At 64.5% G+C, this 57098-nt stretch carries 49 protein-coding genes, 1 tRNA gene and 1 pseudogene; 33 read left to right on the top strand and 18 right to left on the bottom strand.

Translation table 11 applies throughout. The annotated features are described in order from the left end of the window. Positions 1–57: 57 nt before the first annotated feature. The gene (locus ACNKW1_RS14845) at positions 58–765 is read right to left on the bottom strand and encodes a fumarylacetoacetate hydrolase family protein (RefSeq protein ID WP_418365376.1); all 708 of its coding nucleotides are present in this window, start codon (positions 763–765) and stop codon (positions 58–60) included. Positions 766–895: 130 nt separating this feature from the next. On the opposite strand from ACNKW1_RS14845, the gene purL reads away from it, so the two are divergent. The 7 genes from purL to ACNKW1_RS14880 all read left to right on the top strand — a co-directional run bounded on the left by purL (position 896) and on the right by ACNKW1_RS14880 (position 11932). After that, entirely contained in the window at positions 896–4831 is a 3936-nt protein-coding gene (gene purL, locus ACNKW1_RS14850) for a phosphoribosylformylglycinamidine synthase (RefSeq protein WP_418365377.1), read from the top strand. A gap of 118 nt (positions 4832–4949) precedes the next feature. Next, a complete protein-coding gene (locus ACNKW1_RS14855) occupies positions 4950–6272 on the top strand; it encodes an HD-GYP domain-containing protein (RefSeq protein ID WP_418365378.1) in 1323 nt (440 codons plus the stop codon). Between the two features lie 2 nt (positions 6273–6274). Beyond that, a complete protein-coding gene (locus tag ACNKW1_RS14860; protein ID WP_418365379.1) occupies positions 6275–7588 on the top strand; it encodes an EAL domain-containing protein in 1314 nt (437 codons plus the stop codon). 76 nt (positions 7589–7664) lie between these two features. Then, the gene (locus ACNKW1_RS14865; RefSeq protein WP_418365380.1) at positions 7665–8081 is read left to right on the top strand and encodes a DUF2946 domain-containing protein; all 417 of its coding nucleotides are present in this window, start codon (positions 7665–7667) and stop codon (positions 8079–8081) included. 198 nt (positions 8082–8279) lie between these two features. After that, on the top strand, positions 8280–8732 hold the full coding sequence (locus ACNKW1_RS14870) for a copper chaperone PCu(A)C (protein ID WP_418365381.1): 453 nt from the start codon (positions 8280–8282) through the stop codon (positions 8730–8732). Positions 8733–8870: 138 nt separating this feature from the next. Then, positions 8871–10952 (top strand): TonB-dependent copper receptor, encoded by a 2082-nt coding sequence (locus tag ACNKW1_RS14875; RefSeq protein WP_418365382.1) that lies wholly within the window; start codon positions 8871–8873, stop codon positions 10950–10952. 218 nt (positions 10953–11170) lie between these two features. Beyond that, a complete protein-coding gene (locus ACNKW1_RS14880; protein ID WP_418365383.1) occupies positions 11171–11932 on the top strand; it encodes a Crp/Fnr family transcriptional regulator in 762 nt (253 codons plus the stop codon). A 184-nt stretch (positions 11933–12116) separates the two neighbouring features. On the opposite strand, the gene lpdA is transcribed toward ACNKW1_RS14880, so the two are convergent. From lpdA to ACNKW1_RS14900, 4 genes are all read right to left on the bottom strand, one after another. Continuing rightward, positions 12117–13892 (bottom strand): dihydrolipoyl dehydrogenase, encoded by a 1776-nt coding sequence (gene lpdA / locus ACNKW1_RS14885; protein ID WP_418365384.1) that lies wholly within the window; start codon positions 13890–13892, stop codon positions 12117–12119. Between the two features lie 10 nt (positions 13893–13902). Further along, complete coding sequence (aceF, locus tag ACNKW1_RS14890) at positions 13903–15570, bottom strand: dihydrolipoyllysine-residue acetyltransferase (protein WP_418365385.1); 1668 nt, start codon at positions 15568–15570, stop codon at positions 13903–13905. Between the two features lie 16 nt (positions 15571–15586). Then, positions 15587–18268: a pyruvate dehydrogenase (acetyl-transferring), homodimeric type gene (gene aceE / locus ACNKW1_RS14895; RefSeq protein WP_418365386.1), complete on the bottom strand. Its 2682-nt coding sequence runs from the start codon at positions 18266–18268 to the stop codon at positions 15587–15589. A gap of 181 nt (positions 18269–18449) precedes the next feature. Next, positions 18450–19610 (bottom strand): ABC transporter substrate-binding protein, encoded by a 1161-nt coding sequence (locus ACNKW1_RS14900; RefSeq protein WP_418365387.1) that lies wholly within the window; start codon positions 19608–19610, stop codon positions 18450–18452. Between the two features lie 286 nt (positions 19611–19896). Here ACNKW1_RS14900 and ACNKW1_RS14905 point away from each other — a divergent pair, with 286 nt between their 5' ends. The 12 genes from ACNKW1_RS14905 to ACNKW1_RS14960 all read left to right on the top strand — a co-directional run bounded on the left by ACNKW1_RS14905 (position 19897) and on the right by ACNKW1_RS14960 (position 33062). Then, entirely contained in the window at positions 19897–22605 is a 2709-nt protein-coding gene (locus tag ACNKW1_RS14905; protein WP_418365388.1) for a PAS domain S-box protein, read from the top strand. Then, a complete protein-coding gene (locus ACNKW1_RS14910) occupies positions 22580–23218 on the top strand; it encodes a response regulator transcription factor (RefSeq protein WP_418365389.1) in 639 nt (212 codons plus the stop codon). The genes ACNKW1_RS14905 and ACNKW1_RS14910 overlap by 26 nt, the downstream gene beginning before the upstream one ends. Positions 23219–23350: 132 nt before the next feature. Continuing rightward, entirely contained in the window at positions 23351–25093 is a 1743-nt protein-coding gene (locus ACNKW1_RS14915) for a potassium/proton antiporter (RefSeq protein ID WP_418365390.1), read from the top strand. A 71-nt stretch (positions 25094–25164) separates the two neighbouring features. Continuing rightward, complete coding sequence (gene folD / locus ACNKW1_RS14920) at positions 25165–26040, top strand: bifunctional methylenetetrahydrofolate dehydrogenase/methenyltetrahydrofolate cyclohydrolase FolD (protein WP_418365391.1); 876 nt, start codon at positions 25165–25167, stop codon at positions 26038–26040. Between the two features lie 10 nt (positions 26041–26050). Further along, on the top strand, positions 26051–26542 hold the full coding sequence (purE, locus tag ACNKW1_RS14925; protein ID WP_418365392.1) for a 5-(carboxyamino)imidazole ribonucleotide mutase: 492 nt from the start codon (positions 26051–26053) through the stop codon (positions 26540–26542). Between the two features lie 10 nt (positions 26543–26552). Next, positions 26553–27722 carry a 5-(carboxyamino)imidazole ribonucleotide synthase gene (locus ACNKW1_RS14930; RefSeq protein ID WP_418365393.1) on the top strand — a complete coding sequence of 390 codons (1170 nt, stop codon included), beginning with the start codon at positions 26553–26555 and terminating at the stop codon, positions 27720–27722. Positions 27723–27732: 10 nt separating this feature from the next. Further along, entirely contained in the window at positions 27733–28845 is a 1113-nt protein-coding gene (locus ACNKW1_RS14935; RefSeq protein WP_418365394.1) for an L-threonylcarbamoyladenylate synthase, read from the top strand. Between the two features lie 109 nt (positions 28846–28954). Continuing rightward, a tRNA-Ala gene (locus tag ACNKW1_RS14940) sits at positions 28955–29030 on the top strand. A 548-nt stretch (positions 29031–29578) separates the two neighbouring features. Continuing rightward, positions 29579–29908 (top strand): DNA-binding protein, encoded by a 330-nt coding sequence (locus tag ACNKW1_RS14945; protein ID WP_277080000.1) that lies wholly within the window; start codon positions 29579–29581, stop codon positions 29906–29908. A 96-nt stretch (positions 29909–30004) separates the two neighbouring features. Continuing rightward, a complete protein-coding gene (trfA, locus tag ACNKW1_RS14950) occupies positions 30005–30868 on the top strand; it encodes a plasmid replication initiator TrfA (protein WP_418365395.1) in 864 nt (287 codons plus the stop codon). A 391-nt stretch (positions 30869–31259) separates the two neighbouring features. Next, entirely contained in the window at positions 31260–31958 is a 699-nt protein-coding gene (locus ACNKW1_RS14955; protein ID WP_418365396.1) for an aspartate/glutamate racemase family protein, read from the top strand. A 390-nt stretch (positions 31959–32348) separates the two neighbouring features. Continuing rightward, positions 32349–33062, top strand: a complete 714-nt coding sequence (locus tag ACNKW1_RS14960) for a PEP-CTERM sorting domain-containing protein (protein ID WP_418365397.1) — start codon at positions 32349–32351, stop codon at positions 33060–33062. 445 nt (positions 33063–33507) lie between these two features. On the opposite strand, the gene ACNKW1_RS14965 is transcribed toward ACNKW1_RS14960, so the two are convergent. Further along, positions 33508–34143 carry a cation transporter gene (locus ACNKW1_RS14965; RefSeq protein WP_002930995.1) on the bottom strand — a complete coding sequence of 212 codons (636 nt, stop codon included), beginning with the start codon at positions 34141–34143 and terminating at the stop codon, positions 33508–33510. Between the two features lie 103 nt (positions 34144–34246). On the opposite strand from ACNKW1_RS14965, the gene cadR reads away from it, so the two are divergent. Then, on the top strand, positions 34247–34681 hold the full coding sequence (gene cadR, locus ACNKW1_RS14970; protein WP_002930997.1) for a Cd(II)/Pb(II)-responsive transcriptional regulator: 435 nt from the start codon (positions 34247–34249) through the stop codon (positions 34679–34681). Between the two features lie 94 nt (positions 34682–34775). Here cadR and ACNKW1_RS14975 read toward each other — a convergent pair whose 3' ends face one another. Continuing rightward, positions 34776–35198 (bottom strand): hypothetical protein, encoded by a 423-nt coding sequence (locus ACNKW1_RS14975; protein WP_021249911.1) that lies wholly within the window; start codon positions 35196–35198, stop codon positions 34776–34778. Positions 35199–35220: 22 nt separating this feature from the next. Between ACNKW1_RS14975 and ACNKW1_RS14980 the strand changes: the two genes are divergently transcribed. Next, a complete protein-coding gene (locus ACNKW1_RS14980; protein WP_002930998.1) occupies positions 35221–35697 on the top strand; it encodes a disulfide bond formation protein B in 477 nt (158 codons plus the stop codon). After that, positions 35694–36350: a DsbA family protein gene (locus tag ACNKW1_RS14985; RefSeq protein ID WP_418365398.1), complete on the top strand. Its 657-nt coding sequence runs from the start codon at positions 35694–35696 to the stop codon at positions 36348–36350. The genes ACNKW1_RS14980 and ACNKW1_RS14985 overlap by 4 nt, the downstream gene beginning before the upstream one ends. 129 nt (positions 36351–36479) lie before the next feature. On the opposite strand, the gene ACNKW1_RS14990 is transcribed toward ACNKW1_RS14985, so the two are convergent. From ACNKW1_RS14990 to ACNKW1_RS15020, 7 genes are all read right to left on the bottom strand, one after another. Further along, positions 36480–36833, bottom strand: coding sequence for a hypothetical protein (locus ACNKW1_RS14990; RefSeq protein ID WP_002931000.1), 354 nt, complete (start codon positions 36831–36833; stop codon positions 36480–36482). A gap of 64 nt (positions 36834–36897) precedes the next feature. Continuing rightward, the gene (locus ACNKW1_RS14995; protein WP_002931002.1) at positions 36898–37284 is read right to left on the bottom strand and encodes a hypothetical protein; all 387 of its coding nucleotides are present in this window, start codon (positions 37282–37284) and stop codon (positions 36898–36900) included. 41 nt (positions 37285–37325) lie between these two features. Continuing rightward, positions 37326–40445 carry an efflux RND transporter permease subunit gene (locus ACNKW1_RS15000; RefSeq protein WP_418365399.1) on the bottom strand — a complete coding sequence of 1040 codons (3120 nt, stop codon included), beginning with the start codon at positions 40443–40445 and terminating at the stop codon, positions 37326–37328. Between the two features lie 15 nt (positions 40446–40460). Further along, positions 40461–41573, bottom strand: coding sequence for an efflux RND transporter periplasmic adaptor subunit (locus ACNKW1_RS15005; RefSeq protein WP_002924861.1), 1113 nt, complete (start codon positions 41571–41573; stop codon positions 40461–40463). After that, the gene (locus tag ACNKW1_RS15010; protein ID WP_004299261.1) at positions 41570–42133 is read right to left on the bottom strand and encodes a hypothetical protein; all 564 of its coding nucleotides are present in this window, start codon (positions 42131–42133) and stop codon (positions 41570–41572) included. The genes ACNKW1_RS15005 and ACNKW1_RS15010 overlap by 4 nt, the downstream gene beginning before the upstream one ends. A gap of 17 nt (positions 42134–42150) precedes the next feature. Continuing rightward, the gene (locus ACNKW1_RS15015) at positions 42151–43419 is read right to left on the bottom strand and encodes a TolC family protein (RefSeq protein WP_039921668.1); all 1269 of its coding nucleotides are present in this window, start codon (positions 43417–43419) and stop codon (positions 42151–42153) included. A 614-nt stretch (positions 43420–44033) separates the two neighbouring features. Then, positions 44034–44372, bottom strand: a complete 339-nt coding sequence (locus ACNKW1_RS15020) for a DUF4148 domain-containing protein (RefSeq protein ID WP_004248732.1) — start codon at positions 44370–44372, stop codon at positions 44034–44036. A gap of 169 nt (positions 44373–44541) precedes the next feature. Between ACNKW1_RS15020 and ACNKW1_RS15025 the strand changes: the two genes are divergently transcribed. The 4 genes and pseudogenes from ACNKW1_RS15025 (at position 44542) to ACNKW1_RS15040 (ending at position 47863) form a co-directional block, all read left to right on the top strand. Next, positions 44542–45228: a heavy metal response regulator transcription factor gene (locus ACNKW1_RS15025; protein ID WP_002924878.1), complete on the top strand. Its 687-nt coding sequence runs from the start codon at positions 44542–44544 to the stop codon at positions 45226–45228. A gap of 2 nt (positions 45229–45230) precedes the next feature. Continuing rightward, positions 45231–46586 (top strand): heavy metal sensor histidine kinase, encoded by a 1356-nt coding sequence (locus ACNKW1_RS15030; RefSeq protein WP_002924879.1) that lies wholly within the window; start codon positions 45231–45233, stop codon positions 46584–46586. A gap of 376 nt (positions 46587–46962) precedes the next feature. Beyond that, positions 46963–47549, top strand: a pseudogene (locus ACNKW1_RS15035) (cation diffusion facilitator family transporter). A gap of 29 nt (positions 47550–47578) precedes the next feature. After that, positions 47579–47863 carry a YnfA family protein gene (locus tag ACNKW1_RS15040; protein ID WP_222948386.1) on the top strand — a complete coding sequence of 95 codons (285 nt, stop codon included), beginning with the start codon at positions 47579–47581 and terminating at the stop codon, positions 47861–47863. Positions 47864–48407: 544 nt separating this feature from the next. Here the strand turns inward: ACNKW1_RS15040 and ACNKW1_RS15045 are convergent. Beyond that, positions 48408–49292: a pirin family protein gene (locus ACNKW1_RS15045; RefSeq protein ID WP_068809718.1), complete on the bottom strand. Its 885-nt coding sequence runs from the start codon at positions 49290–49292 to the stop codon at positions 48408–48410. Positions 49293–49413: 121 nt separating this feature from the next. Beyond that, positions 49414–50040 carry a hypothetical protein gene (locus ACNKW1_RS15050; RefSeq protein ID WP_418365400.1) on the bottom strand — a complete coding sequence of 209 codons (627 nt, stop codon included), beginning with the start codon at positions 50038–50040 and terminating at the stop codon, positions 49414–49416. Between the two features lie 219 nt (positions 50041–50259). Between ACNKW1_RS15050 and ACNKW1_RS15055 the strand changes: the two genes are divergently transcribed. From ACNKW1_RS15055 to trbL, 6 genes are all read left to right on the top strand, one after another. Continuing rightward, the gene (locus ACNKW1_RS15055) at positions 50260–50457 is read left to right on the top strand and encodes a hypothetical protein (RefSeq protein ID WP_418365401.1); all 198 of its coding nucleotides are present in this window, start codon (positions 50260–50262) and stop codon (positions 50455–50457) included. Beyond that, positions 50454–50795, top strand: coding sequence for a TraK family protein (locus ACNKW1_RS15060; protein WP_068809721.1), 342 nt, complete (start codon positions 50454–50456; stop codon positions 50793–50795). The genes ACNKW1_RS15055 and ACNKW1_RS15060 overlap by 4 nt, the downstream gene beginning before the upstream one ends. A gap of 318 nt (positions 50796–51113) precedes the next feature. Continuing rightward, positions 51114–51476 (top strand): conjugal transfer transcriptional regulator TraJ, encoded by a 363-nt coding sequence (gene traJ, locus ACNKW1_RS15065; RefSeq protein WP_068809722.1) that lies wholly within the window; start codon positions 51114–51116, stop codon positions 51474–51476. A 32-nt stretch (positions 51477–51508) separates the two neighbouring features. After that, positions 51509–52279, top strand: coding sequence for a P-type conjugative transfer protein TrbJ (gene trbJ, locus ACNKW1_RS15070; protein WP_277079988.1), 771 nt, complete (start codon positions 51509–51511; stop codon positions 52277–52279). Between the two features lie 10 nt (positions 52280–52289). Beyond that, positions 52290–52502, top strand: coding sequence for an entry exclusion lipoprotein TrbK (trbK, locus tag ACNKW1_RS15075; protein ID WP_277079987.1), 213 nt, complete (start codon positions 52290–52292; stop codon positions 52500–52502). 5 nt (positions 52503–52507) lie between these two features. Next, positions 52508–53953, top strand: coding sequence for a P-type conjugative transfer protein TrbL (gene trbL, locus ACNKW1_RS15080; RefSeq protein ID WP_418365402.1), 1446 nt, complete (start codon positions 52508–52510; stop codon positions 53951–53953). 305 nt (positions 53954–54258) lie between these two features. Here trbL and ACNKW1_RS15085 read toward each other — a convergent pair whose 3' ends face one another. Together ACNKW1_RS15085 and ACNKW1_RS15090 are read right to left on the bottom strand one after the other, a co-directional pair. Next, positions 54259–54828 (bottom strand): hypothetical protein, encoded by a 570-nt coding sequence (locus ACNKW1_RS15085; protein ID WP_418365403.1) that lies wholly within the window; start codon positions 54826–54828, stop codon positions 54259–54261. Between the two features lie 109 nt (positions 54829–54937). Beyond that, the gene (locus ACNKW1_RS15090; protein WP_288092184.1) at positions 54938–55879 is read right to left on the bottom strand and encodes a competence protein CoiA family protein; all 942 of its coding nucleotides are present in this window, start codon (positions 55877–55879) and stop codon (positions 54938–54940) included. Between ACNKW1_RS15090 and ACNKW1_RS15095 the strand changes: the two genes are divergently transcribed. Beyond that, complete coding sequence (locus ACNKW1_RS15095; RefSeq protein ID WP_068809727.1) at positions 55878–56999, top strand: hypothetical protein; 1122 nt, start codon at positions 55878–55880, stop codon at positions 56997–56999. The genes ACNKW1_RS15090 and ACNKW1_RS15095 overlap by 2 nt on opposite strands. The last annotated feature ends 99 nt before the right edge of the window (positions 57000–57098 follow it).

The following is a 57098-nucleotide window of genomic DNA, read 5'->3' on the forward strand; positions in this document are numbered from 1 at the left end:
CGCAATGCCCGCAGCAACATAAAGGCGGATATTGCCGTGACCTGCTCGGCGAGAGAGTCAGTCCGGGGGGGCGATTTTGAAGCTGAGGGTTCCTACCCTTTCGATGCGCCCTTCCAACTGGTCGCCCGGTTGGACGGGGCCAACGCCTTCAGGGGTACCGGTGAAGATCAGGTCACCGGGTTCAAGGTGGTAGTAGCTTGAGAGGTCGGAGATGATCTCGGGGACGCTCCAGATCATGTCGGAGAGGTTGCCGTGCTGGCGGACTTCCCCGTTGACGTAGAGCGAGATCTCGCCCTCGGACGGGATACGTCCCTCAGCGGGAGTGATTTCGCCGACGACCGCGCCGTTTTCCACGTTTTTTGCCACGTCCCAGGGATTGCCCTTGGCCTTTGCGGTGGCCTGCAGGTCGCGCCGGGTCATGTCCAGACCGCAGGCGTAGCCGTAGACCATTCCGATCGCGGCGTCGGGGGTGACTCGGAAGCCGCCAGTGCCGAGGGCCACCACCAACTCGACCTCATGATGATAGTCCTGCGTTTCAGGGGGGTAGGGCGCTGATCCGCCCGCAGCCACGACCATTTGGGCGAACTTGGTGAAGTAGACGGGGCGCATGGTCGCCTTGTCGACGGTGGTGCCCATTTCCTTCGCGTGTGCCTGGTAGTTCCTCCCGACGAAAAAAACGCGGTTTACCGGGAGGCGTGCGCTCGTGCCGCGCACTGGTAGCGTCACGGGCGCTGGAGGCGCCCAAAGGTAATTGATGTCCGCCACGTCCAACTTCCGCAAATAAGAGATCTGCAGTCTACAACGCCCGAGCGCAACGGGGGGCTCGGTTATAATCCAGGGTCCTGCCGGATGCCATCCCGCGACGGCCAGTCTTCAGACCTTGCTTCCGAGAATCATGACCTCGATCCTCAAACTGCGTGGCGCTGCGGCGCTTTCACCTTCCCGTCTGGAACGTCTTAGCCGTGCAGTGGAGGGCGTGGTTCCAAAGCTCGCCGGCCTGGCGGCGGAGTTCCGGTATTTCATCGAGTTGGAGGCTCCGTTGGCCGATGAGGAGCACACCCGCCTGGTCAGTCTGCTCGATGCGCATCCCCAGAGCGAGACGCTTCCCGGCGGTGTGATGGTACTCGTCGTGCCGCGTCTCGGCACCATCTCGCCCTGGTCATCGAAGGCGACGGATATCGCGCACCAATGCGGTTTTGACAAGATCGTACGCATCGAGCGCGGCATTGCGTATTCGATCGATGCACGCGGGGTTCAAGGGAACGCCGCGCTGCTCGCCCTGCTGCATGACCGCATGACCGAGTCCGTGCTCGGTGGCGAGGACGAGGCCGACGCCTTGTTTCACCACTATGCGCCGCAGCCGCTCACCACGGTCGATATCCTCGCTGGCGGGCGCGCCGCGCTTGAGAGCGCGAATAGCGATCTTGGTCTGGCGCTTTCCGACGATGAGATCGACTACCTTGTCGAAAATTTCAGCCGCTCCGGGCGCAATCCGACCGACGTCGAGCTGATGATGTTCGCCCAGGCCAATTCCGAGCACTGCCGTCACAAGATCTTCAACGCCGACTGGGTGATCGACGCGCGGCCGATGGAGAAGTCCCTGTTCGGCATGATCAAGGATACGCACAAGGCCCACCCTGACGGCACGGTGGTCGCGTATTCGGATAACGCCTCGATCATCGAAGGCGCGCGCATTGCCCGCCTGTATCCCGATGCCGACGGCGCTTTCCGCTATCATGACGAGGAGACTCATATCCTCGCCAAAGTCGAGACGCACAACCACCCGACCGCGATCTCGCCCTTCCCGGGCGCGGCCACCGGCGCCGGCGGCGAAATCCGTGACGAGGGCGCGACTGGCCGCGGCTCGCGTCCCAAGGCCGGCCTGGCCGGCTTCACGGTCTCCAACCTCAATATTCCGGATTTCGGCCAGCCCTGGGAGAAACCCTACGGCAAGCCAGAGCGCATCGCCTCCGCGCTCGACATCATGATCGAGGGGCCGATCGGTGCCGCTGCATTCAACAATGAATTCGGCCGCCCCAATCTCGCCGGCTATTTCCGAACTTTCGAGCAGGCGGTGCAGGGTGAGGTGCGGGGTTATCACAAGCCGATCATGATCGCCGGCGGCCTGGGTAGCATCCAGGCGCAGCAGTCGGAAAAGCCCACCTTCCCGCCGGGTACGCTGCTGATCCAGCTTGGCGGCCCGGGCATGCTGATCGGTCTCGGGGGCGGTGCGGCTTCTTCGATGGCGACCGGCACCAACACCGCCGATCTTGACTTCGCCTCGGTGCAGCGCGGCAACCCGGAGATCCAGCGCCGCTGCCAAGAGGTCATCGACGCCTGCTGGCAGCAGGGCGACAAGAACCCGATCATCGCCATCCATGACGTCGGCGCGGGCGGCCTGTCGAACGCGATGCCCGAACTCGCCGACCACGCCGGCCTGGGTGCGCACTTCGAACTGCGCGAGGTGCACATCGAGGAGCCGGGCATGAGCCCGCGCGAGATCTGGTCGAATGAATCGCAGGAGCGCTACGTGCTCGCGATCGCGCCCGAGAGCCTGCCGATGTTCCAGGCCTTCTGCGAGCGCGAGCGCTGCCCGTTCGCGGTGCTCGGTACCGCTACCGCGGACGGCCGTCTGACGGTGTCCGACCGCCACTTCGGCAACAAGCCGGTGGACATGGACATGAAGGTGCTGCTCGGCAAGCCGCCGAAGATGACGCGCAACGTGTCGCGCCGCGCGGTGCACCTGCCGCCCTTCGATACGACCGATTTCGACCTGCAGGAAGCCGGTATGCGCGTGCTGCGCATGCCGGCGGTGGCGAGCAAGAGCTTCCTGATCACCATCGGCGACCGCTCGGTCGGCGGCCTGACCGCGCGCGACCAGTTCGTCGGCCCCTGGCAGGTGCCGGTGGCCGACGTCGCGGTCACCGCGATGAGCTTCCAGGGCTACCGCGGCGAAGCCTTCGCCATGGGAGAGCGTACGCCGCTGGCCTGCGTGGACGCGCCAGCTTCGGGCCGTATGGCGATTGGTGAGGCGATCACCAACATCGCCGCGGCCGATATCGAGAAGCTGGGGGACGTGAAGTTGTCCGCCAACTGGATGGCGGCCGCTGGGCACCGTGGCGAGGACGCGAAGCTCTTCGACACCGTGCAGGCAGTGTCCGAATTCTGCATCAGCGCCGGGGTTTCCATCCCGGTGGGCAAGGACTCGCTGTCGATGCGCACAGCCTGGCGTGACGGTGAGGAGGACAAGCAGGTCGTCTCCCCGCTGTCACTGATCGCGACCGCCTTCGCTCCGGTGCAGGACATCCGCAACACGCTCACCCCGCAGCTGTATCTGCCTGAAGGTGTGGAAACCGAGCTGCTGCTGATCGACCTTGGTAACGGCAGGAACCGCCTCGGCGGCTCGGTGCTGGCCCAGGCGTATGACGCGGTCGGTGAACATGCCCCCGACGTCGATCCGCACCAGCTCAAGGCGTTCTTCGATGCGGTCCAGCAGCTGCGTCGTGATGGCCTGCTGCTCGCCTATCATGACCGTTCCGACGGTGGTCTCTTCGCCACCGTGTGCGAGATGGCCTTCGCCGCGAAATGCGGCCTGTCGCTGATCCTCGATACCGTCTGCTACGACCCCTACATGATGGACGTGGACGGCCTGGAGAAGAAACCGGACTCCCTCAAGGGCCGCTTCGATGATCGCCTGTTCGCTGGCCTCTTTGCCGAGGAGCTCGGCGCGGTCATACAGATCCGCCGCGATGACCGTTCCCGCATCACCGAGGTCTTGCGCGCCGCGAAGCTTGCCTACCACTTCATTGGTGAGCCGAACGACAAGGACGAGATCCGCTTCCGCCGCAACGCAAAGCTGGTGTTCGCCGCCAGCCGGGTGGAACTGCTGCAGGCCTGGTCCGAAACGAGCCATCGCATCGCGAAGCTGCGCGACGATCCCGAATCCGCACAGCAGGAATTCGAGGCGCTCGCCGATGCCAGCGATCCCGGCCTGTCGGTCGCGCTGACCTTCGACGTCCGCGAGGATGTAGCGGCGCCTTTCGTCGCACGTGGCGCGCGGCCCAAGGTCGTCGTGCTGCGCGAGCAGGGTGTGAACTCCCAGTTCGAAATGGCGGCCGCCTTCGAGCGCGCCGGTTTCACGCCGGTCGATGTGCACATGTCCGACCTGCAGGCGGGTCGCATCGATCTCGCCGACTTCCATGGGCTGGCGGCTTGCGGTGGCTTCTCCTACGGCGATGTGCTCGGTGCGGGCCAGGGGTGGGCCAAGTCCATCCTGTTCAACCAACGTCTGCGCGATGCGCTCGAAGTCTTCTTCTGTCGCAGCGACACTTTCGCGCTCGGCGTCTGCAACGGTTGTCAGATGATGGCCCACCTTGCGCCCATCATTCCAGGCGCCGAGGCTTGGCCGACCTTCCATCGCAACCGCAGCGAGCAGTTCGAGGCGCGCTTCGTGATGGTTGAGGTGCCAGAGAGTCCGTCCATCCTGCTGCAGGGCATGGCAGGCAGCAGAATGCCGATCGTGGTCAGCCACGGCGAGGGCAGGGCGGTGTTCCGCAACGAGGGCGACCGGGCGCGCGCGCTTGTAGCGTTGCGCTATGTCGACAACCATGGAAATCCCGCACAAGCTTATCCGGCGAACCCCAATGGGTCGCCCGAAGGTGTCACTGGCTTCACCACCGCGGACGGTCGATTCACGATCATGATGCCGCACCCGGAGCGCACGGCTCGTACGCTGCAGATGTCGTGGGCGCCGCCGTGGCTGGTGACCGAAAGCCCGGACGCCTCGCCCTGGCTGCGCATGTTCCGCAATGCGCGGCGGTGGCTGGGGTGATGCAGCTGTGATGCCCGCTTTGGGGAGCGTCGCTGCCGGGCGGCGCTCAAGTGCGGGCTTCGGATGCCGTTATACATGGACACGGGGTAGTGTATCTGGTCATCAACCGGAGTGATCATTGCGGCAGACGATAGCAACGCGCGACCTCAGGATCGGAATGTTCATCGCGGACATCGACCGACCGTGGGAGGAGACGCCTTTTCTGATGCAGGGCTTTCTGCTCAGGAATACGGACCAGCTCAGGGCGCTGCAGAACTACTGCCGCACGGTGGTGATCGACCGCCTGCGCTCGACGGGAGACCAGTTCAGCGACAAGGCGATCGGCGAAGGAGATGACCTGCTGCTCGGGCGCGAGGGTGGCATCCCGGAGGATCTTCTGGCTTCGCGCCAGGAGGCGAGCCGTTTTCTGTGCCTGTTGCGCGACTTCAAGGGCAAGATCCACACCCAGCGGCTCCCCGAACTGCCACCGATCGATAGCGGAACCAGACGTAGCGAACTCGAGGCAGAATTGCGCTACATGGCGCCGATTGTGGATGACGTGTTCCGCGTGCTGCGCGAAGTCAGACTGGCCATCGACGGCGGCGGGCGATTCGATGCCGAAGTCGTCCAGAGCCTCGTCAACGAGATGGCGGGGGGGCTGGAGCGCAATCCGGATGCGCTGCTCTGGCTGACGCGGCTGAAGCGCACCGATCAGTACAGCTACGATCACGCGGTCAATGTCTCGGTGCATCTGATGATTTTTGGCCGCTTCGTCGGGTTCGACAGCAAGGAGGTTCGCCGTCTCGGATTTGCGGGGTTGCTGCAGGATCTGGGCAAAATCCAGATCGACTACGCATTGCTGCGCAAGGCCGGACCGCTCACGACCAAGGAGTTCGAGCACGTCAAGGCGCATGTCACCAACACGCTGAAGATCCTGCGTGAAAGTGCCGAGGTTGACCGTGAGGTGCTGGCCATCGTGGGCGTCCACCATGAGCGCTATGACGGCTCAGGTTACCCGCGCGGCCTTTGGGGCATGAACATCCCGCTTCCCGGAGAAATGTCCGGAATCGTCGATACCTATTGCGCCATGACGCAGCAACGGGTGTATTCCGATGCGGTGTCCAGCCAGCATGCCATGGAGACGCTCAACCGCCTGCGCGGCAAGCAGTTTCGCGATGTGCTCGTGGACCAGTTCATCCAGTGCATCGGGCTGTACCCTATCGGCACGCTCGTCGAGCTCAACACCGGGGAGGTCGCCGTCGTCATCCAGCAGAACCAGGTACGCCGCCTCAGGCCGACGGTGCTGGTGCTGCTCGGGCCCGACAAGACGGTCGAGCGCTTCCCGCGCACGCTCAACCTGCTCATGCAGCCCGCCACGCCAGAAGGGCTGCCGTATCGCATCACCCAGGCGCTGCCGCCCGATTCGTACGGCATCGACCCTGCAGATTTCTACCTGGCCTGACCATGGACACCCTTACTCCGACCGGTTTTCTTGCCGCGCTGTCCGAGGTTTCGGCCCGAATCACCGAGCGCGACGAAGAGCGTGCCAGTGTGGGGGTGGTCGCGCTCTATGCCCAGCCCGACACCACCTTCTACCGCCTGCCGCTCGAACATCTGCGCGATCTGGGGCGCGAGATCGGCGGCCGGATCAGCGCCTGCCTGCGTCCGCGCGACACGGTGTTCCAGGTGGATGGCAAGGAGTGGCTCATCTCTCTGCCCGGCGTGGCGAGCGCTGGGGTGTTGACGCTCGCCATGCTCAAGCTCGAGCGCGCCTTCTCCGAGCACCCGGTGCGGCTCGATGGCGTGGCCTTGCCCCTGCGCGTGGTGTGCGGGGCTGCACTCTCCCCCGACCATGGGCGCGACGCTTTCCATCTCGTTCAGTCCGCCCGGATAGCGGGGCTCGTCGCCGGTCGATCGGATCGGACGAATCTGGTCTACGAGGCCTCGATGGAGCGCAGTGCGCCCACCTGCGCGACACTCGAGCGCGAGCTGCGTGAAGCCTTCGCCGGCGGACATGAACCTGAGCTGCACCTTCAGCCCAAGCTCCATGTCGCGAGCGGTCAGTGCCGTGGAGCGGAGGGCCTGCTGCGCTGGAAGGGCAGCGATGGCGTGTGGGTACCGCCGCCGGTGGTCATCGGTCTGATCGACCGTTTCGGCATGCGTCATCGCTTCAATCGCTGGCTGTTTCACCGCGCGGCCCAGATCATGAGCGAGTTGCGTGCGGAAGGGTTTGCGCTGGACCTGTCGATCAACCTCTCGGCGACGGATCTTTACGATGCCGAAGTTCCCGACCTCATCCGGCAGGCACTGGAAACCTGGCGGGTTCCCGCCGAGGGGCTGGTTCTGGAGATTACCGAGACGAGCATGGTCGACGAGAGCGCCGGGGCCAACGTGACCCGCGTGTTCCAACGCCTGCGCGAACTGGGGGTGAATTTTTCCATCGACGACTTCGGTACCGGTTTCTCCGGCATGAGCCGCCTCAGGTACTTCGCGGTGCAGGAGGTGAAGATCGACCGCAGCTTCGTCACCGATCTCGCGACCTCGCCGCGCGATCGCGAGATTGCCTCCTCCATCGTCGATCTTTCGCATCGCCTGGGAATCGTCGTCACTGCCGAAGGTGTCGAGAATGCGCAGACGGCAGCCCTGCTGGCGGAACTCGGCTGCGACCATCTTCAGGGTTTCCACTTCTCGCGCGCGATCCCCCTGCCCGAGTTCGTGCGCTGGCTGCAGGATCGTGTCGGCGCCGCGCCGATGATCGCGAAATTGCCGAATGACTGATCGAGATCAAGTCCGAAGGGGTGTCGTGCATTAGAATACCGCCACATATCCGCCACATATCCGCACGACAGCCCTCATGCAACGCTCCCGCCAACGCCTCTTCGCCTGGGTCGCGATCTTCGCGATGATGCTCAGCGCGCTGGCGCCGGCGATCAGTCGTGCCATGGGGCCGGACGAGAATGGCCGGTATTTCGTCCAGGTCTGCTCGGCGGCGGGTATCGAGTGGGTCGCCGTGAGTGCGGCAGAGGCCGAGTTCTACGCCGACGTGGAAACGCGCGACGATGGAACGTCCGGAAAAGGCGGCGGCCTGTCGCTCGATCAATGTCCCTACTGCTCCGCCGCCTACACCACGACGCTGCTGCCGACCCCGGCTTCTCCCGAGGTCTTCTCCGTTCGCGGCGGTGAAGTTCTTCCCACGCTTTTCCTCGTCTCTCCGCGCCCCCTCTTCGTGTGGGCGTCTTCTCATCCGCGCGCGCCGCCTGCGCATGCGTGATCGAGCGGCTGCCTGAGCGCATCGCGCCCGGGCAGCCCCCACGTCTTACCCCTGGAAGCACCACCCCTTCGACGTCAGGCACGGCACGTCGCCCGTTTTGGGCGCACTTTGGTCCGAGCTCAGTCGCGCCACGTCCGCAGTTGCGGACGGTACGCCGTGACGCGTCCTGCCTGACGAGTTTTTTGCGCCCGGAGAGCAATGATGAGAAAGCCCCTGACGGCTGCGCTGCTGCTGGCGGCCAGCCTTTCGGTCAGCGCGCAGCAACTGACCGTGACCGAACCCTGGGTCCGTGCCACGGTGCCCCAGCAGAAGGCCACCGGCGCCTTCATGCACCTCAGATCCGATGCCGATGTCCGCCTTGTGGCCGCGGAATCGCCCGTTGCGGGCGTGGTCGAGATCCACGAGATGTCCATGCAGAACGATGTCATGAAGATGAGCCCCATCTCCGGCCTCGATCTGCCCGCCGGACAGGACGTCGAACTCAAGCCCGGGGGCTACCACGTCATGCTGATGGACCTCCGGCAGCAGGTGAAGGTGGGCGATGAGGTACCGCTACGCCTGGTCATCGAACGCCGCGACGGCAGCCGCGAATCCGTGGACGTCGTGGCCCCGGCCCGCCCGCTCAATGCCCGCATGCAGATGAAGCACTGATGCTTCGCCCAGCGCGTCGCCCGCTTGGCGAGTCGACGTCGGTGCATCGCGTGCATCGACCTTTTTCCGCTGTGTGCCGATGGCACGCCGCACCACCTGGCATTTTCACGCAGTTTTAGTCATCACTAGGAAAACGACATGAAGAAGACCTTCAAACGCCTGCCGCTCGCAATTGCCGTGTCGATGGCGATTCCGGCGCTCGCGCTTGCCCAGGAAGCGCGCCTGGATAGCGTGGTCGTCACGGCGCCGACCATGGACATGCCGCTGACCGTCACCACCGACCCCAAGGCGCCTCGCCAGCCGCTACCGGCGCACGACGGGGCAGATCTGCTCAAGAGCGTTCCGGGCTTTTCGGTGATTCGCAAGGGGGGCGCGGATGGTGATCCTGTGTTCCGGGGCATGTCGGGCTCGCGCCTGAGCATCCTGCAGGACGGCCAGGAGGTTCATGGCGGCTGTGGCGGACGCATGGACCCGCCCACCGCCTATGTCTACCCCGAGTCCTATGATCGCGTAACGGTGCTCAAGGGGCCGCAGACGGTGCTCTATAGCGCCGGCAGCTCGGCCGCGGTCGTGCTCTTCGAGCGCGACATCGAGCGCATGATGCAGCCCGGCTGGAGCATGAACGGCAGCCTCACCTTCGGCAGCTGGGGCCGCAACGACCAGGTCTTCGATGCGAAGGCGGGCAACCCCGACTTCTACGCGCGCATAGGCGCCACCCGTTCCGACAGCGACAACTACGAGGACGGTGACGGCAAGAAGGTGCATTCCTTCTACACCCGCTGGAGCACGACCGGCGCAATCGGCTGGACCCCGGACGACAACACCCAGCTCGAGCTCAACTTCGGGCGCAGCGATGGCGAAGCCGCGTACGCCGACCGCGGCATGGACGGCACCAAGTTCGAGCGCGAGCATGTCGGTGTGAAGTTCGACAAGCGCAACCTCTCGCCGCTGGTACAGCGCATCGAGGCCAATGTCTATTACAGCTACATTGACCATGTGATGGACAACTTCAGCCTGCGACGGAAGCCGCCGGCGGCGCCGTTCTCGGTCAACAATCCTGACCGCGAAACGAAGGGCGCCCGCTTCGTCGCAACGCTCACCCCGGCCGATCAGTGGATGTTGAAGCTCGGGGCGGACTACAAGGACGACATGCATACGCTGCGTGCGATGCAGGGCGCCACGCCGCCCGCATACGCCAGTGCCGCCCGCAACAAGGATCTCGGTTTCGAGCGCTATGGATTGTTCGGTGAGGGAACGTATTCCCTCGATGACATGCGCCGTGTCGTCGCAGGCCTCCGGTTCGACCAGCATGAGGGTACGGACTATCGGCGCGCGATCAAGGACGTGGCCGCTGGAAACATGCTCAACACCTCGCCAAACGCCTTTGCCAATCAGAGCCGTGAAGAGAATCTGACGAGCGGCTTCCTGCGCTATGAAAATGATTACGCGGGCGGAGCGGGGACGTGGTATGCCGGACTGGGCTATGTCGAGCGCTTCCCCGACTTCTGGGAGATGATGCGCGCTACGCCGATCTCGGGCACCTCGAACAGCGTGGCCGATGCTCGCGACTTCGGCAATCTCGACTACGAGAAGACGACGCAGCTGGACATCGGCGCGAACTGGGCCGTCGGGGCGGTGAGTGCTTCCGTTGCCGGCTTCTACAGCAAGGTCGATGACTACATGCTGCTGCGCTGGTGGCAGGTGGGCTCGACCGCGGTCGCCGACGTGCGCAATGTCGATGCGACGCTCTACGGCGCAGAAGCGGATGTCACGTGGCGTTTTGCGACGAATTGGAGTGCGACCGGCACCTTGGCATGGGTGCACGGCAAGAACGACACGGATGGCAAAGCGCTCGCCCAACAGCCGCCGCTCGAAGGTCGCCTGGCAGTCGAATACAACGATGGCAGCTTCTCGTACGGTGGTCTGCTTCGTCTGGTTGCCAAGCAGGATCGTGTCGATGTCGGCTCGGGTAGCATCGTTGCAGGAGGTAAGGACCTCGGTCCGACTTCTGGCTTTGCCACCTTGGCGCTGAATGCCGGATGGCGGCCGAACAAGGCGACCTTGCTCACCGTGGGGGTGGATAACGTCTTCGATCGCACCTATAGCGAGCACTTGTCGCAGGGCAGTGCCGCGATTTCGGGATACGAAGTCGCGGTTAACGAGATCATCAACGAGCCTGGCCGGACGTTCTGGCTGAAGGCTCAGATTGCACTTGACTGACGTGCGTCGCGGCTGAGGCCGCAGGGCGGGCGTGTGCGGGGGGACGGCTCTGCCGTGACGCACATGCTCGCCTGACAAGGCGCATCGTCCCGGAGGGGAACGGGATGAATACTGGATTGAAACGCTCTTACGAGCTGGGCCAGTTCGACTGCGGGTCGTGCACGGCCAGCGGGACATCATCGTGCGGCGCGCTCGCCGCACTGATTTCGGCAGCCGGAATGCTGTCATTCAAATCATATGTCTTCGAGCCAGGGGCTGCGCTGATGCAGCGCGGAGCGCCTGCGCTCGGCGTTCACTTCGTGGTTTCGGGTGCAGTGAAGCTTGTGTGCGAGGACTTTGTTGGCAAGGAGCGCATCGTGCGCATTGTCCAGGACGGCGGAATCATCGGCCTGGAGGCCCTCACGGAGAGCAGGACGCGGCACGTTGCGCTTGCGCTGGACGAGGTCCGCACCTGCTGGATCGACGCGGTCAGGCTCCGGGATAGCCTGCAGCGCGTGCCGGAACTCCAACTGACGCTGCTACGCCAGATGCAGGCGGCCCTGCACGAGGCGGAGTCCTGGATCTCGGATCTGGCCAGTGGCACGGTGCCTGCGCGCGTGCGTCTGGCGCGGCTGCTGTTGCGCCTGCGTCTAGGCGGTGAGAATCGGGTGCGGCGGCTGAACCTGAGCGATGTGGGGGCCATTCTGGGGCAGACGCCCGAAACCGTATGCAGGGCGCTGAAGACCTTCACCCGCGACAAGGTGCTGGTGCCGCAAGGGGGGGGTATCGGTCAGCGCTTCTATCTGGCCGACATCGAGGCACTTCATTTGATCGCGCGAGATGGCGCGCCTGAGGTGGCGCGGGTCGAACCGGTCAAGCCGCCCTGTGCCGAGGGTGGCAAGCGCTGTCCGAAGTGCGCTACATGCGACCGCCAACCGACAGCGAACTGCATGGCGCAGGCGGCGGCCGCAAGCGATGTGCCGGCAGAGGCATGGAGTTGATCGCGGGCGGAAGTGCGACGCGGTCATTGCAGGGCAACCCGCGAACCGGGTTGCCCTGCGGTGGAGGCTTGCGGTGGTGCGTTGGGCGTGCGGGCCTCGTGTCCGCAAGCGCCTGAAAGCACGAGGGCGCCCGGGCCGTGTGGCGGGGCGCCCCTGCTTTTGCAGCGTGGCCTGTCGCGCGAGATTACTTCTTGCGCATCGGCGGCAGGTCGGTGCAACTGCCGTGCGCCACTTCGGCTGCCATGCCCACCGTCTCGCCCAGGGTCGGGTGAGGGTGGATGGTCTTGCCGATGTCGACCGCGTCGGCGCCCATCTCGATCGCCAGGCAGACCTCGCCGATCATGTCGCCAGCCGACGGGCCGACGATGGTGCCGCCGATGACGCGGTGGGTCTCGGCATCGAAGATCAGCTTGGTGAAGCCGTAGTCGGCACCGTTGGCGATGGCGCGGCCGGATGCCGCCCACGGGAACTTGGCGGTCTCGACCTTCTTGCCTTCTGCCTTGGCCTGCGCCTCGGTGTAGCCGACCCAGGCCACTTCCGGATGGGTGTAGGCCACGCCCGGAATCACCGTGGCGTCGAAGGCCGCCTTGTGGCCAGCGGCGACCTCCGCCGCGACGTGCGCCTCATGGACCGCCTTGTGGGCGAGCATGGGCTGGCCGACGATGTCGCCGATGGCGAAGATGTGCGGCACGTTGGTGCGCATCTGCGCATCCACCGGGATGAAGCCGCGCTCGCCGACGATGACGCCCGCCTTGTCGGCGCCGATCTTCTTGCCGTTGGGCGCGCGACCGGCCGACTGCAGGATCATGTCGTACTTGACCGGCTCGGTCGGTGCGCCTTCGCCTTCGAACTTGACCCACAGACCGTCGTCCTTCGCCTCGACGGCGACGGTCTTGGTCTTCAACATGACCTTGTCGAAGCGGTGGGCGTTCTGCTTCTCCCACACCTTCACCGCGTCGCGGTCCGGCCCCTGCATCAGGCCGTCCATCATCTCGACCACGTCGATGCGCGCGCCCAGCGTGGAATACACCGTGGCCATTTCCAGGCCGATGATGCCGCCGCCGATGACCAGCATCTTGCCCGGCACCTGCCGCAGTTCCAGCGCGCCGGTGGAGTCGACGATGCGCGGGTCCTTCGGGATGAAGGGCAGATGCACGGCGGCCGAGCCCGCGGCGATGATGCACTGCTTGAACTTCACCACCTTCTTGGCGCCGGTCTTGTCCTGGCTGGTGCCGGTGGTTTCCTCGACCTCGAGGTGATGCGGGTCGAGGAAGTGGCCGTAACCGCGGATGACGTCGACCTTGCGTGCCTTGGCCATGCCGGAGAGGCCGCCGGTAAGCTTGCCGATGACGCCGTCCTTGTGCTTCCTGAGCGCGTCGACGTCCACCGTGGGCTTGGCGAACTTGATGCCGGCGGTGTCGACGTGCTCGGCTTCCTCGATGACCGCGGCGACGTGCAGCAGCGCCTTGGACGGGATGCAGCCGACGTTCAGGCACACGCCACCCAGCGTTGCGTATCGCTCGATGATTGCGGTCTTGAGGCCGAGGTCGGCGGCGCGGAAGGCCGCCGAGTAACCGCCGGGGCCGGCGCCGAGCACGACCATGTCGTACTCGATATCGGCGCTGCCGCTGTGCGCGGCGGCGGCAGGCGCAGCGACCGGAGCCGCGGCGGGTGCAGTCGTGGGCGCGGCTGCGGCGGCGGCCGGGGCCGCTGCTGCAGCACCTGCAGCCTCAAGCTTCAGCAGCACCGTGCCCTCGGCGACTTTGTCGCCGACCGCGACCAGCACTTCCCTGACCACGCCGGCGGCCGAGGATGGCACGTCCATCGTTGCCTTGTCGGATTCGAGCGTGCAGATCGCGTCGTCGACCTTGATGCTGTCGCCGACCTTCACGAACAGCTCGATAACCGGCACCGAATCGAAATCGCCGATGTCCGGAACCTTCACTTCAACTGGGCTCATGGCGATCTCCTTACAGCATCACGCGGCGGAAATCCGCCAGCAGTTGCGCGAGGTACACGTTGAAGCGGGTGGCCAGCGCACCGTCGATGACGCGGTGGTCCGCAGTCAGCGACATCGGCAGCGTCAGGCGCGGCACGAACTGCTTGCCGTCCCACACCGGCTTCATCACCGACTTGTTGACGCCGAGGATGGCGACTTCCGGCGCATTGACGATGGGGGCGAAGTAGGTGCCACCAATGCCGCCCAGCGAGCTGATCGTGAAGCAGGCGCCGGACATGTCGGCCGGGCCGAGCTTGCCGTCGCGCGCCTTCTTGGCCAGCGCGCCGGTCTCAGAAGCAATCTCGAACACGCTCTTCTTGTCGGCGTCCTTCACCACCGGCACGACCAGGCCGTTGGGGGTGTCGGCCGCGAAGGCGATGTTGAAGTACTTCTTGTAGACCAGATTGTCGCCGTCGAGCGAGGTGTTGAACTCGGGGAATTCCTGCAGCGCGCGTACCGAGGCCTTGATGATGAAGGCGAGCATGGTGAGCTTCTTGCCCGACTTCTCGTACTCCTTGTTCATCTGCACCCGGAAGGCTTCCAGGTCGGTGATGTCGGCATCCTCGTGGTAGGTCACCGCCGGGATCATCACCCAGTTGCGGGCGAGGTTCTGGCCGGAGATCTTCTTGATGCGCGACAGCGGCTTGACCTCGACCTCGCCGAACTTGGCGAAGTCGACCTTCGGCCACGGCAGCAGGTCCAGACCGCCGCCCAAGGAAGCACCCGCGGCAGCCGCCGGGGTCTTGCCCGGGACCACGCCAGTTGTCATCGCGCCCTTGATGAAGGCAGCGACGTCTTCCTTGAGGATGCGGCCCTTCGGACCGGTGGCCTTGACCTGACCCAGATCGACGCCCAGTTCGCGGGCAAACGCGCGCACCGAGGGGCTGGCGTGCACCTTGCCGCCTACCTTGACGGCGGACGGCGCGGCAGCCGGCATCGCCGCCGGGGCGCTGGCGGCGGGACCACCGTCGGCCAGCGGGGCGGGCGAGGGTGCGGCGGCCGGGGCTGCTGCGGCAGCGGCAGGGGCGACCGGAACGGCGGCCACGGCAGCGCCTGCGGCCTCGACCTTCAACAGCACGCTGCCTTCGCCGACCTTGTCGCCGACCTTGACCAGCACTTCCTTGACGACCCCCGCCGCGGACGAGGGTACGTCCATCGTCGCCTTGTCGGACTCCAGGGTGGCGATGGCGTCATCGACCTTGATGGTGTCGCCGACCTTCACGAACAGTTCGATGACGGGTACGGCGTCGAAGTCGCCGATGTCCGGCACCTTCACGTCGACCACGCCACCGGCGGCGACAGCGGGGGCAGCCGCCGGGACAGGTGCGGCGGCAACCGCAGGCGCCGCGGCCGGCGCAGGTGCAGCGGCAGCCGGTGCCGGGGCTGCAGCGGCAGCGCCCGACGCCTCGACCTTGATCAGCACCGTGCCTTCGGCCACCTTGTCGCCGATGCCGACCAGGATCTCCTTGACCACGCCGGCGGCCGAGGAGGGCACGTCCATCGTGGCCTTGTCCGATTCCAGCGTCGCAATCGCGTCATCGACGGCGATGGTGTCGCCGACCTTCACGAACAGCTCGATCACCGGCACGGCGTCGAAGTCGCCGATGTCCGGAACCTTCACTTCAATGAGTTGGCTCATGTTCTTGACTCCTTGCTCAGACCGACAGCGGGTTCGGCTTGGACGGGTCGAGCTTGTACTTGACCATCGCTGCGGCCACCTTGTCGCGGGCGATCGCGCCCTCGTCGGCCAGTGCCTTGAGCGCAGCCAGTGTGACCCAGTGGCGATCCACCTCGAAGAAGTGGCGCAGTTGCTCGCGGGTGTCGGAGCGGCCGAAACCGTCGGTGCCCAGCGTTACGTAGTTGCGGTCGAGCTGCGAGCGGATCTGCTCGGGGAACATGCGGATGTAGTCGGTGGCGGCGACGATCGGGCCCTCGAAGCCGGCGAGCTTCTGCTGAACGTGGCTCTTGCGGGGCTCTTCCATCGGGTGCAGCAGGTTCCAGCGCTCGATCTCGTGGCCGTCGCGAGCCAGTTCGTTGAAGCTGGGTGCCCCCCAGATGTCGGACTCCACGCCCCAGTCCGTCTTGAGCAATTCGGCAGCAGCGATCACCTCGCGGAAGATCGTGCCCGAACCCATCAGCTGCACGCGCGGGGCCTTGGCCTCGGCACCCTTGCGGAACAGGTACAGGCCCTTGAGGATGTCGCTCTCGGCGCCGGCCGGCATCTCGGGATGTTCGTAGTTCTCGTTCATCACCGTGATGTAGTAGTACACGTCCTCCTGTTCGGCGAACATGCGGCGCAGGCCGTCCTGCACGATCACCGCGACTTCGTACTGGAAGGCGGGGTCGTAGCTGATGCAGTTGGGGATCATGTTGGCCATGATCAGGCTGTGGCCGTCCTCGTGCTGCAGGCCTTCGCCATTCAGCGTGGTGCGCCCGGCGGTGCCGCCGATCATGAAGCCGCGGGTACGCTGGTCGGCCGCCGCCCAGCACAGGTCCATCGTGCGCTGCAGGCCGAACATCGAATAGAAGATGTAGAAGGGGATCATCTGCACGTTGTGCACGCTGTAGGCCGTGCCCGCAGCGATCCAGTCGGCCATCGCGCCGGCTTCGTTGATGCCTTCCTGCAGGACCTGGCCGGTCTTGCTCTCCTTGTAGAACATGAGCTGGTCATGGTCTTCGGGCACGTAGTTCTGGCCTTCCTGGTTCCAGATGCCGTACTGGCGGAACATGCCCTCCATGCCGAAGGTGCGGCTCTCGTCGGGCACGATCGGCACGACGTGCTTGCCGATCTGCTTGTCCTTGAGCAGCGTATTCATGATGCGCACCACTGCCATCGTGGTGGAGAGTTCGCGGCCTTCGCCCGAGGCCTTGAGCAGTGCGGCGAAGGCGTCCAGCCCCGGCACGGCCAGCGGCGCAGCCTTGGTGCGGCGCTGCGGCAGGAAGCCGCCGAGATCCATGCGGTGCTTGAGCAGATACTTGTATTCGGCCGAGTCCTCGGCGAACTTCAGGTAGGGCAGCTCCTCGAGCTGGTCGTCGGGCACCGGCAAGCCAAAGCGATCGCGGAAGCGGCGGATCGCGTCGATGTCCATCTTCTTCTGCTGGTGCGAGATGTTCATCGCCTCGCCCGCCTGGCCCATGCCGAAGCCCTTGATGGTCTTGGCGAGGATCAGCGTGGGCTGGCCCCTGTGCTCGCTTGCGGCCTTGTAGGCGGCGAAGATCTTGAACAGGTCGTGGCCGCCGCGGTTGAGCTGCCACACCTGGTCGTCGGTCCAGTCGGCCACCAGCGCCTTCAGCTCCGGCGTGTTGAAGAAGTGCTCGCGTACGTAGGCGCCGTCCTTGGCCTTGAAGGTCTGATACTCGCCGTCGCAGGCGTTCATCATGCGCTGCTTGAGGATGCCCTTCTTGTCGCGGGCGAACAGCGCATCCCAGGCCGTGCCCCAGATGACCTTGATGACGTTCCAGCCCGCGCCACGGAACTCGGATTCGAGTTCCTGGATGATCTTGCCGTTGCCGCGCACCGGACCGTCCAGGCGCTGCAGGTTGCAGTTGATGACGAACACCAGGTTGTCCAGCTTCTCGCGCGCGGCCATGCCGATGGCGCCGAGCGACTCGACCTCGTCGGTCTCGCCGTCACCGAGGAAGGCCCACACCTTGCGTTGCTCGGCGCGGGCGGCGTCGATCATGCCGCGGCTGGCCATGTACTTCATGAAGCGCGCCTGGTAGATCGCGCACAGCGGGCCGAGACCCATCGACACGGTCGGGAACTGCCAGAAGTCTGGCATCAGCCAGGGGTGCGGGTAGGACGAGATGCCCTTGCCGCCCACTTCCTGGCGGAAATTGTCCATCTGCTCCTCGGAAAGGCGGCCGAGCATGTAGGCGCGCGCATAGACGCCGGGGACCGAGTGGCCCTGGAAGAAGATCATGTCGCCGTCGTGCTGCTCGGAGGGTGCATGCCAGAAGTGCGAGAAACCCACGTCGTAGAGCGCAGCTGCCGAAGCGAAGGAGGCGATATGACCGCCGACGTTGGTGTTCTTGTTCGCCCGCACCACCATCGCCATTGCGTTCCAGCGGATGTAGGAGTGGATCTTGATCTCCATGTCCGGGTCGCCCGGGTAGGGCGGCTGCTGCTCGGCGGGAATGGTGTTGATGTATTCGGTGTTGGCCGAGTAGGGGATGTTCACGCCTTCCTGGCGTGCGGTGGCGATCAGGTTCTCGATCAGATAGTGAGCACGCTCGGGGCCTTCGTGTTCGACGACGGCGGCGAGGGCTTCCAGCCACTCCTGCGTTTCCTGCGCATCCGTGTCGGCTTGCGGGAGAACGTTGCTGATTCCGGTCATGGTTTGTCTCCTCATGACGTTCAGTGAAGGATGCCTGCCCGGTAGGGCGGACGTTTTCTTGCTTGCAGGCGCGACCATGCCGACGGCTGCACGGCCAACTTTTCGAAATATAAAACGTGTTTTCGCATTGTGCAATCACTTTTCGTGGAGCGCAAAATGCACGTGTCTGCCGCGCATGCGCTCAAGGGGGCGGGTTGTCCTCCACGATGGCCTCGCGTGCAAAAACGACCTGCCCGTTGCGGATCTCGCCAAGGTGGATCTGGCGCGGGGCGTTCAGGGTTTCGTGGTTGTCCGGCGAGTAGGGGCGGCGGTAGGTCATGATTACGCCCTCCACCGCGGCCTCGAGGCTCTCCAGTGCCTCACGGATGCGCGGGCCCTCGGTGCTGTCGGCCTGGCGGATGGCAGCGGCGAGCAGGAGCATGGAGTCGTAACCCTGCGCTGCCGCCGGGGGTACTGGGATGCGCGAGGTGCCTGTGAGCCCTTTCCAAGCGTCGAGGAAGGCGGCTTGACGCGGGTTGCGCGCGACCTGGATGAAGGTCTGCGGCATGCGTGCGCCCTCGGCATTGGGGCCGGCGCTTTCGATGAAGTTGGACATCGCAAGCGTCCAGCTGCCGATGATCGGCACCGCCCAGCCCATGCGCGCACGCTCATTGGCGATGTGCGCCAGCTCTGGGCCGATGCCGTAGGTGAGCAAGGCCTGTGCGCCGGCGGTGCGGGCGCGCTCGAGCAGTGGCCGCATGTCGGTCTGGCGTAGCTGGAAGCGCTCGACCGAGACCGGTGCGATCCCGCGACGCCCGATCGCCTGCTCGAGGTCGTCCTTGCCCAGCACGCCATAGTTGGTGGCGTCGTGCAGGATGGCCAGACGAGTGAGCCCGCGTCGGTCCATGGCCTCCTCCACGACCACCTCGGCCTGCAGGGTGTCATTGGCCGAGACACGGAAGACATAGTTCTCCGGAAACGCCGGTGGCTGGAATTGGCGAGTGATCAGCGAGCCGGTGGCGACCGAGGTGATCACGGGAATGCGTGCGGTCTGATAGTGACGCTGACTGGCAAGCGCGACCCCGGTGTTGACGATGCCGAGGCCCGCCACCACGCGCTCGCGATTGACGAAGTCGCGCACGATGAGGGCCCCGAGCTCGTTGCTGGCTTCGTCGTCACGCTCGACGAGTTCCACGTAGCGACCGAGCACGCCGCCGTTCGCATTGATCTCCGCCGCCGCAATGCGTATGCCGTTGCGCATCGACAGGCCCATGGGTGAGGAAGGTCCCGAAAACGGACCGGATACCCCGATGCGCAGCCTCGCGCGCTGGGTGGTGCTCGCCGGGCGTTGCCAGCCGCTCATGTCGGGCGCCTGTGCCGATGCTGCCTGGACCGCCGCGCAGGGCGCGAGAAGCAGCATGCGGAGGAGGGCGCGCCGACGCGGCGCAAAGTGCGCGTTCATGGCCTCACTGTAGGCAGGGGCGCGGGCATCGACAACTTGGCGAAAACCCCGACGGTCGAACCGGGAGGCCTCTCCCGGGCATGACGAAAGGATGGCGCGTTAGGGTTACACCGGATGACGGCAGGCACGCCGGATCGACCAGAATCCGGCACCCGACCTTCGGTGGCCCCGTCGCTGCAATCCGCCCATGCAATCGCCAGCATCCTCCCCGGCCGCGCCGCCACGCTGGTACTGGGCCGTTCCCCATATTGCCCTCGCCCTGTTCGCGGTTTCCATGCTTGCGCTGGTCGCGCTGCTGCAATCGCGCGAAACCGGCATCGAACGCGAGGCCCTCGCGCGCGACCTGCAATGGACCGAGCAGTCCGTGCGCCGGACCATGCTCGGCACCGAGGAGTTCCTCGTCCAGCTCGCGCGTGACCTGTCGGCCGGTACGCTCGATCACGATGCCTTCCAGTTGCGCGCCAACGAGCACCTCGCGCTGAATCCGGCACTCACGAACATCGTCTGGGTGGGGCGCGATCAGATCGTCCGCTGGTCGGCACCCTTCGATACCCAGGACTGGCTGGCCGGTGAGCGTCTCGGTGACGCCCATGTACAGGGCTTCCAGCAGAGCGCGCTGTCCTTTCGGTTAGCGTACGGGCGCCCGCATGTGCGCGAAGGGCTGGGCGCGGAGCTCGAGGCGTTCGCACCCGTCCAGCGCCAGGGCGAGTTGCTGGGTGTGATCCTCGCGGTCTACTCGGTCGAGCGCATGGTCACTCGGCTGGTGCCCGACTGGTTCGCGGAGAAATACCGCCTTGCGGTCGTCGATGCGGAGGGGGAGGTGCTGGCTCTGAGTTCGGCGCTTCCGGCGCAAGACCGCCACATCGCACTGGAACTTCCGCTTGCGCCGCCGGGCAACGGCATGGCGCTCCAGGCAATGGCCTTTCCCGCCGGCGGTACGGCTGCGCGGGTGCTGCCGCCGGTCCTCATCGTCGGCTTGTCGATGCTGGTGCTGTGGAGTCTGTGGATGCTGCGCAGACATGTCCTGCGCCGCGTGCAGGTGGAGAAGGAGCGCGACCGCCTGTTCAATCTTTCGCTCGACATGCTATGCGTGGTCGATCTGGAAGGTCGTTTCCGGCGCTGCAACCCCGCCTTCGAGCGGGTGCTCGGCCACGACCCGCAGACGCTGCCCGGGCGCGCCTTGATCGATCACGTTCACCCGGAAGACGTGGCGCAGACACTCGGCATGTTGCGGCGACTGATGGATGGTGAGCCGGTCAACTTCGAGAACCGCTGCCGCTGTGCGGACGGCAGCTACAAGTGGCTGGTGTGGAGCATCAACCCGGTGCGTGATGAGGGGCTGGTGTATGCCGTCGCGCACGACATCACCGGACGCAAGGCGACCGAAGACGCGCTGCGCGCGGAGTCGGCCTTTCGTAAGGCGATGGAGGACTCGGTCATCACTGGCCTGCGTGCCATCGACCTGAGTGGGCGCATCATCTATGCCAACACGGCCTTCTGCCGCATGCTCGGCTTCGAGGAGTCGGAGCTGATCGGGGCCGAGCCCCCGTTTCCGTACTGGCCGGAGGAGCAGCGCGAGGTCTGCGAGCGCAACCTGGCGCTGACGCTGTCGGGCCAGGCGCCGCGCAGCGGCTTCGAGATGCGCATCCGGCGCAAGAACGGGGAGCGCTTCGATGCCCGCTTCTATCTTTCGCCCCTGATCGACCTGACCGGGCGCCAGACCGGCTGGATGGCTTCGATCACCGACATTACCGAACCCAAGCGCGTGCGCGCAGCCCTCGAAGCCGCGCACGAGCGCTTCGAGGCGGTGCTGGACGGACTCGATGCAGCCGTGTTCGTGGCCGATGCGCGCACGGACGAGATCCTCTTCGCCAACCTCGCCTTCAAGCGCATCCACGGCTTTGATGCCGTGGGGCGCACCGTTCCCGGTGTGGGCGTGCCCCAGCCCGAGCGGGGCGACTATCGCGCTGACCCGCGCGCACTGGCGCAGGCCGATGTGCCGCGCGAGCTTTTCGATGGCGAGCTGCAGCATCCGCTTTCGGGGCGCTGGTACCACGTGCGCGAGCGCGCGACACGCTGGGTGGACGGTCGTGTGGTGCGCATGGGCATCGCCACCGACATCACCGACCGCAAGCAGACCGCAGAGCTGGCGCGCCAGCAGCAGGAGCGGCTGCAGCGCACCGCCCGACTGATCACCATGGGCGAGATGGCGTCCACGCTGGCGCACGAGCTCAATCAGCCGCTGTCCGCGATCGCAAACTACTGCTCCGGCTCGGTAACGCGCCTGCAGTCGGGCAAGGCCCGGCCGGAAGACGTACTGGCGGCCATGCAGAAGGCCGCAGCCCAGGCCGAGCGCGCGGGCAGGATCATCCGCAGCGTGCGCGAGTTCGTGAAGAAGAGCGAGCCGCGGCGTGCACCGCTGGACATGGGTGAGGTGCTCGAGGATGCGCTGGGCTTTGCCGACATCGACGCCCGACGCACCGGTACGCGCATCCAGACCGAGATCGAACCCGGCCTTCCGCCCGCCTTCGCTGATCGCGTCATGATCGAGCAGGTGCTGCTCAACCTGATCCGCAACGGGATCGATGCGATGCTCGATACCCCCAGGGCGCAGCGGGTGCTCGTCATCCGCGTGCGTGAGTTCGGACCCGCGGCGCTGGAGGTGGCCGTTGTAGATCGCGGGCACGGTATCGGGGAGGAGGGGCGGCGGCAGCTATTCACCCCCTTCTACACCACCAAGGTCGATGGCATGGGCATGGGGCTGAACATCTGCCGCTCGATCGTGGAGTTCCACAATGGGCGACTGATTGTCGACGCGAACCCCGAAGGCGGTACCATATTCGCGTTTACCCTGCCGACGGAGGCTTCCAGTGAGCGGATTGCCCGCAGCGCCTGATCAGATCGTTCATGTCGTCGATGACGACGAAGCCCTTCGCGACTCTCTCGTCTGGATGCTGGAGGCAAACGGCTACACGGTTGCGGCGCATGCGTCGGCCGATTCCTTCCTCGTCGGGCTGACGGACGGCATGACCGGTTGCGTGCTGCTCGACGTGCGGATGCCGGGCATGAGTGGGCTCGAACTGTTCGAGGAGCTGCAGCGACGACGCTGCGGGCTGCCGGTGGTCTTCATCACCGGCCACGGCGATGTGCCGATGGCCGTTTCGGCGCTCAAGCAGGGTGCGGTCGACTTCATCGAGAAACCCTTCGGCGAACAGGACATGCTGCGCCTGGTCGAACAGTGCCTGAAGCTCGAAAGCGAAACGCGCGGGAAGCGGCAGCAGGAGGCGGAAACCGCGCGCCGGCTCGCGCAGCTCACGCAGCGCGAGCGCGAGGTGCTAGACCTGATCATCGTCGGCAAGCTCAACAAGCAGATCGCCGATGTTCTGGGCATCAGCATCAAGACGGTCGAGGTACATCGCGCGCGCGTCATGGAGAAGATGGGCGCGCACTCGCTGGCCGAACTGGTGCAGAACATCGTTTCACTCGAACCGGGCGCCGTGGTGCGCTGACCTGCCGCAGAGGGCGCCTGGGTACTGCGCTGACGGGCGTGCCCGCCAGCGTGCGCGCACGCTGTCACGGGCGCGTTTCCGGCCCTGTCCGTGCGGTGCCCTGTGCACCGCCCCAACAACACAAGATTCAGAATGACCGGAATCAACGCTCTCTTCCTCCTCACCGGCCTGCTGCTGTTCATCAGCGTGCTGGCCAGCACGATCTCGGCGCGGCTCGGCTTGCCGCTGCTGCTGCTGTTCCTCGGCGTCGGCATGCTGGCCGGCAGCGACGGGCCGGGCGGCATCGTATTCGAGGACTTCTTCTTCGCCTCCATGATCGGCCAGGCAGCGCTGTCGGTGATCCTTCTCGATGGCGGCCTGCGCACGCGGGTGAGCAGCTTCCGGGTCGGCCTCAAGCCTGCAGCAGTACTGGCCACCTGGGGCGTGGTGGGCACGGCCGGGCTGCTGGGCATCTTCGCCACCTGGCTGCTCGACGTCGACTGGCGGCTCGGTTTGCTGCTGGCGGCCATCGTGGGGTCGACCGACGCGGCGGCGGTGTTCGCCCTGTTGCGCAACAGCGGCGTGCGCCTGAACCAGCGCGTGCAGGCCACGCTCGAGATCGAGTCCGGCGCGAACGACCCGATGGCCATCCTGCTCGTCACGGCGCTCGTCGGTGCGCTGCTGCAGCCAGAGACGGCGAGCGTGAAGGACTTCGTATGGATGCTGGTCAGCCAGCTTGGCCTCGGCGCACTGCTCGGGCTTGCGGGGGGCTGGGTGCTGTCGCGACTGATGGCGCGGCTGAAGCTGCCCGAAGGCCTGTATGCGCTGCTGATCCTTTCCGGTGGAACGCTGGTCTTTGCTGCCACCAATCTGCTCAACGGCAGCGGCTTTCTGGCGGTGTATCTGGCCGGGGTGGTGGTCGGCAACCGGCGCTCGCATGCGACGGAGCACGTGCTGCGCGTCATGGACGGCCTGGCCTGGCTGGCGCAGGCGGGCATGTTCGTGGTGCTGGGCCTGCTGGTGACGCCGTCCCAGCTGTTTGACCATGCGGCGGAGGCCGTCGCGATGGCGGTGTTCCTGATGCTGGTCGCGCGCCCGCTGGCGGTCGTGATCGGTCTGGCGCCTTTCCGATACAAGCGCAACGAGCTTGCCTACGTGAGCTGGGTGGGGCTGCGTGGGGCGGTGCCGGTCGTGCTCGCCATCGTGCCGGTGGTCATGGGGGTGCCGGAGTCCCGCCTGCTCTTCGACGTCGCCTTCGCGGTGGTGCTGCTGTCCCTGCTGGTGCAGGGCGCAACGGTGCCGATGGCGGCGCGCTGGCTCAAGGTGGAGGTGCCGCCGCGTGATGAGCCGCGCGACAAGCGCGAGGTGTGGGTGGGTGACGAAGCTGCGGTGGATCTGCTCGAGTACGGCGTGGTTGCGGGCTCGCGTGCCGAAGGGCAGCATCCGGACGACATCAGCGCCGAGTTTGAGGGGATCGACGTGCGCTGCGTCGCGCTCGTGCGCGGCGGGGCATTGCAGCGACTCACCGTGGAGACGCGGCTGATCCCCGGGGATTCGGTGTGGTTCATCGCACCGGATGAGGTGGCGGACCGGATCGCGCGTATGTTCGGCGGCATGGGGGGCAACCTCGGCGCGAATGCGAGCTTCTTCGGCGAATTCGTCGTCGATCCCGAGTGCCTTGCCGGCGATCTGGCCGACGCCTACGGGCTCGGCATCGACGCGCGCGAGCGCACGCTCACGGTGGGGCAGATGCTGCTTCAGCGGCTCGGCCGCGCAGTGGTCGTCGGCGACCGTGTGCAGATCGGTGCCTTCACCCTCACTGTGCGCGAGATGAGCGAGGCCGGCGCCCTGACCTCGGTTGGCCTCAAGTGCCCCGCGCCCGTCAGCCTGCGCTGAAGCGGTTGGTCGGGGCGCGTCCGGGGGGCTCCAATGCTGTAAAATCCTGCTCTTTTTCAGGGGCTCTACCGATGACCGCTCGCATCATCGACGGCAACGCGCTTTCCGTGCAGGTCCGTGGCGAAATCGCTGAGCGTGCCGCAGCATTGACGGCGCGTGGTGTGCAACCTTGCCTGGCGGTCATCCTGGTCGGAGGAGATCCGGCGTCGGCGGTCTACGTGCGCAACAAGGTCGCCGGTTGCGAGAAGGCCGGCATCCGCTCGCTGCGCTTCGACTACCCCGAGAACGCCACTCAGGACGAGGTGATGGCGAAGCTCGCCGAGCTCAACGCCGACCCGTCGGTGCATGGCATCCTGGTACAGCTGCCCTTGCCGAAGCATCTGGACGAAACCGCAGTGCTCGAAGCCATCGACATCAAGAAGGACGTTGACGGCTTTCACGCCGAGAACGTCGGCCGCCTGTCGCAGAACCGCGAGGCCTTCATCCCCTGCACGCCGCACGGCGTCATGAAGATGCTCGAGAGCACCGGCACGCAGGTGCAGGGCGCCGAGGCCGTCGTGATCGGGCGCTCGAACATCGTTGGCAAGCCGATGGCCATGCTGCTGACCAACGCCGGCGCCACCGTCACCGTCTGCCATTCCAAGACCAAGGATCTGGCTTTCCACACCCGTCGCGCCGACATCCTAGTGGCGGCGATCGGCAAGCCGCGTTTCGTCACCGGCGACATGATCAAGCCGGGCGCCACCGTCATCGACGTCGGCATCAACCGCCTGCAGGACGGACCCGACGCCGGCAAGCTGTGCGGCGACGTGGATTTCGAGTCGGCCAAGACCGTGGCCGGCGCCATCACCCCGGTGCCAGGCGGCGTGGGGCCGATGACGATCACCATGCTGCTCGAGAACACCGTGATTTCCGCCGAGCGCACCGCGCGTGCCTGTGGCAAGTAAGGACAGCGAGATGAGCGAAGCCAAACCCGTCGTCGGCATCATCATGGGCTCCAACTCCGACTGGCCCACGATGAAGGCGGCCGCGAAGATGCTGGAAGACTTCGGCGTGGCCTTCGAGGCCAAGGTCGTCTCCGCCCACCGCACGCCCGACCTGATGTTCGAGTATGCCGAGGCCGCGCGCGGTCGCGGGCTCAAGGCGATCATCGCCGGCGCGGGCGGCGCGGCCCACCTGCCGGGCATGGTCGCAGCAAAGACCACGCTGCCGGTGCTGGGCGTTCCGGTGCAGTCGAAGGCGCTGTCGGGGCAGGATTCGCTGCTGTCCATCGTGCAGATGCCCAAGGGCATCCCGGTCGCGACCTTCGCCATCGGCGAGGCGGGGGCGGCCAACGCGGGCTTGTTCGCGGTGGCGCTGCTCGCGGTCGAGGATGCCGCGCTGGCGCAGAAACTCGCCGACTTCCGTGCCCGCCAGACCCAGGCGGTGCTCGACATGACCCTGGATTGAGAGCCGCATCATGATCCTCCCGCCTGCCACCCTTGGCATGCTCGGCGGCGGCCAGCTCGGCCGCTTTTTCGTTTCGGCCGCGCACGAGATGGGCTACAAGGTCTGGGTGCTCGACCCCGACCCGCACAGCCCCGCCGGTCTCATCGCCGACCGCCACCTGGTCGCCGCCTACGACGACTACGTCGCGCTCGACACGCTGGGTAGCGAATGCGCCGCGGTGACGACCGAGTTCGAGAACGTCCCCGCCGACACGCTGGACTACCTGACCAAGTTCATCCCGGTACACCCGGCGGCGAGCGCGGTCGCGGTGTGCCAGAACCGCATCGCCGAGAAGACCTTCCTGGCCGACAACGATTTGCCGCACGGCCCCTTCGCGGTCATTCGCAGCGAGGACGACGTACGCAACGCCAACGCCGGCCTGTTCCCCGCCATCCTCAAGGTCGCCCGCTTCGGCTACGACGGCAAGGGCCAAGCCCGCGTCGCCGACCGTGACGAGGCGGTGGCCGCGTTCCAGCACTTCAAGGGCGAGCCCTGCGTGCTGGAGAAGATGCTGACGCTCGACTACGAAGTGTCGGTGGTGCTGGCGCGCGACGAGGCGGGCAACGTGCGCAGTTTCCCGACGGGCGAGAACCGTCACCGCAACGGCATCCTCGACGTGACCATCGCGCCGGCGCGTGCCTCCGCCTGCCTTCGCGACAATGCGCAGGAGATCGCCGAGCGCATCGCCGAGCGGCTCGGCTACGTCGGCACCCTGGGCGTGGAGTTCTTCGTCTGCCGCGGCGAGCTGTTCGTGAATGAAATGGCGCCGCGCCCGCACAACAGCGGCCACCACACCATCGACGCCTGCGACGTCAGCCAGTACGAGCAGCAGGTGAGGGCGCTGTGCGGCCTGCCACTGGCAATGCCGCGCCAGCACTCGGCGGCGGTCATGGTCAATCTGCTCGGCGAGCTGTGGTACGAGGACGGCGAGGGCGAGGCTGGAAAGAACCATGGCGCCTACCGCGAGCCGGACTGGTCGGTGCTGCACGCCGTGCCCGGCCTGCGTCTGCACCTGTACGGTAAGCATCACGCCCGCCCGGGGCGCAAGATGGGCCACTTCGTGGTGACCGGCGATGATGCCGTCGCGGTGCTCGAGCGAGCGCTGGCTGCGCGTGCCGCGATCGGCATCCGCGACGAGTGAGCACACGGCGATGAGCAATACCGGGGCCAAGCCGCGCGGCCGCATCGAATCCGCCACGCCGGGCGCGATCGCCGAGGCGGCCGCCCTGCTGCGCGCGGGCGAGCTCGTCGGCATGCCCACCGAGACGGTGTATGGGCTGGCCGCCGACGCGCTCGACCCAGCGGCGGTGAAGAAGATTTTCGTCGCCAAGGGCCGCCCCGCCGACCACCCACTGATCGTGCATCTGCCCTCGGCCGAACACCTGCCGCAGTGGGCCGCTGCCATCCCCAAGGATGTGCTCGCGCTCGCGCGCGCCTTCTGGCCCGGCCCGCTGACGCTGATCCTCAAGCGCACGCCCGAGGTGCCCGACGAGGTGACCGGTGGCCAGGACACGGTCGGCGTGCGCGTGCCCTCGCATCCGGTCGCGCTTGCCCTGCTGCGCGCCTTTGACGGCGGCCTGGCCGCGCCCAGCGCCAACCGCTTCGGCCGCATCAGCCCGACTACTGCCGCGCATGTTCATGAAGAGCTGGGCGAACGGGTGGCCATGATCCTCGACGGCGGCGCCTGTGAGGTCGGCATCGAATCCACCATCCTGGATTTTTCGCGGGACGTGCCGGAGATCCTGCGCCCGGGCGCGATCGGCCCGGAGGACATCGCCCGCGTCATCGGCCGTTGGCCGCGCGTGCGGGGGGAGGCGCAGCCGGAGATCGATGCGACAGCGGCGGAGCAGGGGCGTGCAGAGCTTGCCGGCGGCGGGGCCACGGGCGCGGTCGCGTCTGCCACAGCCGATTCCGCCCCGCGCGTCTCCGGCGCGCTGGCCGCCCACTACGCCCCGCGCACGCCGCTGTGCCTAGTCGAGCCCGCGCTGCTCGTCGATGAGGCCGTCGCGCTCGCGGGCGAGGGCAGTCGCGTCACCGTCCTCGCCCATTCGACCGCCGATCCGCACGACGCCCGCCTGACCTGGCGCACCCTGTCGGCCGATCCCGCCGCCTATGCGCAGGGCCTGTACGCCAGCCTGCGCGCCCTCGACGCCCTTGGCGCCGACTTCATCCTGATCGAAGCGCTCCCCGGCGGCCCCGGCTGGCGCGCGGTTGCCGATCGCCTGGGCCGCGCGGCGGTCGGCTCGGGCGCCGCTGAGACTTAGGCACGAGCCCCCTCAGCCGGTCGCAGCGGAAAGGTCGTGGAGCTTCCACGGGAAGCAGGGACGGGGCTTCCATTTCGATCGTCTGCTCTCTATAATGCGCGCTCTTTCAGGGCCGATAGCTCAGCTGGGAGAGCGCTGCGTTCGCAATGCAGAGGTCGGGAGTTCGATCCTCCTTCGGTCCACCAAGAATTCATAGTAAAAACAGCGCATTACACTTTGCAGTGTGATGCGCTGTTTTGCTTTGTATGGCAGGTTTTTGCGAACTCAGTGTGGCAAATTTGTGGCAAAGACTGGGCTTGCCACAGTCATGCACTGCGTGACACTGCGCAATAACGCGTTGTAGGATAGCGTCACTCGCGCTGAGGACGTTGTGAACGGCTTCGAGAAAAAAGCAAAGGGTACAAGGGGCCTTGCAAGCTGAACCTTGCCCAATAAGCGAAAGCCACGGACTGTTCAGCGGCCGCCTCCGTAAGCGGATCGGAGGATAGGTAGGAAAGGATGCCGACAGGCATCGCCTGGTAGCGCCCCGCCGGATGTTGTGATGAGGCCGGTTTGGCTGCGCTCCCCAGGAGAGCGAGGGCACCATGGGGGATAACCCCGCCGTGTTTGGCTTGTTGCTAAGTTGGCTGCAGTGGCACTGGGCGTAAATCTCCGGTCAACTGAGCTGGATACGGAACCGCGGACTCATCCGACATGACCGGCTTCGGCCGGTCGGTTTCGGAGACGTTCGCCCATGAAGGCCCTTCTGACCGTAGATCAGCTGTCCCAGTACCTGCACAAATCCGTCGCCAGCATCCGCAGCGACGCCACCCGCAATCCCCAGTCCCTTCCGCCAATCTGCCGGCTACCTGGCACCAAGCGCCTGCTCTGGCGTGTCGAGGACGTCGAAAACTGGCTCGCCGAGCACGTCGAGGGCGTGGCCCCGCCCCAGCGGCCGACCGTCGCGTTCGACGATCACAAGCCCAGACGCGGGCGTCCGACCAAGGCGGAGCAACTCGCCCGGCAGCGGCAGCTCCAGGCGTCTGCCACCGGTCGAGGAGTCTCATCGTCCGCACGGGCCTGAGCAATGCGAACCACGATCGAGAGAAAGGCGAGCTGTCCTCAGCCTGCCCTTCCGACCCTCGCCCCTTCCGCGCCGGGGCATGGCCTTGCCGAGACCATGTCGAAGCTGCAGGAGCGTGCGAGGGTGGCGCGCATGCGGATGGAGCACCGGAGGGCGGCCGAGCCCGTCCAGCTCTTCCTGCCCGGTATGGAGGCCTTCGTACGGGCCATGCCGAACCACATCGCCCGCTCCAGCCTCTTCGCCCCCGTCGCCCGGGGACGCAAGCGTTTCTACAACGAGGAGCCGCTCATCACGCGATCCGACGTCGTGCTGACCTACACCGGTGAGCAGCTCGACGAACCACAGGCGGATGTCGCGCTGCAGCTGATCTACGAGGCGCGCTGCATCCCCCTTGGCGTTCCCATCCGGATCAACCGGGCGGCGTTCTTGCGCGCGATCGGGCGTAGCACTGGCAAGCACGATTATGAGTGGCTGCATCGGGTGATGAAGGCCTTTTACAAGGCCAGCTTCATCATCGAGGTGAAGCGGCGGGACGGATCCACCAAGTACTGCGTCGGCGACACAAAGGCCTTCCGCATCGTCGCCGATCTCGACTACGACGCCGACAACGAGCGCTACACGGTCACGCTCGATCCGCGCTGGCGTCAACTTTTCGAGAACCAGGAGTTCGCCCTCATCGACTGGAACAAGCGCCTGCAGATCGGTCGCGGGCAGGACATGGCCAAGGCGCTTCAGCGTCTGATTGCGGCGTCGGCCGACCCTGTGCAGGCCTATGCGATGTCCTGGCTGAAAGACAAGATGCAGTACGCCAGTCCGATGCGGAAGTTCAGGGAGGCGGTCTCGGCGGCCGTGGACGAGCTCAAGCGGGTCGGTGTCATCGCGCGGGGTGAAATTGACGTCGGCAGGCGTGGCAGCGCTCAGCTCGTCCTGTGGGTAACTCGAGCTCGCCCATCGGGATAGCGTTCCACCTCGATCGGGATAGCGTTCCGCTTAGTCGGGATAGCGTTCCGTTCTATCGGGATAGCGTTCCTCCCCACTCTCTGGAACCCGCGCCGGCGCTGGGATTCAGGGCCGCAAATGACCGTCTACCTATTTCTACCTTATTTCTACCAGAAGGCAGTTGTGGATAACTGCCGAAATCGGGGTGGGGCAGAAAGGCTCGTGGTAGGGCGTTTGGTAGCGCGGGGCCACCGATGCGCCGGTTTTGACGCCAGGGATAAGCGTGCTGCGAGCCGACTGCACGATGCTCACGAGAGGATGGGGAAGGCGCTGGGTACGTGCCAAGCGGTGACCCTGCCGACGATCACCATGGCATCATCTGCATCTCATCTCCATTGGCGGCAGCGTCCTCATGAAAGTTATCGGTCTCATCGGTGGCATGAGCTGGGAATCCACCGTGCCTTACTACCGCCTGATCAACGAGGGGGTGAAGGCCCGGCTGGGTGGTCTGCATTCGGCGAAGATCGTGCTCTACAGCGTCGATTTCGCGGAGATCGAGCGACTGCAGCACCGTGGAGAATGGGATGAGGCTGGCGCGCTGCTGGCAGACGCTGCTCGAGCGCTGGAGCGGGCTGGGGCCGATTTTGTCGTCCTGTGCACGAACACGATGCATAAGGTGGCGCCGGCCATCGAGGCCGCGGTGGCGATCCCGCTACTGCATATCGCCGACCCCACGGCGGCAGCGATCCACCAGGCGGGCTTGTCCTGCGTGGGGCTCCTGGGTACGCGCTTCACCATGGAGCAAGACTTCTATCGCGCCCGGCTGACCGATCGCCACGGCATCGACGTCGTTATTCCTGACGATTATGACCGAGCGCTGGTTCATCGGGTGATTTATGAGGAGTTGTGCCTGGGGCGCGTCGAGGAGGCGTCGCGCCTGGCGTATCGCGATGTGATTCAGCGTCTGGTCGCGCAAGGCGCGCAGGGTGTAATTCTGGGATGTACGGAGATATCGATGCTGGTAGGCGTTGAGGACGCCGCGGTGCCGTTGTTTGATACGACGGGGCTTCACGCTGCTGCGGCCGTTCAGGTGGCGCTGGCGGGTTGTTAAGCCCACTCGAGGGGACAGTCATGGTTCGGCCAGAAGCGGCCGGATGTGGTTTCAATAGATGGGGCCTCTGAACGGCCGCTCCATCTCTGTACCTGTCGAAGACTCACCTCGCCGCAGCAGCGCAGGGCGTGCACTTCGCAGCGTTGCCAAAGGGCATCTAGCGTCCTCTGTGCAACCGCCCCAAGCGGGCTCCACGACACACTGCCAAGTGTCGGAAATTCTTACAGCCCCCCCCCCCCCCCCCCCGCCCCCCTCTATTGGATCGGTGAATTTCAAGCTCCTGAATTTTAACGACAAATAATTCTTTGGCTCGATTTATGCTTTGGTTTTCCCGTAAGTTGCCTTTTCTTGATGGCAACGCTAACTGGGGAGAACTTCGAAATGAAAGCAATGAAGAAAGTATTCGCGAGTGCAACCGCCGCACTGACACTGTCGATCGGCGTTCCGGTAACGGCGCAGGCCGCGATCGTCTCCATCACGAACCCCGGCGGCTCCACCGAGATCGGTGCACGCATCCGCTGGGGTAACACGGGGTGGGAGGCAGCCCTGCGCGACGGCAGCAACGTTGCGGCCACTCTGAATCCTGCGGGAACCCCGGTGTGGCAACTTGACAAAGACTATGCGTTCAACGTGTCGTATGTGGTGGCCACGGGCACACTTTCGCTGGGCGTCGATTTCGACCTCGACGGTTCCTTCGGCGCGGGAGAGACCCTCTCGCTCAGCACCTTCGCGGCCCCCGGCCTGACGGACTATTCCGGCTACGGGTTCAATTACCTGCAGATCTCGGGCAACGAAGGCGGCAGTACGGCGCGCTCCTCGGTGAAGAGCCTGGTCATCAACGGAGATTCTCTCTCCGATTTGGTACCCAACGGCGCCTTCCTGGACACCTTCTATGAAGACAACGTGCTCGGCGCGATCGGCTGGAACATCAGCGGTGCGCTGAACTTCAGTGCCGCCGGAACCACTGACGAACGGCCGTCCTGGAACTTCAGCTTCCGCACCCCGGAGTTGCAGCCTGCAGCCGTGCCCGAGCCCGGCTCGCTGGCCCTCGCCGCGCTGGGCCTGATGGGCCTGGTCGCAGCACGCCGCCGCAAGACGGCCTGATCTTTCCGGCCAGCGCTTCCCGGGGCGCCGCGCTGCACTCGAGCAGCCGGCGCCCTTGGCTTTTTCGGCGGCCGCCATTCATCGCGATCGATACCAGTGGTGTGTCAGCCAGCGGCCCACGCGCCGATGAATCGCAGGCTGCGCGGCCTACTCCAACCAGCGATCTCGATCTGACCGGCTCTTTTGACCGGCTTGCCGTCCATGACTTTTCGCGCCGAGCATCTGCTCGACTCGGTTTTCTGCCGCTGGGCGACCTGAAGAGCCGATGGCCGGTCAGGGTCGGGTCGAGACAGCCGCAGTCGGCTTGCCGCGCTCCCGCGCAGGTGTGAACTGGAAGTCTCAGTCCGGCCATCAGCTGCCCGTCCTCCTCTCCACAATGCAGCCATCCTGATGGCCGCTGGGCCTCGAAAGCTGTCATTGCCTCAAGCACGTCGCTCCGCTGTCCTCATCCCTTCTGATGGACTTGTCGTGCGTCGCCGATGTCGCGCCGGGCGTGAGCGACGATGACAAGCCCCGACCACAGCGCGAGCCCGGACATCACCAGTGCAACGACAAGGTCCGGCAACGCGCTTCCGGTACCGAAGACGCCTGCCGCCGCCAGGATCACCGCGAGATTGCCGATCGCATCGTTGCGGCTGCACAGCCATACCGAACGCATGTTCGCGTCGCCCGCGCGAAAGCGATACAACATCATCGCCACCCCTGCGTTGGCGAGCAGTGCGAGGATGCCGACCACGCCCATCGTGATCGGCTCAGGCGTCACGCCGTGCTGGAAGGCCCACAGGGCGCGTGCCATTACAACGGCGCCGAAAAGCACCATCGCCACGCCCTTGAGCAAGGCCGCGCGTGCCCGCCATATCAATCCCCAAGACAGCACCGTCAGCGACAGCGCATAGTTGGCGGCATCTCCTGCGAAATCGAGGGCGTCGGCCCACAGGGCGACCGAACCGACTGCAAGGCCGGCGAAGAATTCGACCAGGAACATCACCGCATTCACGATCAATGCAATCCACAGTGCCAGGCGCAAGCGCGGGCTCGCTGCGCTGGCATCGCAGGTGGAGTGGGAACAACAGCCGGCCATGGTTTTCTCCTTAACGTGGGCGAGGGGTGCATCACACACCCTGTAGCCACTACAGGGTCAAGCGGTTAAGCTGTTGGGCGGTCGCAATGAGGAGATGCAGGCGATGAAGATCGGTGAATTGGCCAAGGCCGCGCACGTCGAGGCCGAAACCATCCGCTACTACGAACGGATCGGTCTGCTCCCGGCGCCTTCCCGCAGCCCCAATGGATATCGGGCCTACGCGGGTGGGCACCTTGAGCGCCTCGCGTTCATCCGCCACTGCCGGGCACTGGACATTGCCTTGGCCGACGTCGCGCAGCTGCTGCGCTTCGTGGACGACCCCACAACCGACTGTGCTGAGGTCGACGCGTTGATCGACACCCAACTCACCCGTGTCCGCGCGCGTCTCGACACCCTGCAAATGCTCGAGCGCCAACTCGTCGCCCTGCGCAGCCAGTGCTGTGCACCCGATCGTGCGGCGCAATGCGGCATCCTGCATGAGCTCGAGGCGCCGACGCGGGGGGATGTCTGTGTGTGCCACGATGAGCATGCGCAATGATCTGCGGTTCGGTGGCGGAGTGACCACAATGTGGGGTGCCAGCGCTCCGGTACGTTCATGGTCGCGATATGAGCCGTCAGCCAACGGGCTGGGGTTAAAATCGTCGCCCATGCACCGTTGGCTTGCCATTTTCTTCCTGCTGCTCGTTCCGCTTCAGTTCGCGTCGGCGGGCCTGGAGGCGTACTGCTTGGAATCGGCCGGTTTCGCGACCAGCCACGGCGACCACCATCCACATACCTGTCAGGTGGATGAAGGCGATGAAGGGATGAAAGGGCAACTTCACGCCGACTGCGGTTTCTGCCAGATCCTTGCGAGCGCTGCACTGCTCGATGCGGGTCGTCTGCCATTGACAGGACTGGGCCATGTCCTCGTCGACGCCGGGCGGGACTTCAACGCGTCTGCGCTGGTCACCGAGCCTGAACGCCCCAAGTGGCGCCTCGCTGCCTGAGCGGCAGCCCACCCCTGTCTTCCCCTCTTCTTCGAGTGCGCGCCGCACGGTAGCGGCGGTGTGCTCCATTGCGGACGTCCGGGCACTGCCTATGGCGTCCGCCCCTCCCGAAGCCTGGGAACCAACCCTCGAGATCGACTCGATGCACGACAAACGAACCCAATGGTGGTGGCTGATGGCCGCCTGGGCCGTGGCTCTGGTATCCACGCTGGGCGCGCTCTTCATCGGTGAAGTGATGGGCATGACGCCCTGCGTGCTGTGCTGGTACCAGCGGATCGCCATGTTCCCGCTCGCCCTCATTCTGGGCATGGCCGTGTTCGCCGAGGACCGGCGCGGTGCGGTGTATGCGCTCCCATTCGCGCTCGCTGGTCTCGCGCTGGCCGCCTATCACAGCGCACTGATCGCCGGCTGGGTGCCACAGTGGTGGGTGCCGTGCGGCACTGGCCCCTCGTGCAGCCAGCAGGCCCTGGTCATCCTTGGCGACATCCAGATTCCCTGGCTATCGCTGGCGGCCTTCCTCGCCATCGCCGCCGCCCTGACGATTTATCTGATAAGGACCCGTAAATGAACACACGAAAACTGCTCGCACTCGCCGTGTTGCTGATCCTCGGCGTGGCGTTCTACTTCGGCATGGATGCCTACCGTGATCGCACGCAGGCCGAGCAGGACACGCGCGTTGCGGTGGAAAGAGGCCGCCTCGTGCGGATGCACACCCCGATCATCGGGCCGCAGAACGCGCCGGTCACCATCGTCGAATTCTTCGACCCCGCCTGCGAGACCTGCCGCGCCTTCTATCCGATCGTCAAGCAGATCATGGCCCAGCATCCGGACAAGGTTCGGCTTGCGCTGCGCTATGCACCCTTCCATCACGGCTCGGACCAGGTGGTGAAACTGATCGAGGCTGCGCGCAAGCAGGGACTCTATACCCCGGTGCTCGAGGCGCTGCTGGCCGCACAGCCCGAGTGGGCCGACCACGCGGCGCCCAACATCGGCATCGCCTTCGAAGCAGCCGCTCGGGCCGGCCTGGACATGGAACGCGCCCGGCAGGACATGGAAACGCCCGAGATCCAGGCCGTGCTCGCGCAGGACATCGAGGATCTGACCGCGTTGCAGGTCAGCAAGACGCCGACCTTCTTTGTCAACGGACGCAGTCTGCCCAGCTTCGGTCCGGAACAACTCACACGCCTCGTGGCCGAGGAAGTGGGGAAATTACAGCGGTGATCGAAGCGTTCGGGCTCGCTGGCCTGCTTTCCGTGATAGCAGCGGCCGCAAACCGGGGGCGAGCTTTACAGGCACGACTCCGGTTTGCCCGAGAACAAAACGCAGATGAGCTCGACCGATCCGAGCAAATCAGGAACTACGTTTCGGGATCGCTGCCGTGCAGTCCCTGAAGTTCACGTAAACCTTGTCCCCCACCTGCAACTTCGGCTCAGCTGGCAGCCTCGCAGTCCGCGCATACGGATGGCCGTTGCGTTTGAACGCGATTGTCACGTAGGTGACGTTACTTGCCTCTCCGACTGTCTCATCTCTGCAGTCATAGAACGATGGCCGTTGAAGCTCTTTGCCCAAGCCGATCTCGACGACAGTACCTTTGCGCCAGCCATCGCCCTGCGCGTACTTATCTTCATACACGACGGCGGCCGCACATCCGGTCAAGCCACCAGCGACGACCAAGGCCAGTCCTGGCCCAATCAATGCTTTCATCTTGCTACCGCCGAGCGCCTGAGGTGACCGCCTGCGCGCCGTTGCCGCAGGCGGTCGGGCGGAGTCACTTCAGTGTGAAGCGTGCCGTGGTGGAAGGCTTGCCCGGAAGGGTGACAACCGCGACCAGCTTGGTGCCGGCGCCGACCTTGAAGCTACCCTTGGCTTCGAGTCGATCACCTGCAGGCCTGAGTTCGACATCTTGCTTGTTTGCGCCAGACAGCAGCGTGAGCTTGGCACTGCCGTTTGCCACATCAACAGGCTTGCCGTGATCGCGAAGATGCAACTGGATCACCTCGGGCTTGGCAACGAGTTCGAGATCGAGATCCTTGACCTCGACCACCACGCCTCCATGCATCGATTCATGCTCGTGAGCATGGTCATGCTTGTCGGCTGCAAAGGTGGGGCCCACAGACACGAGAGCAGCGAGGGCGACGACTTTTGAGAACTTCATGGTTTTTCCTTTCTGGTTTGCATGAGGCGGGTTAAGCAGCGTCAGAATGCTTCGGCATTTCGATCGTCGAGCAGACTCTCTGCATCGCGGCGGCCGAAGAGCCAGAACATTGCAGGGGTAAGGAAGGTATCCAGCAGGGTCGAACTGATGAGGCCCGAGAAGATCACCACGGCCACCGGATGCAGGATCTCGGTACCCGGGCGCTCGGCCTCGAACAGCAGCGGTGCAAGCGCAAACGCGGTTACCAGTGCGGTCATCAGCACCGGCGACAGGCGCTCGATCGAGCCCCGCAGGATCATCGTGTGGTCGAAGCTCTCGCCCTCGATACGCATCAGGTTGAGGTAATGGCTCACCTTGAGGATGCCGTTTCGCACCGAAATACCTGCAAGCGTGATGAAGCCGACGAGTGCCGCCACCGACAACGGCTGACCGGAGATCCACAGTCCAATCACCGCCCCGACCAGTGCGAGCGGAATGTTCGCCATGATGAGCGCCGAGAGTCGAACCGACTTGTAGCGGCTGTAAAGCACGACGAACATCAGCACGAGTGAGATGATCGAAAGCAACCCGACTAAACGGGATGCCTCTTCCTGAGCTTGGAACTGCCCGCCGAGGGTGATGAAGTAGCCCTCGGGCAACTTAAGGTCGGCCACGACGGCACGGATGTCCTCGACGACCTCCGATAGCGGACGCTGTTGCGCATTGGCCGAGAGCACGATGCGGCGCTTACCGTCGTCCCGGCTCACTTGGTTCGGACCGTCACCATCCTCGATCGACGCCAGCTTCGACAAGGGCACATGTCCGGTCGGCGTTTCGATCAGGATCTGAGCCAGCCCGTCGACCGAGCGCGCCGTTTCCGGTAGGCGAACGACCAATGCGAACCGTCGACCACCCTCGACGATCTGGGTGACCTTCTCGCCCTCGACGAGGTTTTGCAGCGCGGCCAGAATCTGCGGTGCCGGCACCCCGTAACGGGCAGCGGCCGCATAGTCGATCCGCACCTTGATCTGCGGCGCGAGCACTTGCTTCTCGATCTCCAGGTCGGCGAGCCCCGGAATGGCGGCAAGCCGCGTTCGCAATACGTCAGCCTGACCGCGCAGGGTGTCGAGATCCTCGCCGAAGATCTTGATCGCAATCTGCGAGCGCACGCCCGACAGCATGTGGTCGATGCGATGTGAGATCGGTTGCCCGATCGCGATCGCAGCTGGCAGATTGACCAGTCGCGACCGGATGTCTGCGGTGATCTCACCCATTGAGCGGCTCAGCTCACCGGCGGGTTTCAGCCCCACATCGAGCTCGCTGACGTGGACACCTTCCGCATGCTCATCAAGCTCGGCCCGCCCGCTTCGGCGCCCGACGTGCGTCACTTCGGGAACCTGTTTCACGAGCACTTCCGCTTGCTGCGCGAGCGCGGTCGACTCCGCCAGGGTAACGCCCGGGTTGAGCCGCATGCCGATCAGCAAGGTGCCTTCGTTGAACGGCGGCAGAAAGGTCGTGGGGAAGAACGGTACCGCAGCGGCAGCAATTGCCACCGCAACCGCACCCGCTGTGACGGCCGCCCTGGGGTGCTCGAGCACCCCCTGCAACGCCCCGCGATAACGTGCCTTGAGCCAGGCGAGCAAGCGCGTGTCACCGTGATCGAGGGACTTCATCCGGGGAAGCAGGTAAAAGGACAGCACCGGCGTCACGGTCACCGAGACGACCAACGAGGCGAGCGTGGAGACGATGAACGCCACGCCGAGCGGCACGAACAGCCGCCCCTCCATGCCAGGCAGCGCGAACAGCGGCAAGAACACCAGCACGATGATGATCGTCGCGTAAAGGATGGCCGAGCGCACTTCCATCGTTGCGCGCGCCACGAGTTCGATCGGGTGAAGCCGATGGTCGTGATGCTTTGCGCGGTCCTCCTTCAATCGGCGCAGCACGTTCTCTACGCCCACAACCGCATCGTCGACCAAGCCGCCAATCGCAATCGCGAGACCACCAAGGGTCATCGTGTTGATCGACTGCCCGAAATACTTGAAGACCAACGCCGTCATGAAGATGGACACCGGAATCGCGGTGAGCGCGATGATCGTCGGGCGCAGGGTGCCGAGAAAAAAGAAGAGGATTGCCGCAACGAACACCGATGCGCCAATCAGCTTACCCTTGAGCGTGCTGATCGATGCCTCGATGAAAGTCGCCTGCCGGAAGGTCACCTCCGGCGCATCCATCCCGGCCGGGAGCGATATCTTCATCTCTTCGAGCGCGGTTTCGATCGAGCGAGTCAGGTGAATGGTGTCCGCCGTAGGCTGCTTCTGAATGCCGAGAATGACGGCCGGTTTGCCCTCGAAGCCCGCATCCCCCCGTTTGGGCGCCGCTGCGAAGGTCACGGATGCGATCTGACGCAGCAGGATCGGCTGGCCATCTCGCGCAGTGATCGCGAGGTTCTTCAGATCCTCCAGGCTCGAGGTCCGACCGAGATGGCGGATGAGATACTCGCGCCCGTTCAGTTCGAGAAAGCCCCCCGAGGTGTTCGACGAGAAGCCTCGAATCGCCCCTTCCAACTGCTCCAACGAAACACCGAGCTCAGCCATACGGCGGGTGTCGGGCTGAACCTGGAACTGCCGCACCTCCCCGCCAATCGGGATGACTTGCGCGATGCCGGGGATCGCCATCAGGCGCGGACGAAGAACCCAGTCCGCATACTCTCGGACCTGCATCGGCGAGATCTTCGCCGTGTCGATCGGGATCGCGATCTGCATGATCTCGCCCATGACCGAGCTGATCGGCCCCATGCGCGGAATCACGTCTTCAGGCAACCCTTCCTCCATGGCTGAGAGGCGTTCCGACACCATCTGCCGGGCGCGGAAAATCTCGGTACTCCAGTCGAAGGTCACGTAGATGAAGGACAGCCCCGAGCTCGAGGTAGAGCGCACTGACTCCACGCCGGGCAAACCATTCATGGTGGTCTCGAGCGGAAAGGTGATGAGTTGCTCGACCTCCTCCGCCGCCATGCCACCGGCTTCGGTCATGATCGTGACCGTCGGCTTGTTGAGATCCGGAAATACGTCCACGGGTGTTCGCGAAAGCGTGAACGCCCCATAGGCCATCAGTACCAGGCTGGCGATAATCACCAGCAGCCGGTTACCAAGGCTGTTGTCGAGTAGCCACTTGAACATCGGATAGACTCCCCGTCAGCGGATCTGGTTGATCAGCGTGGCGGCACGGGAGGCGACCCGCTCGCCGGCTTCGAGGCCGGACGTCACCGCAATATTCACACCGTCCAGCGGCGCGATCGTGACGGTCCGGGACTCGAAACGTTCGGGCGCCGTCTTTACCCAGACGATGGTTTGGTTTGCCGAATTCTTCAGCACCGATGCTGCGGGAACGCTTACACCCTGCTGCGTGCTGCGCGACTGGACGAAGACCTCGACCGGCTGCCCCACGGCAAGAAAGGCCAGCGCTTCACCTTCGGCTGCAAAGGTGAGTGGCAAGGCCTGCTCGCGCAGGCTGCGGGCGGCGCCGATGAAGGTGAGCGGGATCCGCTGGTCGCCGACCGCAAGACTTGCAGAGGCGACATCCGCCGCTATTTCTGGATCATAGGAGAGCGCCTCGACACGCAGCCGCTTCGGGTCGACGATCTCGAACACGAGCTCGCGCGCATCGACCACTTGGCCTGACACGGCGTTAGTCGATGCGATCACACCGCTGACGGGTGCGGTCAGGACATCACGGGCATTGAGGCCACCACCGATCGCTTTCGATCTAGCCCTCAGGCTGGCAAGCTCGCTTTCGGCCGCCTCGATCTCCTTGCGCGGTACCGTGTCGGCGAGTTCCTTCAGACGCGCAAGGCGCTTTTCCACAAGGGCCCTGGCCGCGTGCAGCTCGGCCAATTGCGCCATCTGGTTAGACCGCTCGATCTGGTCCGTCGAAGGACTGACGTAAGCCAGCACGTCCCCCTTCTTCACGGCCTGACCGACGCTTGGCAACCCCTGCGGGCCCGCCTCCAGGCGCCCAGCCACCATGGCCTGCACCTTTCCGCCGGCATTCGGGTCCATGACCACCTTGCCGGCCAGCGCGGTGGTACGCGGCAATTCGCCGGCTTCCGTAACCAACGTGCGAACACCGATCTGGCGTTGTGCCGGCTTGGGCAGAAAGACACTGCCATCGGCTTGCCGTTGTGGCCCATTGCCTCCTGCCACAACCGGACCCTCATCGCCATGATCATGGCCTTCGCCAGCAAAGGCATTCCACGAGGCACTGGCCGATACCAGCGCCAGCGCAGCAAACAGTACGCTCAGCTTCATGCGGCACCTCCAGTCGAGCGATTACGCGAATTCCCCTTGCGAAGCACAACCCAGCCGATGAGGCCTAGCACAAGCCCCCCCGCGCCTGCCCCAATTGCGTAGGGTTTCATGTCCAATTCGGCAACCTCTTCGTGCGCCTCGGCGGCGGTCTCATGCAAGTCGAGCTCACCAGCGAGCAAATCGGCGTCCTGACCGGCAATCACCGTTGCCGTGACAGAGACGACACCCGGCTTGAGCGTCTCCTCGAGCGTGGCCTCGAACTCACCGTCGGCATGGGGCGAGAGCGCAACGGCCTTCCCATCGAGTTCCAGATCGACCTTTGCGTCCTTGACCGGACTGTTGTCAGCGAAGTGGTCAAGATAGACGGTGACGTTCTTGCCATTCACTACGCCGACCAGCTCGAAGAGTTCCGAGACGGCGGTAAATCGCGGCAATGCCGGGCCCGCTGTGGTCGCGGGCGCTTCTCCATGGTCGTGTCCGTCACCGGCCAGCGTTTGCGGGGCAAGCCCGGCAAGCACGGCAGCGAGGCTCCATGCCGCGAGGGTATGAGTGGATTTCATTTTGGGGATCCTGTTATTCATTCGGGAAGCAGGCCCAACGCTTGGCGCTGGGCCGAGATGGCGGCTGCCAGATCAATACGCGCGCGCGCGCGCTCGCGTTCGGCCTCGGCCGCCTCGAATTCGATGCGCAGACGGGTCGGCAGATCGGCCTCACCGAGGCGGAACGCCTTCTCGAAGAAGCCGCGTGACGCCTGTGCGAGGTCGGAGCGCCGTTCAGCAGCGGCGACCTGCTGCCGTCTCAATTCGACGCGCTGGTGCGCCATCTCTGTTTCGGCCAGCAGACGTTCGAGTTCGATCTGGAGTTGCGCCTCGGCCTCGATGGCCTCTGCATTGGCGCTTGCAACGCGGGACCGGCTGCGCGAACCGGAACCAAGCGGAATGCGCAAGCCCAGCGTGACTGTCTGTTCCCAGGATTCACCCGATGCGCCGCGTTCGCGGGTGGTCGTGACACTCAACTCCGGATTCGCGCGGCCCTGAACGCTGGCAAGGGTCATCGTGCGCCGCGCAACGTCGACCCGATCACGCAGCTCGGCCACTGCAGGGTGCGCCGTCTCAAGAATCTGTGTCGGTGTCGCAGCGGACGGGACGGGCTCCGGCGCAGACACCCCGCCGGATGAGCGTTCTGGCCCGATTCCAGTGAGCGTGCGCAACTGCTGTGCAGCATCTGCAAGGGCGCTTTCTGCCTCGGCGACGGCGGCTTCAGCTGTAGCTTGCACACCGTCGGCCTGATGCTGATCTGCGCGCGCCAGATCACCCGCCTTGATGCGCTTGGCCACGTCGGCGGCCAGTTCGCGGGCGTTCTCGAGACCCGCCCTCGCCAGCGTCACATCTACGCGCGCGCGTTGCCAATCCCAATATGCTGTGCGTACCGCTGCAGCGGTGCGCAACTGCGCGCCGCGAGCCCGGCTCGCCGTGGCAGCTATTTCGGCAGTGGCGAGGGCTGCAGTGCTCGAACGTTCGCCCGACAGCCAGATCGGAACCGCGATGCCGACCTCGTACTCACGGCTCCCGCGATTGCTGTCCAACTGATCGGTTTTTCCGGCTACCTCTAGGGCGGGCGGTTCGACAAACCAACTGTCGGCACTGTCGCGGCGCGCTTGCGCCGCTTCCTGTTGAGTCGTGAGCGACAGCGCTTCAGGCTGGCGTGCCCATGCTGCCTCGAAAGCGTGCTTGAGGGATAGGGCGGTACTTGGAGCCGGGGGGGCGGGCTGCTGCGCCCAGGCACCATTGACGGCAAGGCCGAGCATTAGCCCAGGCAGCCATTTGAGACGAAGTTGCTGAAACATCCAATTCTCCGTTGATGTAAAGACACGGGGAATCGGCAGAGGGCGATCGGACCGATCGCAATGGACGCGTGACGCTACCGCTCAAAGCGGTAGGAACATCAAGAGGGAATGAAGGCGACCGCCCTGCCGATCAGGCTGGGCGGGCCCATTTAGGGCGTTCGGGCTCTGCGGGATGCTCCGCAAGTGAGCACCCAGGTGTGACGCCGATGGGGAGGGATGCCTGATGCTGTGTGAATAGCGCGCTGGACTCACTCGTTACTGCTGAAGAGCCCACCACCTGGCACGATGCGCAGTCTGTGTGTGCGCCCTTCGTCAAGCCCCCTTTTTCCTTGCCTTTTGCATCTTCGGTGTGACGATGCGCGTGATGACCAAAATGATTGGCTGCGGCACCGGATTCGTGCGCGCAGTAATCGCCCACCGCCGCCCAACTCAGTTGGGCAGGCAGCAGGATCAAGAGGAAAATCGCAAGCCAACGACGCATGGCGCGGATTCTATCAATAAGGATTTGCTATCGTCGACAGCGACGGTACCAATGGGCAGACCAAACGGCGCTTTACGAGAACCTGCTGGGCGAAACGCCTGGACGGCCCGACGTCTCGCGCCGATAGGTGGCTTCAGGAGCCACTGTACAGTTCATTCATGTACGCGCGCTCTGTCGGGGTCATGTCGACCAGCTCCTTGAGGACTTCTGCACGGGTCTTGCCGGGTCCGGAAGCACGCGAGGGCACCGCGAGGCCACGCTGCAGGTAGAAATAGCTGCCATCGGCCTTTGCCTGTTCGAGCTCGCGCAACACCTCGGCGCGGGTTTTCGTGCTCGTGGAGTGATCCGGATGGAACGTGAACCCCTGCTCGCCGGGAGCGGGATGCCACAGCGAGCTGGCTTGCGCAGCCGCAGGAACGACAAGGACGGCAGCAAGAAGCGAAAAAAGGGCAGTGGTGCGGGTTTTCGACATGACGAGACTCCTTCGTTCAACGTGAGAGGTGGCGTTCGGCATAAGCCGCTTGGCGTCGCCTTGCACCGAACACGTCGCGGACTTTAAAGGTCCATCCTCGTCGAATCGCGAACTGCCAGATTACGATTTCGTAATGTGATGGTTTCGGCATCTCCGCGATAATCGCTGCATGAAGATTCTGGTTGTGGAAGACGAACCCAAGCTCGCCGAATACCTACGCAGGGCGCTCACCGAAAGCAATTACATCGTGGATGTCGCGCACAGCGGCACGGATGGCCGCTATCTCGCGACCGAAGGGCATTACGACCTCGTCCTCCTCGACGTCATGCTTCCGGGGCTGGATGGCTATGCCGTCTTGCAAGAACTGCGTCGGGGCAAACACGTACCCGTCCTGATGCTGACCGCGCGGGACGAGGTCGAGGATCGGGTCAGAGGCCTGCAGGCGGGTGCCGACGATTACCTGGTGAAGCCGTTTGCTCTGTCCGAGTTGCTCGCTCGCGTGCAGGCCTTGTTGCGGCGCGGTGCCTTGCGCTCGGATAGCCAGGATTCAACGGTGCTCCGTTTGGCGGACCTCGAACTCGACCTGGTTCGGCGCAAGGCGTCACGATCCGGGCAGCGCCTCGACCTGACCGCCAAGGAGTTCACGTTGCTGACGTTGCTGCTGCGCCGGCAAGGGCAGGTCCTTTCCCGTACCGCGCTTGCAGCGCAGGTGTGGGACATGAATTTCGACAGCAATACGAACGTGGTCGAAGTTGCGGTGCGCCGGTTGCGCGGCAAGATCGACGACGCTTTCGAGAAGAAGTTGTTGCATACCGTGCGCGGCATGGGATACGTCCTTGAGGACCGGAAGCCCTGAGAATGCGCAATCCGCGTTCGCTTAGCCGCTGGTTATCGTGGTGGCTCGCCGTGCTGGCCTCGCTGGGGCTCGGCTTGGTCTGCTCGATCGTTTACGTGGGCGCGAGTCTAAATCTCTCCAACAAGCAGACGGACGAACTGCGGCACAAGCGGGACATAGTGCGCCATCTCGTCGGCGAGATTGCAACGCGGGACGCGTTGCCGAGCCTGCGTCACAAGCTCGACGACTTCTTTGTGGGCCATGCCAACCTCGAGTTACGGCTGATCCAGGGATCTGACGCTCTTCTGTACGCAACTCCGGCGCGTTCAAGCCCCGGCGCAATCCTGCGGCGGGATGAGTTCGAAATCTCCGTGCCATGGTCGCCCACAACCATGCTGCGCGCCGAATTGATGCTCGACAGCAGCGCCGACGCGCTGCTTTTGGAGCAGTTGGCCTGGACGCTACTCGCGAGCGCCCTTGGTGGAGCGGCGGCCATCTCAGTGGGCGGCGCATGGCTCGTTCGTAGAGCGCTCTTGCCTGTTCGCGACCTGGCTCGACAAGCAGCGGCCCTAAGCCCGGAAAGCGTTGGACAGCCGCTTGACGGCTCCGCCCAGGCACAGGAGCTTCAGCCGTTGGTCACACAATTCAACGCGCTCCTGGTTCGATTGAACCGCGCATATCAACAACTGGAAGGGTTCAACGCCGATGTCGCTCACGAGCTGCGCACACCGCTGGCGACCTTGATTGGTGAGACCGAGCTAGCTCTGAGTCGTCAGCGCGATGTCGCCGAACTGCGCGATGTGCTCGGATCGAACCTCGAGGATCTTCAACTTTTAGCGGGGCTGGTCAATGACATGTTGTTCTTGTCCCGGGCCGATCGCGGGGAGCGCGCCCGTCGCCACCGTGTGGATAGCCTGGCCGAACTGGTGTCCGAGGTCATCGAATTCCACGAAGCGTCAATGCAGGAGGCCGGCGTGACTGCGCGCTTACGCGGTGACGGCATGGGCACAGTCGATGCTGGGTTGGTTAGGCGTGCGCTCTCGAACCTGCTCGCCAATGCGACCCGTTTTGCAGAGCGCGGATCGGTGATCGAGGTCGATATCAAGCAGGACGCAGATGGCCGCATTTGCCTGTCTGTCAGCAACACGGGCCCTGTCATCCCCCCGGAGCATTTGCCTCGTCTATTCGACCGCTTTTATCGGGTTGATGGGGCCCGCGAACATCGCGACCATAATCACGGGCTCGGCTTGGCGATCGTAGCTGCGATCGCGCGAATGCATGGCGGCGCCACCTTTGTGCGGTCAGCTGCCGGAACGACGAGCGTTGGCCTTGCCATGTGCGGGTGCAGCCAAATGGAGGTAGCACCTCATGACAGATAAGGCGCATTGCTGAAAGGGCTGAACTTTGCCTCTTTGCGGCACTGACTATCGAGAGTGCTGGGGTCACATGGATACGTGGCCAGGTAGAGTGCGCTCGACACCACGAACTTGCACCAGATCGCCTTCGTGCGCGGCGCCGATGGCTGACGTGTTCTAAGTGTCTGTCAGCACCCACCTCGGAGACTCCGCAATGACCGACGATGCCGACGCACAAGGGTGCCGAGGATCTGATAGGCGTCCTGCGCAGCTACCTCAAGTGAGCCTTGCCGTGCCCACCGAGAACCCGTCCACCTGGACCCATGATCACGTCTTCGATGGCGGCAATGCGCTTGCCAAAAGCAGTACCTCGGTGGTGATGTGGATCACTGCCGTTGCGATGGTTGTCGAGATCACCGCAGGCTGGTGGTTCAACTCAATGGCGCTGCTGGCCGACGGCTGGCATATGAGCCCGCATACCTTCGCGATCGGCGTGTCTGCCGCGCTGGCCTATGCCGCTGCGCGAACGATCCGCGCTTCGCTTTCGGCACCTGGAAAATCGAGATCCTCGGAGGCTTCGCCAGCGCCATCTTCCTGCTCGGCGTGGCAGTGATGATGGTCATCGGTTCGATCGAACGCATCGTGTCGCCGCAACCCATCCAGTACAAGGAGGCCATCGCGGTCGCCATCCTGGGCTTGGCCGTCACCGTCGTTTGTGCGCTGATCCCGGGCAAGGCTCACCATCACGGCCACTCACACGGACACGGTCACGATCATCACGGCCTCAAGCTCAAATCCGCCTACCTTCACGTGATCGCCGACGCGGCCACCTCGGTGCTGGCCATCGCGGTGGTGACGCATGACCGCGCACGCACCCCCGACGCTGTGAGGAGCCGCTTGGCGGTGCACGAGGAGATCGTCCACTCAACGATCGAGATCTATCACCACGCCGGGCTTCGGGAAAGCCCTGCCGGAGGAGCCGCGTGAGGACATTGCTACTTTACTTCGTCACAGCGATGGCCGAGATCGTCGGCTGCTATCTGCCCTGGCTGTGGCTCAAGAAGGGGGGCTCGGTTTGGCTACTTCTGCCTGCGGCGGTGAGCCTGGCGGCCTTCGCGTGGTTACTCACGCTGCATGAGGCGGCCTCCGGCCGCGTCTATGCCGCATACGGCGGGATGTACATCAGCGTCGCCATCCTATGGCTGTGGACGGTGGACGGAATCCGCCCCTCCGCCTGGGACGTCGCCGGTGTAGTGGTGACGCTGGCGGGCATGAGCATCATCGCGTTTCAGCCCAAGTAGGGTGTTTGCAACCGCATGCCATGAGCTTCAATCCGCCTCGCGGGTCAGCCACTTCTTAACCTTACCCCTCCACTGCCAGCAGGTGGCAGGAGATGCAGGCGGCCTACAATTCGGGCAGCGCAGCGCCAGCGGCAAACCAGTCGCCAAAAGGTGATAGTCCCCGGGCGCCCGCACTACCCGGACCTACATCATCGACATTCAAATTGTGCTACCGCCGTGCCAGCTAGCTATTCGTAAGCGTTGCGTAGCAGGCGGCGGCTTGATGCTGTTACTTGTCATTGGTCGTTCGGTTGAATGAACGGCAGCACGGGGTCGCCTGCTGACGTACGGATGGCAACGCCTTCCTCGGCAAGTCATACTTTGTCAGGGCCTCTCTCGTTGTCCCCAGCCGACGGGGACAGAGTTGTGGGAGTGCTTGTGGATAACTCGTTCAAGCCGTTGAGGCCAAGCCTCATTCGAGCATTGCCCAATTTTTGAGCGGCGGCAGAGGTCGAATGCCGGTCGAGATCGGCGGCCTCGTGGTTGAAGCTGAGCTCGAGAGCGATCAGTCGCCGTTTCGCCACTGGAGGGGCGGGGCAACGAGTCGCGGTGCCTGGCCGTCGCCGATCATTCCGAATCGGACGGCTCCTTGTTCCCACTCGGTCTGTGCCTGCGCGATGTCTTCCTTGCTGAAGCCCACAAAATTCCACCACATCAGCACTGGTTCCTCGAACGGCTCGCCCCCCAGGAACAGCACCCGAGCGCCTGCGGGTAGCGCAAGCTGAAGTTCGCTGCGTCCCTTGCCGAGGTAGGCGAGTTCGTCGGCGCTGATGGTTTCGCCGTCGACCATTGCGTCGCCCACGAGGGGCATCAGGCCGTACTCGAAACCGGGGTCCAGTTGGAGCGTGATGTTGCTGGTGCTGTCGCAGGCGATGTCGATGCCGACCAGCGGGGAGTGGATGCGCGCCGGTGCGGTTCGCTCACCGTAGCGGCCGGCGAGCAGGGTCAGTTCTGCGCTGTCTTCGCGCCAGTGCGGCAGTTCGGCGTAGTGATCGAAGGCGGGCGGGCAATCCTTATGCTCCGGCGGCAGGGCGATCCACAGTTGTGCCGCGTGCAGCTGCTCGCCGTCGTGCAGCGAATCCTCGGTGTGGGCGATGCCATATCCAGCGGTCATCAGATTGACCTGGCCAGGGCGGATGATCTGCTCGTTGCCCAGGCTGTCGCGGTGCAGGACCTCGCCCTCGATCAGCCAGGTGAAGGTCTGCAGGCCGATGTGCGGGTGCGCGCCGACGTGCATGCCCTTGCCGGGCTCGAACCGCACGGGGCCGGCGTGATCGAGGAAGCACCACGCGCCAACCATGCGCTGCTGGCGATTGGGGAGCGCACGGCGCACGAGCATGCCATCGCCGAGGTCGGCGCTGCGCGGTTGGATGCGGACGATCGGATTCATGGTCGGTGTCCTTGATGCTGGGCGTGCGGAGCGCGGCAGAAGATTTTAGCCGCTAAAGTTCTGCGGGCTCGTTGACCGACGCCCGTCGCATGGCGGCCTGCTGCCGACACGGCGCGGGGTCTCATGCAATCCAGTCTAGACGCGATGCCAGCGCATTCCACCTTGCGGCGGCGGGTGTCGAGGCGAGCTCTTCGTGTCCGGCCAGCCAGTCTGAGAGCTCCGCGTCCACGTCGTCGAAGATCCCGAGCGACGCCAACGCCGCCGCAACTGACGCGTCATCCAGGCAGCGCCGAATGGCTCGGTAGGTGCCCTCGCCGTCAATTCCGACGGGAATGATCCGGGCGTTCAGCTCATGCACCAATCGATGCAATGCGACTGCCTTGGCGAGATGCGAAATGGTCAGTGGCTCGTGATAGGCCTCTGCCAGCAGAAGGTCGCCCTCGAACTCGGCCACCAGGACCTCAAGCGTTGGCCATAAGGCGAGTTCAGTCGAGAGGATCGACCTGAGGCCTTGCAGCGGCGCCCACATGGCCTGCCAGAGGTTCGCCGGTCCCATTTCGTGGCGTTCAAACACTTCTGGGTCGATGCGCGACAGCAGCTGCAGTTGCTGTGTCGATAGGGCCTTTTCGCCGTTGAAGCTCGAGCGCCATTTTCCGGATGACTGGGTATTCATCCCGGTAAGTGCGTCGAAGTGAAGCGCGAATTGGTGCGGGTTCGCCACACCAATTTTTCGGGCAAGCGAATTCATTAATGCCGCCGCTCGCATGCGTCCGCGCTTTCGTTCGGTATCAGTCCTTCTTGGTCGTGCCATAGGGAATTTTGTCCTGGTATGAAAATGCCGAATTAATTGCACTCCAATTCTATCTTCGTTTCCACAAGAATCGCTGTATCGATCTCAGTCAACAGAATTCTGATCAATAAAATGCGATCCACGCTGGAAATACTGGAGGAGCGATTCGGGGCTGTGATGACCCTGGAGCAGCTCGCGATCACCCTGAGCCGCAAGCCCGAAGGGCTGCGGATGGCGCTGCTCAATCCGAAGGAGGATTGGGTCCGGGAATTGAACGCGCGAAAGGTCTATCTGGGGCGTCGCATGTACTTCCCTGTCGAGGTTGTCGCTTCCTTGCTGAACGGGGAGCAGGCCGCTCAGGAGAACGGCGGATGAGCGCGTTCCTCGACGAGCTGGCAGAGTGGGTCGCCTCGGCGCAGCGGCGGCGCAAGGAGTCGCTGGTCGCCTTTCTCGCGGTGCGCAGTGATATCGAGGAGGCGATGCGGGCGGGCTATGCGCTCAAGACCGTCTGGGCGCACCTGCGTGAGACCGGGCGAATCGCCTGCCGTTACGAAACTTTCTGCGCCCATGTCCGGCGACACATCAAGCTCGAACGCCCTGGCCAGCGAAATGCACCTCCTGGCGTCAAATTGAAGATGTCCGAACTGGCACCGAACAAACCTTTTGGGCAATTCACTTTCGACCCGAATCCCCGCAAGGAGGAATTGCTTTGATGATCTTCCTCATGCTTTGCAAACTCGTGTTTATTGCGCTACGAGTGCGCTATTCAACCGCTGTAAGCACGCAGTTTTTCGCCATTATTGGCCATTTTCGTGCGTTACGTGATGAGTCACGAGGAAATAGCGCATGCATGGCGCTAAAACCGCATAGGCATCCGCGCAGAAATGGCGTTCAAGAGGCGGGCAGGATGTGTGAAGTAGGCCCACCACAAGCGGTGGTTCCTCCTTCACTGGTCCTCTTTCGCGCCGAGGGCGCTCAACGGACATCCTGCCCTGCGGGGCTTCCGGCTGCCGCCGTCTTGGAGCTACGCCATGGATGAGGCGGTGACGACCAGGAAGAGCGGCACACCGATCAAGGTGTATTGCCTGCCCGAGGAGAAAGCCTTGATCGCCGCGAATGCCCGGAACGCGGGCATGAGTGTCGCGCGCTTTCTGCGCGAAGTCGGGCAGGGCTACCGGGTCCATGGAATCGTCGATTACGAGCGGGTGCGCGAGCTGGCCCGAATCAACGGCGACCTCGGGCGTCTAGGGGGGCTCCTCAAGCTATGGCTGACCGACGACCGCCGCACTGCCCATTTCGGAGAGGCCACCATCCGCGCGCTGTTAGCGCGTATCGAGGCGACTCAGGATCAGATGGGGGCGGTCATGCACGCCATCGTCAGCCACCGACGCTGATTCTTTAGCCGCTAAAAATGTGAGGACGTGAAATGCGCAAGACGAAACCCGTCGTTCTGACTGCCTTGGTCGTATCGATGACGCTTGGGGTACTGCCGCCGGTGCAGGCTGGCATTCCGGTGATCGATAGCACCAACTTGTCTCAGAACGTGATGACTGCGATCGAGAGCGTCGCCCAGACGCTGAAGCAGATCGAGCAATACCGGACACAGCTGCAGCAGTACGAGAACCAGTTGCAGAACACCATGGCGCCGGCGGCCTACATCTGGGATCAGGCGCAGACCACCATCAATGGACTGATGGCCGCCGTTGATACGCTCAACTACTACAAAACCCACCTCGGCAGCGTGGATGCCTATCTTGGCAAGTTTCAGGACGTGGCCTACTACCGCGGCTCGCCATGCTTCTCGGCAAGCGGCTGCAGCGCTGCAGAGTGGGCCGCGATGGATGACAACCGCCGCCTCGCCTCCGAATCTCAGAAGCGGGCGAACGATGCACTCTTTCACGGCCTGGAGCTTCAGCAACAAGCACTCAAAACCGACGCCCGAACGCTGGAGCAGCTCCAGCGTCGCGCAGAGGGGGCCCGCGGACAGATGGAAGCGATCCAGTTCGCCAACCAGCTTGCCAGCCAGCAGGCCAATCAACTGCTGCAGATCCGCGGCCTGTTGATCGCCCAACAGAACGCCATGGCCACCCGTGCGCAGAGCGAGGCTGATCTTGCGGCGCGGCAGCAGGCGGCACACCTGGCTTCGACCGAGCGGCGCGGGCCGGACGCTCTTCCCAGCAGCCCGATGCGCTGGTGAGGAGGTGGTCATGAACGTCGTCGCAATCGGTGTGCTTTTCTCCGGCCTGCTGGTCGGCTGCGCGCCCACTCCGGAGCCGATGCCAGAAGTGACTGCCGAGAATTGCCGCCCCGAGCGGATCCAGCAGATCAGGGACGAGGCCACGCGCAGGGAATTCGGTAGCCGCTGCTCGCGCCTGCCGGTCAGCCCCGGCACCCTTCCGACAAACCCCAAGAGGTGGTGAAGACCATGAAGATCAACCGTTCGATGGCACTCATCGTCGCCGTACTGATGCTCCTATCGGGCAGCGCCTTCGCGCAGCTCTCGTTTCATGATCCGGCTACCAACCGCGGTATCCTGGACCAGGTCGTCACCGAGTTTGCTGCGCGGGCATCCGGCTGGCAGACGGTGGTGATGAATGCAGCAACTTGGCTGTTCTGGACGCTCGGCACCATCTCCCTGGCCTGGACGGGCGGCATGCTCATCCTGCGCAAGGCCGACATCGGCGAGTTCTTCGCCGAGTTCGCCCGCTTCATCCTGTTCTTCGGCTTCTACCTCTGGCTGCTGCGCAATGGCCCGGCAATTGCGGACGCCATCATCGGCTCGATGCGCCAGATCGGCGAATCCGCAATTGGCGTGTCCGGCCTGTCGCCCTCGGGGGTCGTCGATGTCGGCTTCATGATCTGGAAGCAGGCGGTGACGAACCTCTCTGTCTGGCAGCCCATCGACAGTTTCGTGGGCGTGGTGCTGAGTGCCGGCATCCTGTTGCTGCTGGCAGTCGTTGCGGTGAACATGCTGCTGCTCTTCGTGTCGGGCTGGATTCTGATGTACGCCGGCATCTTCTTCCTGGGCTTCGGCGGATCGCGCTGGACCTCGGAGATGGCGCTCAGCTACTTCCGCACGGTGCTGGCTGTTGCGGTGCAGCTCTTCGTGATGACCCTCTTGCTCGGTATCGGTCACGACCTGCTGTCGAGCTTCTACGCCAAGATGAACAAGGGGGCGCTCAACTTCGAGGAGCTCGGCGTGATGCTGGTCTTCTGTCTCGCACTGCTCCTGCTCATCACCCGTGTGCCGCCACTGGTGGCGGGCATCATCACGGGTGGTGGGGTGGCTGCGGCTGGAGGCGTTGGCAACTTCAGCGCGGGAGCTGTTGCCGGGGCTGCCATGGGGGCTGCGGGCATGGCGGCTACGGCGGCCGGAATGGCCGGTGCGGCCGTGATGAGTGGTGCGCAGAACATCGCGGGGGGCGTGTCGGCGGTGAAGGCAGCATTCGACAAGGCTCAGGCGGGGATCGACAGTGGCGGTGGCCAGATGCCCAGCCTGGGACAGACAACCTCCAGCAGTAGGCGAGCTGCGGCGGGGGAGGCTAGCGGCTCCGCCTTTGCACAAGCCGCAGGCTTCGGCGGATCGTCATCGGCCGGTGCAGGCGCTGGGCTTGCGAGAGCCGCAGCGCTCGCCAAAGGCACTGCGGCCAACCTGGCCACCGGGGCGGGGGGCGTGATCAAGGACAAGGCCGTGAAGCTGGCTTCCGACTTCAAGGAGGGGGCTGATCAGAGCTTGCCGGGCAAAGTGGCGTCGGCGATTCGAGGCTGTGGGGCAGACAACAGCGTCCAGTTCGAGGGCAACAGCCTGACGGGGACGGAGCTGAATGACGAGGTGGCAACCTTCGTGAACAAGTCGCAGGGGGCTGTGTAACGGGTTGTATGTTGTAGCGTATTACATACAACTACAACGGCGAGCGCGCCGGTCCGCGTGAGTGCGCGATTTTAGCGGCTAAAGAAACGCAGTCAGGGTGCCGGCCCCCCATCCGAGTGAAGTGATCTGACAGCGTGTTTGACTCTTGAGGGGCGGGGGCCGGATGCCTCAATTGGCTCGATACCGGCGCGGATTACCAACAACCGCGCCGATAGCGGGGCGCCCCTCATCAGTCAAACTGCGCCCCTCAAGTGTCAAAGTCCGACGCCCGCCAGCCTCGCGCCGTCGAGCATGACGGTTGCCACTTATCGCCCGCAGCCCAAGCGCCACATTGCATCCTTGACCCGTCGGCGGTCTTCCCGGAGCTGCTCCATACGCCATGAGGTGCCGCCGCGTCGCCCTTCAGCGTCGATGCGCTTGATCTGCTTCTCGAACTGTTCGCACTGGTACTCGTTCCCCTTGGAGTCGGGTGGCGTTCTTTCGATGAGGCCAACAGGCTTGGTGCTGGATTGGCGGGTCGGTGGCGCGTACTGCGCCGCGGGCACGGGCAGGGGCGATACGACGCTGACCGTTCCGCCCGAAACGGCGGCCTGCTTCGTTCCACCCGGGCAAGGTTCTGCCTGGTAGAGGACGCCGCCCGGTCCCTGGCAGCGGTAGAGACCGATTGCCGGCGGCGTTGCTTCCCGCGTTAAGGCTGTGGCGTTGTCCCTTGTGGGCGAGTCGAACCTCGACCCTGCTTCCGGCGTGCTCTTGCTTGGGGCTGCGCTCTCCTTCACCTGGGCTTGGCGCTGCGCGTCCCACCACAGCAGACCTCCGACGCCGCAGCCCACTAACACCGTCAGTGTGAGCGCCAGCATGTTGTTCTTCATCTTCATGACATTTCTCAAAAGCATTCCTGCGTAACTATATCCATCACGGATTAATTGCTCCGTGACCTCCGGTACGGTGCTGACATTGACACTTGAGGGGCGACCCGCCTTGGGGCTAAGCCCTCTGCTCAGGCGGACGCGTCTGGCGCTTGGCGATCTCGGCGACCAGGAACGGCTTGGCTTCGACTGGAAAGAGCCAGTTCTTGTGGGCACGCTGCCACCGCCCCCCGAAGTCTCGGCACCAGGTTTTCACCACTTCGTTGAACTGCGCGTCGTATGGGCTCCAGAGCGCTACGCCGAATGGGAAGTCGATCAGATCCACGATGCGGTTGTCAGGCCAGTAGCGTGTTCTTGACGGCTTTGCCTTCGGCAGAGGCTGAAGGGGCGTTGGCAATGGCATCGCTTCCGCGACTGCGCGCGCTTGCTCGGTCGCCGTCTCGATCAGTGCCCGCTGCTCGGGGCAGAACAGCCAGCGCTTGGCCTCAGTGCCATGAACCACGATCTCCTCAAGGGCTCCCCAGTCCCAGGATTCGCGATCAAAGCGCCGAAGATCGATCTCGATGGACGGATTGCCGAGCCCACGCAGAACCGCCAGCTTTTCCTGATCCACGAAGTGGGTCACGCCGACCTCGATCAAATAGGACGCCGCGCCGGCCGTACCCACGACGTCCGGTATCACTGCGCCGAGATTCACCTCGGTCCTGACGGTCGTGAAGTCGATCCAGGTTTCCGGGATTGAGGCCTCCCCGGTGCCGTGGCGCCCGTCCGGCAGCGTGACCGAGCGCTTCACTGACAAGCCCGGCAAGGTGATGCCGCCCGCGCGCTCGATGGCGGCCTTCGCCGCCAGATGCAGCGCGCTTTCGGCGCCGCCTTCGCAGTCGGCGCCGCTTGCATGGGCGAAGTGCCAGATCCGCACGTCCCCCTGCCGTGCAATGAGAGCTCGGAGGCAGGACGGGCAGGTGCATCCGCACGCCTGTCCGCGTTCAACCTCGTTCACCGAGACGACCCGGCCGTCCTTGGCAATGGCAAATGATTGCAGCAGACTCGTGGCTTCCATGTCGATTGCTCCTTCGTTGATGACAGTGACGAGTCGAATTACCGCGCAGACCGCTTTGCCAGAACACCCGGACAACGGGGTTGAAAGGGGGTTTGTGGATACGCAAGCCATTGTTTTGGCAGCGAAGCGGCTTGATGAGCTTGCGGCGGGTTGGCGCGAGTCGCGTCTGCTCAACGTTGCGGTACTGAGGGCGCTGTTGTTGCTGACGCGCCGCGAGCCTGAGCGGGCCGACAGCGGATTCGATGCCATGGAGGTCGCCGAGGCGGTCGGCACGGTGATCGGCAGGGCGTGGGTGGTTGGCGCGGATTGGGACGATGCTGCCGACAAGGTTCGCCAGCATTGGCTCAACCTGGTATCCAAAACCTGGCCCACGAAAGAGGAGGGGGTCCGGCAGCACTTTCAGCAACTTGGATTGGACTTCGTTCCCGAGCTGTCGCGAGAGGAGGGCGGCGGTCAGGGCAACCCGACGCGGTACAGGTTCCGGCTCGTGACGCTGCCGATGGCCGCGGTTGGTGAAGGGCAGGATTCAGCCTCAACGTCAGCCGCCGAACAGCCAGCGCAGTTTTCCGTCGCTGGTGGCGACGAGCGCGTCAGTTACATCTGCGAGGACGTGGAGGACGCCTCGTGGTTGGCGAGGAGCTTCGCCGAAGGCTTCTTTTTGTCGGGCTGGCGACGGCACGCGCTTCGCAGCGTGTTCATCGTTGGCATTCTTGCCGTCTGGCTTTCCGTTCTTCTGGTCGCACTGATGATGATTGCCAAGCGACCTCTGACCGAGAGCATGAATGCAGTGATTGCTGCCGCGGTCTTTGGATATGCGTTTTGGAGCACGCTCGGCACGCTTCTGATGCTGCATCAGTGGCGTATCGCGTTAGCACCGTGGTGGATGCAGTCCGTTGACGATGACCGCCTCGTGGAGTGGCGCTGCCCGCCGCGTCATACCGACAAATCCATCAAGGCCGTCCGCTACACGGCGAAGTGCCCTCTGTGTGGCGGCAAGGTCGTCGCGCGTTCAGGAGGCTTCATGCTGCCCTGGAAGCTCGTCGGGCGCTGTGAGGAGGCGCCAGCGGCGCATGTCTTCTCCTTCGACCACGTACGGCGCGAGGGTGTCCGGAAAATGTGACGCACGCGTCGCAAAACGATACGGACATGGCTTGAGCGCTCCGTAGCGAGGTCATCCGTCGCCTATCTGCGATAATCCAGCCCAGTTTTCCACCTGCGA

The organism is Thauera sp. WH-2 (assembly GCF_048321015.1).
Lineage (GTDB): Bacteria > Pseudomonadota > Gammaproteobacteria > Burkholderiales > Rhodocyclaceae > Thauera.

Excerpts from the sequence above, each read along its gene's own strand:
- purL (WP_418365377.1), top strand. The coding sequence starts at position 896 with ATGACCTCGATCCTCAAACTGCGTGGCGCTGCGGCGCTTTCACCTTCC.
- ACNKW1_RS14860 (WP_418365379.1), top strand. The coding sequence starts at position 6,275 with ATGGACACCCTTACTCCGACCGGTTTTCTTGCCGCGCTGTCCGAGGTT.
- ACNKW1_RS14865 (WP_418365380.1), top strand. The coding sequence starts at position 7,665 with ATGCAACGCTCCCGCCAACGCCTCTTCGCCTGGGTCGCGATCTTCGCG.
- ACNKW1_RS14870 (WP_418365381.1), top strand. The coding sequence starts at position 8,280 with ATGATGAGAAAGCCCCTGACGGCTGCGCTGCTGCTGGCGGCCAGCCTT.
- ACNKW1_RS14875 (WP_418365382.1), top strand. The coding sequence starts at position 8,871 with ATGAAGAAGACCTTCAAACGCCTGCCGCTCGCAATTGCCGTGTCGATG.
- ACNKW1_RS14880 (WP_418365383.1), top strand. The coding sequence starts at position 11,171 with ATGCTGTCATTCAAATCATATGTCTTCGAGCCAGGGGCTGCGCTGATG.
- lpdA (WP_418365384.1), bottom strand. The coding sequence starts at position 13,892 with ATGAGCCCAGTTGAAGTGAAGGTTCCGGACATCGGCGATTTCGATTCG.
- aceF (WP_418365385.1), bottom strand. The coding sequence starts at position 15,570 with ATGAGCCAACTCATTGAAGTGAAGGTTCCGGACATCGGCGACTTCGAC.
- aceE (WP_418365386.1), bottom strand. The coding sequence starts at position 18,268 with ATGACCGGAATCAGCAACGTTCTCCCGCAAGCCGACACGGATGCGCAG.
- ACNKW1_RS14900 (WP_418365387.1), bottom strand. The coding sequence starts at position 19,610 with ATGAGCGGCTGGCAACGCCCGGCGAGCACCACCCAGCGCGCGAGGCTG.
- ACNKW1_RS14905 (WP_418365388.1), top strand. The coding sequence starts at position 19,897 with ATGCAATCGCCAGCATCCTCCCCGGCCGCGCCGCCACGCTGGTACTGG.
- ACNKW1_RS14915 (WP_418365390.1), top strand. The coding sequence starts at position 23,351 with ATGACCGGAATCAACGCTCTCTTCCTCCTCACCGGCCTGCTGCTGTTC.
- folD (WP_418365391.1), top strand. The coding sequence starts at position 25,165 with ATGACCGCTCGCATCATCGACGGCAACGCGCTTTCCGTGCAGGTCCGT.
- purE (WP_418365392.1), top strand. The coding sequence starts at position 26,051 with ATGAGCGAAGCCAAACCCGTCGTCGGCATCATCATGGGCTCCAACTCC.
- ACNKW1_RS14930 (WP_418365393.1), top strand. The coding sequence starts at position 26,553 with ATGATCCTCCCGCCTGCCACCCTTGGCATGCTCGGCGGCGGCCAGCTC.
- ACNKW1_RS14935 (WP_418365394.1), top strand. The coding sequence starts at position 27,733 with ATGAGCAATACCGGGGCCAAGCCGCGCGGCCGCATCGAATCCGCCACG.
- ACNKW1_RS14945 (WP_277080000.1), top strand. The coding sequence starts at position 29,579 with ATGAAGGCCCTTCTGACCGTAGATCAGCTGTCCCAGTACCTGCACAAA.
- trfA (WP_418365395.1), top strand. The coding sequence starts at position 30,005 with ATGTCGAAGCTGCAGGAGCGTGCGAGGGTGGCGCGCATGCGGATGGAG.
- ACNKW1_RS14955 (WP_418365396.1), top strand. The coding sequence starts at position 31,260 with ATGAAAGTTATCGGTCTCATCGGTGGCATGAGCTGGGAATCCACCGTG.
- ACNKW1_RS14960 (WP_418365397.1), top strand. The coding sequence starts at position 32,349 with ATGAAGAAAGTATTCGCGAGTGCAACCGCCGCACTGACACTGTCGATC.
- ACNKW1_RS14965 (WP_002930995.1), bottom strand. The coding sequence starts at position 34,143 with ATGGCCGGCTGTTGTTCCCACTCCACCTGCGATGCCAGCGCAGCGAGC.
- cadR (WP_002930997.1), top strand. The coding sequence starts at position 34,247 with ATGAAGATCGGTGAATTGGCCAAGGCCGCGCACGTCGAGGCCGAAACC.
- ACNKW1_RS14975 (WP_021249911.1), bottom strand. The coding sequence starts at position 35,198 with ATGGAGCACACCGCCGCTACCGTGCGGCGCGCACTCGAAGAAGAGGGG.
- ACNKW1_RS14980 (WP_002930998.1), top strand. The coding sequence starts at position 35,221 with ATGGCGTCCGCCCCTCCCGAAGCCTGGGAACCAACCCTCGAGATCGAC.
- ACNKW1_RS14985 (WP_418365398.1), top strand. The coding sequence starts at position 35,694 with ATGAACACACGAAAACTGCTCGCACTCGCCGTGTTGCTGATCCTCGGC.
- ACNKW1_RS14990 (WP_002931000.1), bottom strand. The coding sequence starts at position 36,833 with ATGAAAGCATTGATTGGGCCAGGACTGGCCTTGGTCGTCGCTGGTGGC.
- ACNKW1_RS14995 (WP_002931002.1), bottom strand. The coding sequence starts at position 37,284 with ATGAAGTTCTCAAAAGTCGTCGCCCTCGCTGCTCTCGTGTCTGTGGGC.
- ACNKW1_RS15000 (WP_418365399.1), bottom strand. The coding sequence starts at position 40,445 with ATGTTCAAGTGGCTACTCGACAACAGCCTTGGTAACCGGCTGCTGGTG.
- ACNKW1_RS15005 (WP_002924861.1), bottom strand. The coding sequence starts at position 41,573 with ATGAAGCTGAGCGTACTGTTTGCTGCGCTGGCGCTGGTATCGGCCAGT.
- ACNKW1_RS15010 (WP_004299261.1), bottom strand. The coding sequence starts at position 42,133 with ATGAAATCCACTCATACCCTCGCGGCATGGAGCCTCGCTGCCGTGCTT.
- ACNKW1_RS15015 (WP_039921668.1), bottom strand. The coding sequence starts at position 43,419 with ATGTTTCAGCAACTTCGTCTCAAATGGCTGCCTGGGCTAATGCTCGGC.
- ACNKW1_RS15020 (WP_004248732.1), bottom strand. The coding sequence starts at position 44,372 with ATGTCGAAAACCCGCACCACTGCCCTTTTTTCGCTTCTTGCTGCCGTC.
- ACNKW1_RS15025 (WP_002924878.1), top strand. The coding sequence starts at position 44,542 with ATGAAGATTCTGGTTGTGGAAGACGAACCCAAGCTCGCCGAATACCTA.
- ACNKW1_RS15030 (WP_002924879.1), top strand. The coding sequence starts at position 45,231 with ATGCGCAATCCGCGTTCGCTTAGCCGCTGGTTATCGTGGTGGCTCGCC.
- ACNKW1_RS15040 (WP_222948386.1), top strand. The coding sequence starts at position 47,579 with ATGGCCGAGATCGTCGGCTGCTATCTGCCCTGGCTGTGGCTCAAGAAG.
- ACNKW1_RS15045 (WP_068809718.1), bottom strand. The coding sequence starts at position 49,292 with ATGAATCCGATCGTCCGCATCCAACCGCGCAGCGCCGACCTCGGCGAT.
- ACNKW1_RS15050 (WP_418365400.1), bottom strand. The coding sequence starts at position 50,040 with ATGAATTCGCTTGCCCGAAAAATTGGTGTGGCGAACCCGCACCAATTC.
- ACNKW1_RS15055 (WP_418365401.1), top strand. The coding sequence starts at position 50,260 with ATGACCCTGGAGCAGCTCGCGATCACCCTGAGCCGCAAGCCCGAAGGG.
- ACNKW1_RS15060 (WP_068809721.1), top strand. The coding sequence starts at position 50,454 with ATGAGCGCGTTCCTCGACGAGCTGGCAGAGTGGGTCGCCTCGGCGCAG.
- traJ (WP_068809722.1), top strand. The coding sequence starts at position 51,114 with ATGGATGAGGCGGTGACGACCAGGAAGAGCGGCACACCGATCAAGGTG.
- trbJ (WP_277079988.1), top strand. The coding sequence starts at position 51,509 with ATGCGCAAGACGAAACCCGTCGTTCTGACTGCCTTGGTCGTATCGATG.
- trbK (WP_277079987.1), top strand. The coding sequence starts at position 52,290 with ATGAACGTCGTCGCAATCGGTGTGCTTTTCTCCGGCCTGCTGGTCGGC.
- trbL (WP_418365402.1), top strand. The coding sequence starts at position 52,508 with ATGAAGATCAACCGTTCGATGGCACTCATCGTCGCCGTACTGATGCTC.
- ACNKW1_RS15085 (WP_418365403.1), bottom strand. The coding sequence starts at position 54,828 with ATGAAGATGAAGAACAACATGCTGGCGCTCACACTGACGGTGTTAGTG.
- ACNKW1_RS15095 (WP_068809727.1), top strand. The coding sequence starts at position 55,878 with ATGTCGATTGCTCCTTCGTTGATGACAGTGACGAGTCGAATTACCGCG.
- ACNKW1_RS15090 (WP_288092184.1), bottom strand. The coding sequence starts at position 55,879 with ATGGAAGCCACGAGTCTGCTGCAATCATTTGCCATTGCCAAGGACGGC.